The 57,671-nt window shown below is 59.8% G+C and carries 13 protein-coding genes (1 of these 13 running past the window's edge); 7 read left to right on the top strand and 6 right to left on the bottom strand.

Annotation, left to right across the window (positions count from 1 at the left end):
- Together NZK35_RS20165 and NZK35_RS20160 are read right to left on the bottom strand one after the other, a co-directional pair.
- Positions 1-1,029: the 5' portion of an enolase C-terminal domain-like protein gene (locus tag NZK35_RS20165; RefSeq protein WP_259634327.1), read on the bottom strand. 336 nt of this gene lie to the left of the window's left edge; the window shows 1,029 of its 1,365 coding nt (coding positions 1-1,029); its start codon is at positions 1,027-1,029; the stop codon falls past the left edge of the window.
- Between the two features lie 144 nt (positions 1,030-1,173).
- A complete protein-coding gene (locus NZK35_RS20160) occupies positions 1,174-1,362 on the bottom strand; it encodes a hypothetical protein (RefSeq protein ID WP_259634326.1) in 189 nt (62 codons plus the stop codon).
- Positions 1,363-1,381: 19 nt separating this feature from the next.
- On the opposite strand from NZK35_RS20160, the gene NZK35_RS20155 reads away from it, so the two are divergent.
- The 3 genes from NZK35_RS20155 (at position 1,382) to NZK35_RS20145 (ending at position 6,602) form a co-directional block, all read left to right on the top strand.
- The gene (locus tag NZK35_RS20155) at positions 1,382-3,682 is read left to right on the top strand and encodes a DUF1592 domain-containing protein (RefSeq protein WP_259634325.1); all 2,301 of its coding nucleotides are present in this window, start codon (positions 1,382-1,384) and stop codon (positions 3,680-3,682) included.
- A 4-nt stretch (positions 3,683-3,686) separates the two neighbouring features.
- Positions 3,687-5,030: a DUF1552 domain-containing protein gene (locus NZK35_RS20150; protein ID WP_259634324.1), complete on the top strand. Its 1,344-nt coding sequence runs from the start codon at positions 3,687-3,689 to the stop codon at positions 5,028-5,030.
- Between the two features lie 687 nt (positions 5,031-5,717).
- Positions 5,718-6,602, top strand: coding sequence for an SHOCT domain-containing protein (locus tag NZK35_RS20145; RefSeq protein ID WP_259634323.1), 885 nt, complete (start codon positions 5,718-5,720; stop codon positions 6,600-6,602).
- A gap of 88 nt (positions 6,603-6,690) precedes the next feature.
- Here the strand turns inward: NZK35_RS20145 and NZK35_RS20140 are convergent, their stop codons facing one another.
- The 3 genes from NZK35_RS20140 to NZK35_RS20130 form a co-directional block, all read right to left on the bottom strand.
- Positions 6,691-7,725: a DUF1593 domain-containing protein gene (locus NZK35_RS20140; RefSeq protein ID WP_259634322.1), complete on the bottom strand. Its 1,035-nt coding sequence runs from the start codon at positions 7,723-7,725 to the stop codon at positions 6,691-6,693.
- Between the two features lie 89 nt (positions 7,726-7,814).
- Positions 7,815-8,486 (bottom strand): hypothetical protein, encoded by a 672-nt coding sequence (locus NZK35_RS20135; RefSeq protein WP_259634321.1) that lies wholly within the window; start codon positions 8,484-8,486, stop codon positions 7,815-7,817.
- Between the two features lie 172 nt (positions 8,487-8,658).
- A complete protein-coding gene (locus NZK35_RS20130; protein WP_259634320.1) occupies positions 8,659-9,456 on the bottom strand; it encodes a hypothetical protein in 798 nt (265 codons plus the stop codon).
- Positions 9,457-10,140: 684 nt separating this feature from the next.
- Between NZK35_RS20130 and NZK35_RS20125 the strand changes: the two genes are divergently transcribed.
- The 4 genes from NZK35_RS20125 to NZK35_RS20110 all read left to right on the top strand — a co-directional run bounded on the left by NZK35_RS20125 (position 10,141) and on the right by NZK35_RS20110 (position 56,282).
- A complete protein-coding gene (locus NZK35_RS20125; protein ID WP_259634319.1) occupies positions 10,141-52,083 on the top strand; it encodes a CARDB domain-containing protein in 41,943 nt (13,980 codons plus the stop codon).
- A 71-nt stretch (positions 52,084-52,154) separates the two neighbouring features.
- Positions 52,155-53,654 (top strand): polymorphic toxin-type HINT domain-containing protein, encoded by a 1,500-nt coding sequence (locus tag NZK35_RS20120; RefSeq protein WP_259634318.1) that lies wholly within the window; start codon positions 52,155-52,157, stop codon positions 53,652-53,654.
- Between the two features lie 45 nt (positions 53,655-53,699).
- On the top strand, positions 53,700-54,515 hold the full coding sequence (locus NZK35_RS20115) for a hypothetical protein (protein ID WP_259634317.1): 816 nt from the start codon (positions 53,700-53,702) through the stop codon (positions 54,513-54,515).
- 408 nt (positions 54,516-54,923) lie between these two features.
- Entirely contained in the window at positions 54,924-56,282 is a 1,359-nt protein-coding gene (locus tag NZK35_RS20110; RefSeq protein ID WP_259634316.1) for a hypothetical protein, read from the top strand.
- A gap of 77 nt (positions 56,283-56,359) precedes the next feature.
- On the opposite strand, the gene NZK35_RS20105 is transcribed toward NZK35_RS20110, so the two are convergent.
- Positions 56,360-57,607 carry an RNA-binding protein gene (locus NZK35_RS20105; protein WP_259634315.1) on the bottom strand — a complete coding sequence of 416 codons (1,248 nt, stop codon included), beginning with the start codon at positions 57,605-57,607 and terminating at the stop codon, positions 56,360-56,362.
- Positions 57,608-57,671 lie beyond the last annotated feature (64 nt).

The following is a 57,671-nucleotide window of genomic DNA, read 5'->3' as shown; positions in this document are numbered from 1 at the left end:
CAATGATTCCAGATCGGTCAACGATTCATCGATCACGACCGGCTTCAGCTTCGCCGCTTCGTGCATCTTGTTTTCCGGATGCGCCTTCAGGTCGCGCGCCGTCGGCTGTTCGATGTACTGCACGCGGTCAAATCCTTGCGGCGTCCGCTCGCGAAGTTTTTCCAACATCTCGATCAAATAATCGACGTGTGGGCAGCGCTCGTTAAAGTCCAGCGAGTAATACCACGTGTCGACGCCGAGTGTCGCCTGGGTTTCCGCGGCGATGCGATCGACTTTGACGATCCGCTCCAGATCCCAATTGACGTCGTCGCCGTTGAGTTTCAGTTTCAGGTGCGTCAGACCGTTGTAGCGAATCCATTCAGGCAAGGTGTCGGGCAATCCATCGCCGGTGGGCTGGGTTAATTCATCGTCGTCGAGCGGATCGAGCGCGCCGACCAGATGGTACAGCGGCATCCGCGGCTTGGGCTTGTCCAGCAAAAAATCCCCGATCCAGTCTCCGGCGTAGTCCGGACCCAGGTATGCACCGACGTCCCGGCTCATGAAGTCCTGGCCATAGGTTTGAAAACAATTTTTGCCGTGGACTTTTCCGAAGGCGTCGTGGATTGCCGCGTCAAAGGGGCTGCCGGTGACCATCGTGGCCAGCATCGGGATCGGTTGGACCAGCTGGAGTTCGCCGCTGACCTCGGCGGCCGCCGCCAGATACTGTTCTTCGAGCGCCATGCCCAGGTCGACCGGGTGTCCGAATTCGGCGTACTCGCCCGCGATCGTTTCGCAGCGGCCGGCCAGTGTGGTCATCGCGCCTAAGGTCTGGTCGTATTTCATCTCACGCGACGGGAACGCCCAGATGTTCGACAGCGGCATGGAACCGAATCCGGTGGCCGTTTTTCCATCGCGGGTGACGACATCGCACTCCACGTTCAACACCGTGGCTTGATCGACGGGCATACCGCCGAACTTCATCGTCGTCCGGTAATCGTGGTGCTCGTAACTGGTTCGGACGCCGGTGATGCGAATGTCGGTGGGTTTCATGGTTCCTTGATTCAGATCGTTCGCGATGCAACTTGATCGCCGAGAGGAGGTGGGGCCCGTCGGTTGCAGCCAAGCGGCTGACCCTGCGTGTGATGCGATTCGATCGACCACGCCGCAGACGGGGCGGTAGTCTATCAGATTGCGTCACCGACTCGATGGCCAGGTGGCCGGCTCGATGCCCAAGTGATGGAACGCTCCGTCGGCGGGCTGCGACGTGCACTCGGGGGAAACGGGGGCAGCCGGCGACAGATTGCTGAGCACCTTGTTGCGGCGTGCGGCGTTTCTGATGAGGTAGAATGGACGCATCGCCCTTGAACTTTTTGATTCGAACATCGTCTCCGCTCCCGCCCTCATGTCTCTTCGCCGGCCCTTCTCGACGTTTCTGCCTCATGTGACGTTGATTCTGCTGGTGTTTGCAACGCCCCCCTGTCGAGCGGATTCGGCCACCCGTGAAGTCAACTTCAGGACGCATTTGCTGCCGTTGCTTCGCACGTATTGTTATGACTGTCACGATTCCGGCAGCGAAATTGACTTGGCCAGCGACGACCGCGCCGCCAGTTTGCAGAACAATCGGACCCGTTGGACGCAGGCGATCGCCCATTTGCGTTTGGGGACGATGCCGCCCGAAGACGGCCCGGAGCTGGATTCCGAGACGCGGCAGCGGATGGTGCGGATGATTGACGCGGTGGCCAATGCGGTCGATTGTGTCCAGAATCCCAACGCCGGTCGCGTCGCCTTGCGGCGGCTCAACCGTGACGAATACCGGAACACGATTGGTGATTTGACGGGCGTCGACTACACGCCGGCGGCGGATTTCCCCGGCGACGATGTGGGGTACGGTTTCGACAACATCGGCGACGTGCTCTCGCTGCCCCCGTTGTTGATGGAAAAGTACGTCGATGCGGCGTTGCAGATTGCCGGCGAAGCGATCTACACGCCACCGCCACCGGAGCTGTACGAGATCGAACGCGGCCCTGCGTCGTTGGTCGGTGCCGAAAAATTCGGATCCCGTGTACCACTCATTCTCGCCTCTCAAGGCAGCGTTTCGTTGGAGGTCACGCTGCCGTTCGGTGGGATGTACCAGCTGACGCTGGTGGCGGGCGGAGATCAGGGAGGGGACGAACCGGTCAAGGCGGAGATCGATTGGGGGCGTCGACCGACCGTGATCGAAATCCCCTATCACGAGCCCCAGGAATTCAAGATTCCGATGCGTTTGGGAACAGGCAAACGCACGATCAAGATCAGTTTCATCAATGACTACTACCAGAAGAACGTGGCGGATCGGAATTTCCACTTGCACCACGTGAAGTTGGCCGGAACCGAGAGCCGAAGTGTTTCGATCGACGCGTCCAAGATTCCACCGAGTCATCGGAAGATCCTTTTCGTCACGCCGTCCAAAGACGTGACGGTCGACCAAGCGACACGCGCTGTCCTGTCCCGGTTTGCCAGTCGTGCGTTCCGTCGACCGGCCAGTGACTGGGAAGTCGATCGGCTCTCCGCACTCGCCGCTCAAGTGCGTGATGCCGATGGAAGCTTCGAAGAAAGCATCCAAGTCGCCATCGGCGCCGTGCTCGTTTCGCCATCGTTTCTGTTCAAGGTCGAGCGGCCGCAATCTCCGGGGCCTGATGGATCGATGCCGCTGATCACCGATTACGAACTGGCAACGCGGATTTCGTACTTCCTGTGGAGCAGCATGCCCGACGATGAACTGTTGATGATGGCCCATCGCGGTACGATCCGAGATCCGAACGTGCTGCTGAGAAAGATCGCGTCGATGATCCAGGATCGACGTGCCAACCAATTCGTCGAGAATTTTGCCGCGCAATGGTTGCAGATTCGCAACTTGGAAAACGTCGATCCCGACACCAAGGTGTATCGCGGCTTCAACGACCAGATTCGCAAGTTGATGATGCGCGAGACGCTGACGTTTTTCGCCGCCGTGATGCGGGAGAACCTGCCCGTGACCACGCTGCTGGATGCGGATTTCACGTATCTGAATCAGCCGCTGGCGGAGTTTTACGGTATCGCCGGCGTCGCTGGTGATGGATTTCGCAAGGTGTCGCTGGCCGGGACGCCGCGTGGCGGATTGCTGACGCATGCGAGTGTATTGACGGTGACCAGTAATCCGACCCGCACCAGTCCCGTCAAGCGTGGGAAATGGGTGCTGGACAACCTGCTCAATACACCGCCACCGCCGGCGCCGCCAAATGTTCCCGAATTGCAACGCGACGAATTGGTCGGCACGTTGCGAGAACGGATGGAGCAGCATCGCCAGAACCCGGCTTGTGCGACGTGCCACAACATGATGGATCCGCTCGGCTTTGCGCTCGAAAATTTTGACGCCGTGGGACGCTGGCGGACGAAGGAAGGCCGCGACCCGATCGATGCCTCGGGCGTGTTCCCCGATGGGACGACGTTCGACGGGGCGGATGATCTGCGTCGCCTGTTGGCCGGTTCTCGAAAAGAGCAATTCGTTCGCTGTCTGGCCGAAAAACTGTTGATCTATGCGATCGGCCGCGGCACCGAGTTTTATGACAAATGTGCGATCGACACGATTGTCAGCGAGTGTCGTAAGCACGACGACCGCTTCGCCTATCTGATCGCCGCCATCATTCAAAGTGACCCCTTCCAGAAACAAGGTTTCCGAGAGTAATCCGATGCCCAAGACCCTTTCTCGACGAACCGTATTGCGTGGCGCCGGCGTTTCGTTGGCCTTGCCGCTGTTGGATGTGATGTCATCAAGTCGTCTGTTGTCGGCCGCCGAAGAACGCGCCCGTCCGCCGCTCCGGATGGCATTCTTTTATGTGCCCAACGGCATGCACATGCCTGATTGGACGCCACAGAAAGCGGGTTACAAATACGATTTGTCGCCCACGCTCGAGCGGATCGCCGACTTTCGCGACGACGTCAATGTGTTGAGCGGGTTGACGCTCGACGGTGCCCGCGCCCACGGCGACGGCGGCGGTGATCACGCCCGCAGCGTGGCCGCGTTTTTGACGGGTGCCCATCCCCGTAAAACCAACGGCGCAGACATCCAAAATGGCATCTCGGTCGACCAAGCGACCGCCAAGTCTGTCGGGGACCAATCGCGTTTCGCCTCGTTGGAACTCGGGCTCGAAGCCAGCGCCCAGGCCGGCAATTGCGACAGCGGGTACAGCTGTGCCTACGCATCCAACATGTCTTGGCGCGGGCCGACCAACCCGATGGCCAAGGAAATCGATCCCGGGGCGGTGTTCGATCGGCTGTTTGCCGGAAAGAGCGTCAAGGAAACCAAGCAGGCCAAAACGAAACGTGAACTGTTTCGCAAAAGTGTGCTCGATTTCGCACTCGAAGACGCCAAGCGATTGCATCAAGCCCTGCCGGCCGTCGATCGCCGCAAACTAGACGAGTACCTGTATGCCGTCCGCGACGTCGAGAAACGACTCGGCGGTGCGGAGCGTTTGAGGTTTGATGAGAGTGGCGTGCCGGATTACCCACGCCCCAGCGGTGTGCCGCGGGAATTGGACAAGCACAGCGACTTGATGATGGACATGGTCACGCTGGCGTTTCAAACCGACAGCACACGGATCCTGTCGTTCATGTTCACCAATGCCGGCAGCAATCGAAGCTACAAAGAGATCGGCGTGAGCGAGGGGCACCACGAGCTGTCGCACCACGGCAAGAGCGAGCACAAGCAGACACAAATCGCAACGATCAATCGCTATCACCTGGACCGATTCGCGTATCTGCTGGGGCGGTTGCGCAGCGTCCGCGAAGGCAGCCGGACGCTGTTGGAAAACAGCATGATTGTTTACGGCAGTGGCATCAGCGACGGTGATCGCCACAACCACGACGATCTGCCGATTTTGCTGGCCGGTTCCGCGGCCGGGCGGATCAAGACCGGGCGTCATTTGAAGTACGAAAACGGCACGCCGCTGTGCAATCTGTACGTTTGGATGATGCAGCAAATGGGCGCCGACGCCAAGCAGTTCGGCGACAGTAACGGTGTGATCAAGCTGTAACGCGGTGAGTCACGCGGCGTCGATCGGTCATGCCCCTCGTTCCGAGGCTCCGCCTCGGAACGCGATGTCGGTGTGGCTCCCGCCACACGCAGTTGGCGGACTGGAGGCAGGAGCCTCCGAGACGGTGTGTCCCCAGGCGGAGCCCTACGCCGTGAACGATTTATTTCCTGTGTTTGATGAGGTTTTAGCGGCAGGGCGCAAGCGGGCTGTCGGTTTAGTCGATGTTTCGAAATCAGCGTGATCAACCCAGCCCGACGCGTAAGCGAGGGGCGCCGCGTGGCCCCTTGCTAACGCGTGCGGGCTTAAAACGACAGCCCGCAAGCCCTCCGGCTTGCGCATCTTTGCCAACACACCGGAGGGCTCGCGCCCTACCGCTAAAAAGTCGTTCACGGCGTAGGGCGAAGCCTGGGAACAAGTTGGAGGGCGAACCACACGCCGGTCACTCCCACTGTCCCGCTGGCATGTCGGCACGCGACGACTGGCGGTGGCACGCGGCGGGGATTTATTCGCAGATCCGACGCAAATAGGGACATTCATTTTTGTTGTCGATCTGCTAGGCTCTGGAGTTCGTTCGATCTCTGAACACTTGCGTTTGTGGAAATGATTCCAAGGCCGGCGACGCGAGCGGTTCCCCGGTCTGATCGGGGATTTCCCCGACAGGACTCCATTTCCAACCCTTGCACGAAGATGCCAAACCTCTCCCCGACGGGACAACAAATCGTCCAGTCACTCGCCAACCGTTACGGCCTTTCCAACGACGCGGTGACCCACATGTTGATTGCCGTTTACAACGGCAACGGAACGATGGCCCAATTCAGCCATCCCGAATTCTGCGGCTCCGGTCAATGGATGCGTGGCGGAATGACGATGGTCAGCGACCTGTTCAACAACAATCTCAAATGCCTGGTCGACAACCTGTGCAATGACATTTCCAACGAATTGGCCAACCATCAATCGACGCCGTTTAGTGGTTCGTTTCAGTCTCAAAGTCAAAACGGGATGAGTTCCCAGGCCCAGGCGAGCGGTCAGATGGGCTCGTCCAACAGTCTGTTTGTGCCCGATCCGTCGACGAATTGGTGGCCCAAAGAACTCGGGTCACCGACGTCGGTGGGTTCGCAGAACAGTTTGCGCTACGCGTACTTTGCCGATTCGCATCGTCTGGCCGTCACGACCGGCGGGACGCCCTGGGTGTACGACACCTTGGATCATCAGATCGGCGGCTTCAGCCAGCAGCAAGGCGGCGGGCAATCGATCACCTTCACCAGCCAGTACGGGACGGTCGACTTGTCGACGCTGCCGGTCGTCTCGCGAGACGGTTCGATTCACCCGCCGGCGAACGCACCGGCACCATCGATGACCGTCGGTCCGGCCGCACCGCCGCCAGAGAACCGATCCGAAAACGTCGCCGCGACGAACCCGCCCACCGAGGCGCCCAACGACGCGCCCGCGACGCATCAATCGCGCGAAGACGTGATTGAAATGCTGGAGCGACTCGGCTCGCTGAAAGAAAAGGGCTACATCACCGACGAAGAATTCGCCAACAAGAAGAGTGAATTGCTCGCGCGGCTGTAGCGGTCCGGCAACGGTTTGTCGATTCGGTGACTGGCGATCACCGACTCAATTGCCGTTGCCAGAAGAATCTCGCCGCCCCGTGGCGTGTTCACGGACCCTTGCACCACGACATGCGAAGCGCGAAGTCTTTTTGAAATTCGGCTCGCCATTGACTGACGCCAAGGCGGGGGTCCGTTTTCAGCCGGTCATCGCGATACCAGCCGTCGGCAGCCTGAGAGAATTGTCCGCCCCAGCCGGGTTGCGTGGGATCGGAGGGATCGTTGCGACCCCGGGGCAAAAAGAAAAACCAGGAAGGCGTATCGCCTTCCTTCATGCAACCGTGAGGGTTGGGGCTGGTCCACGTTTTCGTGGGATAAAGCTGACCGAGCAGACCGGTCGAGCGCACGTTCGTCTCGATCCATTCTCGTGACGTCAGCGATTCATCGCCGGTCAGGTACATGCCCCGAAACGTCGCGTTGCGTTTGTCCGTTCCTGCCCTGGCTTTGCTAAGAAGGTAGTACATCCCCGGAAACTCGGACTGCATCCAGTCGGCGATGCCGTCTTGATCGGCGATGTCATAGACGCGAAATCGCTTGACGAATTCCGCCAGCCCCACCGCGCCGCGATCCTTTCGAACCCGCCACAATGCTTGAGCCAGGTCCGTCTGCCCACCCCAGATCGTGATGTTCAAGGGGCGATCTGCGGCTCCCGCGTCGACGCGTTCGATCAGCAGTGCCGAGCCCTCCGTGTCATGGCTTTCGCCAATGTTCTGGCGGCCTCGATGCGGATTGCCGGACCTGATGACGTTCAGCAGCGATTCGGTTTCGGGCCAACCCCGGGCGTGTCGGAGCAGGTTGCCGCGGACCTCTCCGTAGGCCGACACCGTTTCGCGGATCAAATCCGTTCTGGTCGTGGCAACGTTCAGTTCCCCGGGCGTTCCCGATGCGGAGGCGACGAGTCCTTCGATCTGGAATTCGTTGCTGTAGACCATCAACCGAACAAGCGACTGTTGGTCGTCGGGGTCACCGCCGATGTCGGTCAGCACGAACAACCGAGGGCGATCGTCTGCTGGCGAGGTTGCGGGCAGTGGTACGGCGAAGCACCCGGCAAGCAGCACAATCGAAACGATGGAACGCAGAACCAACTGAATCACTCTGAAAGACGGATGATGGGCGGTGATAGGCCCCGGGCGAACGAGCCGCCCGATGGGATGTCACGCCGGAGTCTGGACGGTTAGCTGGCGTTCGGCCGGCGTCGACGGCAGGTCGATGCGGCGATGCCCAGCAGCAGCATTGCGGTGCAGGCGGGTTCGGGAATCGCGGTGACTTGACCGCGGAGGACGAGGTTGTCGATGCCGAAGTCCTGGTCGTTTCCGTTGCCCGCGCTGCCGTACAATCGGATCGCGATGGTTTGGGTCCCGGTCAAGTTTTGATTGGTGCTCAAATCGATCGGGCCGACCGCATGACGCCCGGTCGAAAAGCTCGGGCCGGTGGTCTCCGCGCCGAACACGCCGTCGGCAAAGTGGTCATGGGCGTTCCGGAACACGAAGTCTGTATTGCCGATCAATCCATCGACCGCCGGATCGCCGGCCGGATTGAGGAAAAGGGTGTAGTCCAGCCGTGCGGTGTTGGTGTCGCCGGCGGCATCAGAGCCCCGTGTCTTGAGCGTCTCAAAACTCAGCGATTCCAGATCGAGCAAAAACCCCGACTGCACCTCGACCTGAAAGAAAATCGTCTGATCGGACGTCAAGAAGTTGCGATCATTGTTCACATCCGTGCTAAAGCCGAGCGCGTTGTCGTAGTGATCGGCCCAACTGCCGAGCGCGGCAGTTGGATCGAGTCCCGGAGAGAACTGCAATTGTCCGATGTTTGTCCCAAGAACGGCCGCCGAATTGGACAAGTTCAAACCCGTGTTCAACCCCGGTGTGTTCGACGGTTCGGAGATATAGTTGTTGCCTTCGAAATCGAATCGGGCGATGACTTCTGCGCTTGCTTGCCGAACGAAAAAAAGAGAAAGAGCAACCAGCGTCCCAACTGCAGCTAGTCGATTTCGTTGTCGAGCGGACGATGTCACCATTCTAAGCATCCCAATGCGTGCGGCGTCGACGCAAAGTTGCCAAAGACAAACCGGTCAAACTCAAGAAGATCAGTGCACTTCCGGGTTCGGGGATTACGGTACTACCACCGCTGGAAGGCACCGTAAATACGACAAAGCTATCACCGAGTGTTCCATACTCAAAGTTGACTTCTTGGGTTCCACCACTGGGCGCGTTACTTACAACTCCAGCGTTCGTGTAGACCGTCTCTCCTGGTGGCAGTACTCCTTGAATATCAAGCCTTACCTCGTCGCCAATATTGAGACCTGAATAGTCGAATGTGAATATTCCGAAAACAAAGGGCGACCCGTTCACCATGTGATACGGGCTCGCTCCGGGGATTCCGAATGGCTCGAAAACGACTCGCGACTCGAAGTCCAACAAGGCGTCGAAGTTTTGGGTGACCGCATCTTCATCCCAATTGGCGAAGTTACCGGTTGGAGTGAAGTCTACTCGTGAATACGAATAGGTGGCGCCCGAAGACGTCGGGCCCAGCGAAGTGGAATTGACTTTGCTGCCGACGATATCCAATTCGACGTAGTCCAAATCAAATCCGACGATTTTTGGATCGGAGGCGTCGGATGCGGCAATCTCAAACTTGACGGTGAACTTATTCTCGCTCGCAATGTTCGTCAGATCCTTCAGGCCTCCAAGGAGCCCCGCGTCAGACTTTGGCTGCTCGAAAACACTACTGAGCAACAAGAACCCGACCAGGAAACTGCCACGATTGATCGCGATCCGGAGGGTTTTGCTGAGAAGAATTGGCCGTGGGAGAGTCATAATCGATCCGATTCGTCGAGCGTCCGCCTCGAATGATCGGAACCTCTACGGGTTGAAGTGGATGGACGGTGATGGATGCAATCGCGATGGTTTCCGCGCGCGAAGCCGATCCCTGACAATAGACCGGCAATCACCCCAACGCAAGCTTCTGTTATTGACGCTTGGTAGGAGAGTCGGCGGGTGCGTCAATCGGGTGTGACATACCGGTTCAACTGTGCTCCGCATGTTTTTGGAGGTGGGCGGATGCGACGCGTTTGGTGTGCCCTGTGTGAACGCTTTGACGACACGTTTGGACACATCTATTGTGCGAGATTTCATGGTTCGATGAATTGCAGAAGAATGCCACGAACTACCAGACAAGAATGCTTGAATTGCGGTTCGGTACCACTAGGCTAGAAGCTTATGCCCGGTGGAGTTTGCGTCGTTTTTGCCAGACCAAACGATGGCCGCTCGGTGAGTTTCGGCTCGAGTCACGACGGATTCGATCCCGCCGCTCCCGTCAGTCCTCAATCGGTCCGCGACTTGCGTGAATCAAGCCGATGTCCCCCCCTCCATAGTTAAATGGGCGGTCGGGGTAGATCCGTCATTCAGCGAAGCGTTCCCTCCGTGGTTGGCCCGCAGCCGACGCCCTTCCTTGAGACTCTGAATCTGCCCGCGTGCCGTCCGCAGCAGTAGGCATCTCCGATGACTCGGAACAAACACTCGCTGGGTGACCAGCGCGGGGTTGTGGAAAAGCTTCGTGATCGTCGTCGCATCAAGGCGGCTCGACAGCGACGCAAGCAGCTTTCCGAAGGCTTGATGCGGTCTCCGTTTGAGAAACTGGAAGACCGGCATTTACTCGCCACCGTCAGCTGGGATGGTGGCGGTGACAACGAGCGTTGGCACGATCCCTTGAACTGGGACGGCGACGTCGTGCCGACCGCGGCCGACCAAGCGGTGATCGCCGATGCGTCCAGCGAGTTGCTGGTGCGGATCGACGGCAACGTGGTGGTCGATTCGATCGACACGACCGAACACTTGGAAGTCAACGGTGCGGAACTGCGGACGCGGTCGCTGATCGCAAACGAGGTCACGTTCCAGGACGGCACGCTCAATCCGACCGACGGTCAAGTTCTGACGGCGACGATCGCCGCGGACATGACCGTCGACGGATCGGCCAGCCAGTTCGTGATCCTGGGGAATGTCTCCGTCGGCGGCAATTTGGAACTCAAGCGTGGTTTGACGCTGGTCGCCACGGGTGACGATGCAGCGTTGACGGTTGATGGCGGCGTGCAACTCCATCGCGTCAACGTGACGGCCAATTCCGGTGGTGTGATTTCCTTTCCGGGCGTCACGCGATTTCCGATTTCGTCGGAGTACAACGAGGATCGTTACTACACCGCCACCGACAGCGGAAGCCGGATCGAGTTTCCCAACCTCGTCGACGTCACGGGCGGCACTTCGCGGTATTCCGACACGTATGTTCGCGCCCGGTCCGGCGGTGTGATCGCGATGCCGATGCTCGAATCGATCGTCGATGTCAGTCGCGGCGACACGTACAGTCGCGTTCTCGAATTCAGCGCCACCGGCGCTAGCAGCCAGATCGATCTGTCGGCGTTGGTGAGTGTGCAAGACTACAACACCGATGGGCTGACCCGATTCGTCGAATCCGATGGCGGCGACCTGCGGCTCGGTTCACTGGATTCGGCGATCGGTGCCAGCATCACGCTGCAGTCCGCCGATGGAGCGCCGCTGGATTCGTTGCGGCACTTGGAACGCACGACGCTTGTGCTCTCCGGAGCCACTCACACGGCGCCGCTGCTGGAGCGTGCCGTCCGTTCGACGATCGATCTACGCGACGGCAGTTTCACCCCGGACGCACTGAGCGACATCGACGGGTCCAGCCTGCTCGTCTCCGGCGGCGCGACGATGACGCTACCCGGCGTGGATCGCTATTCATTCTGGTCGGACGCCAATTATCAACGGAAACGTTTTCGAGCCAGCGGTACCGGAAGCACGTTGTCGCTTCCGAACCTCGACGCCATCGAAAGCGGCTCACATTACGATGCCCAGTTCTACTTAGAGGCGTTCGACGGTGCGGCGCTCGATCTATCGTCGGTCACCGCGATCGCCGAACCGACCGGCGGTGATTCACGATTGCGAAGAATCGTCATCGACGCCGATGGGGCAGGCAGCCAAATTGATTTGACGCAGCTGGGCTCGTTTGCGGACTACAGCCTGGACGCAAATGCCTCCAACAACTCGTTGATCGAAGCGACCGCAGGCGCCGATATCGTCGCTCCGAATTTGCAGTTCATTCGTGGTGCCCGCTTGAATTTTGACACGTCCGGTTCGATCACCTCCGATCAGTTCCGCGGGATCTTTCAGAGCATTGTCACGATCCGCGATGTCGACCGAGTATTTCCGAATTTGACCCGTGCCGACGGCGTCACATTCGACATCGGCTCGGCGTCAGTGGATCTGTCCAGCCTGATCGGGATCCAAGGCGGCGACTTGATTCTTCGCGAGGGAGCGACGCTCGACGTCAGTGCATTGAAGTACATCGATCAGGCCGATTTCAATGTTTCCGGCGGCGCCGTTTTGTCGATGCCTTCGGTCACCGCCGTGCGAGACAGCGATACCTCAAATTATCACTCCCGCACTTGGACCGTCTCCGGCGCTGACAGCCGAATCGAATTGCCAAACGTCACCACGATCACCGGATCGCCGGGTTATGAAACGCGACACTACTTTACCGCGAATGACGGCGGGGTTTTGGATCTGCCGTCGCTGGTCTCGGTTCAAGACATTCCCGGGGACAACCGCAGGGGGGCATTTGAATTCAAGTCGACCCAAGCTAACTCGTTGATCAACCTTGCCTCGCTGCGACAGGTCGTCGATCTCAATACCGATCAACGTTCGGTCTTTCAAGCCGCCACGGGGGGCAGTCTTCAGATCGGGAATCTGACCGATGCACATGGCGTGCACTTCATCAATGACAGCACGGGGACGATGCCGCTTTCGCAATTCGAAGTGTTGTCCCACTCGCGGTTGTCGCTCAGCGGCAGCAGTGTGACGCTGAACCAACTGACAATCGCCGACGGGACGGAATTTGCACTGACCGGAGTCGACCTGAGCGTGCCGCTGCTGACCAGCGTTCGTGAAGGTGCGATTTCAGCGACCGCGGGAGCGACGTTCACGGCGCCGCTGTTGACCAATCTCGACGGTACCGACCTGAGTGTCAGCGGCGGAGTCACCGTTTCGCTGCCCGGTGTGACCCAGTATCAACATGCGTCAACGGGCAATTACGTCGATCGAACCTGGCACGTCGATGGAGTCGACAGCCGACTCGAACTGCCGAACCTGAAGAGCGTTTTAGGCGGCAGTCACTACGACGCCGACATGACCATCCGGGCCACCGGCGGAGGCGTACTCGATCTGTCTTCGGTCACGCAACTGGTCGACCCCAGGGGCGGCGACACCCGCCTGCGGTCTTTTCAAGTGACGGCTGAAGGCGAGAACAGCCATATCGATTTCAGTTCATTGACCTCGATCATTGATCGAAACACCGACCAGAGGTCGAGAATCGATGCGACCGCCGGCGGCATGCTGACGGTTCCTCTCCTGACGGACCTGCATGGTGTCACCACGACGCTGGACGCAGCCGGTGATCTGGCCGCGGCGAACCTTGTTCGACTGGAGCACAGCGCGGTGACGATTCATTCGATGCCGAGTGATTTCACGTCGCTGCAGTCGATCAGCCGGACCGAATTGTCACTCCACAATACGAACGCTTCTTTGCCCGGCATCACGCGGTTCGTGTTCAATACGTTAACAACCGACGCCGGCGCGACGATCCAGATGCCGGCGGTGACTGAGATTGATGGGACGGCGTTCCGTGTTTTCGGTGGCACAGTGGTCGCTTTGCCGAGCATCGGCTCTTATGATCTGGCCCTGTCCTCGAACTATGAACAGACGACGTGGGAAATCAGCGGATCGGGAAGCAAGCTCGATCTGTCTGGGGTGAAATGGATTCGTGGCGGCAGCGCCTACCAGAACCGACTCAATGTCACCGTCAGCAACGGCGGATCGCTCGATCTGAGCGGCGTCGAACAAATCGTCGATCGTCCCGACGGCGACACGCGAACACGACGGTTTGGGTTCACCGCGACGGGCAGCGGTTCGGAGATCGCATTCGATTCGCTGGTGAACTTGATCGACGTCAACGGGGACGTGCGTTCGTTTCTCACCGAAACGTCCGACGGCAGAATCTTTGCGCCTTCCATCGTGACGTTGGTCAACGCCGATGTGAACGGCGATGTCGCAAACAGTCCGATTGCGACCGCCGAGCAACCGATCATTGCGGCGGCACCGGTCATTGAAAACAACGACATCGTCGTGCAGGCCGAACTTCCGATGGCACCGGCCGAGTCTTTGTCGGCACAGGCCGCACCGGTGTCCTGGATCGGTGGCGACGGCGATTGGACGACGGCGGCGAACTGGAGTACCGGTCAAGTCCCCGACGCCGATGACGATGTCATTTTGGATAACGCGGCGGTGACGGTCACGATCACCGCCGGCGGCCAAGCGGTCCGCAGCATCAATGGTGCGGGGAATCTGCAACTCACCGGCGGGTCGCTGACGATCCATGACGCTTCGCTGCTTTCGGGATCGCTGGTCGTCAACAATGGTGCGACCTTGGCCGCTTCGGGGCCGGATGCGATTCTTACCGCCGACGGAACGGTGAACCTGGACGGCGCCAGTTTGACAGTCGTCGGAGGCGCTGCGTTGCATTTTCCGACCCTGACTCAATACTCCCATGGATCGACGGCGAACTACCAAACGCGGCGTTGGTTCGTCGAAGACGCCGGCAGCCGGATCGTCTTTGATGCGTTGCAGACGATTACCGGGGGAACTCACTACCAGGCACGTCTGGGCATCGACGTGTTCGGTGGTGGGCAAATCGAAATGCCGGCCTTGGTGGCGATCGAGGACCCGAATTCCGGAGACGCGCGGCTGCGAAGAATCAATTTGGTCGCCAACGGTCACGGCAGTTTGATCGACGCACCGCTGTTGACCTCGATCAACGATCGCTCATCGGAATTCGACGGGGAGTACTCCTCGATCGAGGCGCGAAATCGTGGAACGATCAATACCCCGTCGCTGCAAACGCTTGCCGGCGTGCGGGTCGTCCGTGAAGCTCAGAGTCGGGTCACGTTACAAAACGTCACGTCGCTCGACCGGGTCGATGTCGAGCCCTGGACATCGACGTTGGATTTGAGTGCGGTGGCGACCGCCACGTCGGTCCGTCTGACCGCGACGGGTTCAACGGTCGATTTTTCATCGCTGACGTCGTTCACCCGCGGGTCGATCACGCTGCACCATCTCGCCGCGATTTCGGCGCCATTGTTGACCAACATCGATGGAACCTCTTTGTTTGCCGGCGACGGTTCGTCGATCAGTCTGCCGTTGGTCACCACGTACGATCACGCCTCGACCGCAAACTACCAAGACCGAACATGGACGACCGACGGTCCACAGAGTTTGATTTCGCTGACCGGTTTGACGGCTATCGCCGGGGGCGGGCACTATGACACGGATCTGACGATTTCCGCGACGGCCGGAAGCACGATCGATCTGTCCGCGGTCACCCAGATCAACGATGGGGCCGGCGATACCCGGGTTCGCCGCGTGCGAATCGTCGCTTCGGGGGTCGGCAGCGAAATCCGTTTGAACGCCCTGGCAAGTTTCTCCGATGCCAACTCGGACGAACGTTCACAATTGGTCGTCTACGATTGGGGAACGATTCATGCGCCGGCGCTCGCGTCACTCAGTGGTGTGGAAATTTCACTCGACGGCCGTGGCGAGATGCAAACGGCGAACATCCAATCGGTAAATCATGCGTCCTTGAATTTGAGTTTCGGCGATTACGATTTCAGCGGGCTCACCACCGCGGCCAATACGACGATCACGCTCAATCAGGCGACGGCCGACCTGAGTGCTCTCACGGAACTCAATCGCGGTGCGATCAATCTGCGGGGCGGATTGGCGATCGATTGGAGCCATTTCACCAAGATCGACGGCGTTTCACTGTCCGTCATTGACGGCGGTTCGCTCGATCTTTCCGGTGTCACCGAATACGATTTCATTTCCACCGGCAACTATGAAGACCGATCGTGGACGACCCGTGGTGCCGGTTCATCGATCGATTTGAGCGGACTGACAAAAATCACCGGGGGAACCTTCTACGACAATGACTTGACGATCGAATCGCACGCGGGCGGCCGGATTGATCTACGCGGTGTTACCGAGATCGTCGACGGACTCTCCGGCGACACACGGCACAGAGCCATCCACGTCGTGGCTCGGGATCGGGGTAGTTTGATCGACCTGCGTTCGCTGTCGCAATTCCAAGACAGCAACGGATCGTCCAGCGGAGACGGTCAGCGATCACAATTGGTTTTCGGTCGCGGCGGCGAGATTCGTCTGGATTCTCTGCAGACGTTGATCGGGGTTCGAATCGAACCCGATGAGCGTCGCGATTGGACATTCGGTGGAGTCACCACCCTGTCCGGTTCAGAAGTCGTGGCAAAGGGGAACACGGTCCGTTTCCCCAATCTGCTGACGGCCAGTTACACGTCATTCGTCGCCAACGATGCGACCATCGACGCACCCAACATCACCGAGTTTACGCAGGGAACGATCAACCTGTCTGCCGATGGGAGCGCCAACCTCGCCTCGTTGACCAATCTTGACGGATCCGGCGTGACGGTGTCTTCGGGAATCGAAGTTGAGTTCCCATTGGTCACCGCCTACTCGCACGATTCGACGGGCTACTATCAAGCTCGACAGTTCATCGCATCGGGCGATGGCAGCCGAATCTCGTTGCCGAATCTGACCGAGATCACCGGCGGGACGCATTACGAAGCGACGCTTCGATTCGAAGCCCAAGAAGGCGGGTCGATTGAACTGCCAAAATTGGCAACGGTCACGGACCCGTCATCGGGTGACACCCGTCGTCGGGCGGTTCACTTCATCGCCGACGGCCGCGCCAGTCGAATTGATGTCTCGATGCTCACGACGTTCACCGATGTCGGCCAACCGCCGGTGCCGTATTCGGGTGACAAAGTCTATTCCACCCTGACCGCCACACGTGGCGGAGAAGTCGACGCCGGGGCCTTGTCGACGATTCGTGGCGTTCGCGTCTATGTAGATGAGCTCGGGACGTTTCCCGCACCTGCACTCGAATCGGCACGGGACAGCGTGATTGAACCGATTGGTGCCGGAATGATCGAATTGAACGCGCTGACCGACGCGCCCGGAACCGCTCTGCGTATCCACGGCTACCAAGTCGTCGCGCCCTTATTGACCACGCTCCAACGCGGCGAGGTCACTCTCACCGGCGGAGGTCACGTCGCTTTGCCGCAGTTGAGCAACATCGACGGCGCGAACTTGGTCGTGATTGATGGAGCGACCCTCGCGTTACCCGCGGTCACGTCGATCACCCATGTAACCACCGGTTCGAGCCAAACGCAAGTTTTGCGTGCCGAAGGCTATGGAAGCGTCATCGATCTACAGAACGTGACCCAAATCACGGGTGGAAACCATTACGACGCACTTCTGTTGTTGGAATCGCTTTCCGGCGGGACGATCGATCTTTCCGGTACCCAAACGATCACGGAAACCAGCCAAGGGGACCAACGACGACGACGCGTCGAATTGCTCAGTGAGGGGATCGGTAGTTCGATCGATCTCTCTGCACTCCAGTCATTCACCGATCCCTCGGCCGGCAGCCTGTCCGGTGATGCGCGGTACTCGAGGATCCATTCACGCTACGGCGGCAGCGTTGATTTAGGGAGCTCTAATTCCGCATCGCTGACCAACCTGAGCGGTGTCTACGTGACGACCAGCAGCAACAGTGTGGTGGGCGGGCAATTCACGCTTGAGCCCGGATCCGTGTTGACGGGCAACGGTGTTGTCGCGGGCGACTTGATCGTGGACGGGTTGCTCGCTCCGGCGGGAAAGTTGACGATCGACGGCAATCTCGTGCTCGACACGCTCGGCGATCTGGAGTTTGACATCACCGGGCTGTCACCGATTTTCCAGCACGACGTGCTGGAGGTCACCGGGTTCGTCGATTTGTTCGGCACCATCCGCACGGTCCAAGGAGGCGGTTACCAACCGGCCGAAGGCGACAGCTATCTGGTGATGACGTTTGACGGAAAGTTCGGCACGCCGACCTACGAAGGACTCGATTTCGGCAGCCAATTGCTCGCGCCCGAGTTGTCACCGACCAGTTTGGAATTCATCACGGGGTTCTCCAGCGGTGCAGCGATCACCAGCATCACGCCGTCCGACAGCGCCGTGTATCCCGACGGCCCCTTCCTGATCATCGAATTCGACGAACCGATCGACCCGGATTCGTTCTTCGTCGACGATGTCAGCCTGATCGGTCCGGGCGCCGTGCCGATCAATATCGACTTTATCGAACCGTTCGCCGAAACCGACAACCTGTTCCTCTTGCGACCAGACTTCTCCCAATACGTCGACGGCCAATACAGCATCACCATCGGTCCCGACGTGTTGGACTTCGTCGGCAACGTGATGAATCAGGACGAAGACCAGGTCAACGGCGAACCGATCGAGGATCAATTCACCGGAACCTTCGATTGGGCACTGCCCGACCTGGAACTGGTCGGCGGCAACCTGACCACGCCGGAGACCAGTTATTCATTCGGCGGCGACATCCCGCTCAGCTTCGAGGTCATCAATTCCGGTGCTTCGGTTGCGGGAGGCAGATCGTGGCGAGATCGCGTTTACTTGTCCACGGACTTGACGCTGGACGGCAATGATGTGCTGCTGGAAAGCGTGTCTCGCGATGATCCGCTGGCCGTCGGCGAGAGCTATCCGTTGGACCTGACGTTGACGTTGCCGCTCGACGACAATCTGACGGCCGGGACGTACTACCTGCTCGCATCGATCGACTCGTTCGATTGGATCAGCGAATCGGACGAAAACAATGTTTATGCTTCAGCCGCCCTCGATCTGAGCTTTCCACCGCTCGTCGATCTGCTACCGACCTCCATCAGCGGACCAACGGTCGGACAACCGCGACAATCCAAGGTGTTTAGCTGGGAAGTCACCAATCAGGGCGACGAGCCGACCGCGACGCACTGGTACGACCGGGTTTATCTCGAATCGGTCGTCAATCCCGCGGCTCGCTACCTGGTCGGAACGGTCTTGCAGTCCGGTCCGCTGAGCCCGGGCCAAAGTTACGTGTCCATGATGACGACCCAATTGCCGGATCTGGCCGACGGCGACTATCGAATTCAGATCGTCAGCGACTACAGCAACCGCGTCTTCGAAGGACCGTACGAAACCAACAATTCGCTTTACGGCGGCGTCACCACGATGACGCACCCCGATGTTGAAATCCGCAACTTCGACGCGCCGGCGACGGGCAATTCGGGACAACAAGTCGATGTGACCTGGGACTTTTTGAATTCGGGAACCGCCACCGCCGAAACCTGGCAACAACGGGTCTACCTTTCGGACAATCAAACGCTTTCCGGCGACGATCGTCTGGTCGATGAGTTCATCATTTCCTCGCCGCTGGATGCCGGGCAAACACGATCGGAATCGCGGACGATTCGATTGCCGGTCGATCTGCAGGGCAGCAAGTTTCTGTTGCTCGTCACCGACACCGCCGGCCAACTCGGTGAACTTTCGGCGGGGGAAAACAACAACGTCGCCGCGAAACTGATCGAGCTGACGCTATCGCCCTATGCGGATTTGGCCGTCAGTGGCGTCACGGCGCCGGCGCTGACGATCGGTGACCCGGCGGACATCACGGTCGGTTGGACCGTCACCAACCGCGGTGTCGGTCGCGGCTTCGTCGACCAGTGGACCGACGCGATCGTGCTGAGTGAAAATGCGACCGTCGGCGACGCCGACGATCTGGTGGTCGCCACGTTTGACCACACCGGCGGACTCGATCAAAACGCTTCCTACACGCGCAGCGAAACGTTCCGACTGCCGATCGCCAGCAACGGACGGTTTACCCTGTTCGTCCGCAGCGACTACGGCGACCAGGTGTTCGAAAACGACTTGGAGGCGAACAACGATGTCGCCCGGCTCGGCGAAATCGACATCATGCCGGCACCCTATGCCGACTTGGTTGTTGATTCAATCGATGTGCCGCTGCCGGTCAACGCCGGCGAGATCGCCAGTTTGACGTGGACGGTACGCAACGCGGGGATCGGCGTCACCAGCCGTGGCGACTGGTACGATCGCGTGTACCTCTCGACGACGCCCGACGCGACAGGATTGATCGACGGAACCGAAACCGATTTCCAACACTTCGGCCAAATCGCTCCCGACGCGACGTACGCCCGCACCGGCAACCTGCGGATCCCCGACGGTCTTTCCGGTGACCATTATCTGGTCGTGCATGCGGCCCGCCGTAACGCCCCCTTCGAATTCCTCTACGACGACAACAACTTCACCGCCAGTGCGGCGTTTCCGATCACATTGCTGCCGCCGCCGGATTTGATCGTCGCTTCGGTCACCGCACCGACCGAAGCGCAAGAGGGGACACTGGTCGACATCCAATGGACGGTGGAAAACATCGGACTCAACGAGGCGTCCGGCGGCTGGGTGGACCGCGTTTACCTGCAACAGGCCGGCAACCCCGACGCCGACGTGATCCAGCTCGGCCAGTTCCCCTTCATCGATCCGCTGCCCGCCGGTCAAACCTACCACCGCAGCGAACGGGTTCGGATTCCCACGCAGACGACGGGGACTTTTAATCTGTTCGTCAAGACGAATTTCAACGACGCGCTTTACGAAGGTGCCGGCGGCGACAACAACACGACGTCCCGCGAGATCGTCGTCAACGTGCTTCCGCGGCCGGACCTGCAAGTCGAATCGATTACGATCCCGGACCGCTTGCAAGCCGGCGCCACGCTGTCACCCGAATTCGTCGTTGTCAACCAAGGCGGCGTGGGCACGGGCAGCACCCAGTGGGTCGATCGCGTGTACCTGTCGTTGGATACGACGGTCGATCACGCGGACATCTTGATCGGCGAACTGCCCAATAGCGCCGCGCTGCTGGCCGGCGAGCGTTACAGCACCGAAGCGGGAAGCGTCGTCGTGCCGATTCGCTATCGCGGAGACGTCTACGTGATCGCCGTGACTGACGCACAAGACCGCGTCGAGGAGTGGCCCAACAACAATAACAATTTGACCTACAAGTCGATTTACATCGAGCCCGAACCGCTGGCGGATCTGGTCGTCAGCGATGTCGTCGCGCCCAGCCAAGTCGTCGCCGGAAGCACGATCCCGATCCGCTACACCGTCACGAACCTCGGCAGCGGAGCGACCCACGGCGACACCTGGTCGGAAAGTGTTTGGCTGACACGTGACAAAAATCGTCCCCACCCCGGTCAAGGCGACTTCTTTCTAACGACGCTGACGCACCAGGGCGCGTTGGACCGGTTTGCCGGATATGAAACGGAAGCCACCGTCCGTATTCCGAGAGAATTGGAGTCGGGAACCTGGTACATCACGCCTTGGGTTGACCCGTTCGATGTGATCCCCGAAGACACGTTGGCGTCGAACACCAACCCCGATGACCCGAACAACTTTGACAACAACAACTACAAAGCTCGCGCGATCGACGTGTTGGGATCGCAACCCGATCTGGTCGTCTCGGAAGTGATCGCTCCGCCGACGGGTTCGGGCGGCGACACGATCACCGTGACCTGGACCGTCGACAACTTGGGGCTGGCCGACGCAGAACCCGGCGGATGGATCGATCGCATTTACTTGAGCGATCTGCCCGATCCCAAGAGTGTTCACGCGACGACGCTGTTGCTCGGCGAAAAGAAACGCGACCTGCCGTTGGCGAAAGGAGCGTCTTACACCGATTCGATGGACATCGCGCTGTCCCCCTCGGCGACCGGTCAGTACATCGTGGTGATCACCGACGACGACGTGCCGCCGGAACCCTCGATCGACCTGTCCGGGTTCTTCCCGCAGATCCCACCGCCGGAAAAGTACCATCCGGTTGACGAAGTCGACGAAACCAACAACGCGACCGCAGTCGATTCGGACATCCGCAGCTACCCGGCGAACCTGAAGGTCGTGGAGTTCGACATTCCCGACAACGTGTTCTCCGGCGAACAGGTCACGTTCACCTACACGGTCGAAAATATCGGCACCCATCCGGTCTGGGGCGGCACGCGCTACTGGAAAGATTTTATTTGGCTGTCGGCGGATGACGAGTTTGTTCGCCGTCGGGCGTCCTTCCTGGGCACGACGATTTACGCTCCCACATCGATCATCAACCCGGGCGACCGCTACACGATCGCGTTTACCACCACGTTGCCCGAAGGCACCGGAGACGATTATTCGCTGTGGGTGCATTTGGACGCCCACAATGACAGGTCGCCGTTGTACTTTCCCTACCAGGCGCGGTTGCTGGAAACGGATTGGTATCCCGCCAATGAAGGAGACAACGCCACCTGGCTCGGTCACTTTGATCGTTGGGCCTTTGAAGACCCCAGCGACAACCTGGCCCGCGCCGATTTTCCCATCATCTACAAAGAAGCCGATCTGACGATCACGGATTTCCAGGTCCCCGCGGGGGCGACGTCCGGCGAGACCATTCAGATTTCGTACACGGTCGAAAATGTTGGCAATCGAGAAACACGCGTCGGGTCGTGGTTCGATCGGCTGTTCCTTTCGCACGACGCCTCGCTGGATAATTTTGATCACGAAATCGGTTCGCGATTTCGTACCGGAACGTTGAAGCCCGGTGAAACGTACACCGGCACGATCCAGGCCCGTCTTCCCGATGGGATCGAAGGTGATTTCAGTTTGCTGTTGTTCACCGACTCGGCCGCCCGGCAAGATCGCGCGCGGCGACCGAGCAATATCGGGTTTGAATTGATCGGGATCGAGTTCGAAACACCCGGCACACTCGCCCCCTGGGATCTGGCTTCCGAAGCATCGCGTGAATCGGCGCGGGCCAATGTCAAAGAATACCAATTGGAGGGCAACAACATCGCCATCCGCGATCTGCCGATCACGTTGGCGCCGCTGCCGGACTTGCAGGTCACGGCGATCACCGCGCCGCTTCGTGCCGACCGGGGGCAAGAGATCCATGTCGATTTCACCGTCAGCAATCTCGGCGGAGACACCGTCGCCGGCCAAGAGAACTGGTTCGATCTGATCTACCTGTCACGTGATGAGTTCTTGGATCTCAGCACGGACGTCTACCTCGGATCCCTGGAACGAAAGGTCGGGTTGGACGCCGGTGCTTCGTACACGACGTCGCGAACGGTTTCGCTGCCGGCGGATTTGCTGGGGCCGTATTACGTTTTCGTGATCACCGACCCGGATCGCAACAACGTCAGCGGAAACGTCTTCGAGGGGCCCAACGAACGCAATAACTCGCGTACGACGGCGGTTCCCATGATCATTGAGTTGCCGCCGCCGACCGATTTGCAAGTCACCGACGTCACCGTTCCCGTGAATGTCGAAGCCGGTTCGCCGGCAACGATCTCGTGGACCGTCACCAACACCAGCAACGAAACCGCCAGTGGACGCTGGTCCGACAGTCTGTTCTTTTCCAGCGACGCGACATGGGACTTGCGGGATGCCCCGGCGGGACGATTGGAATTCCGCGGCACGCTCGCACCCGGAGAAAGTTACACCCAAACGTTTCAAACGATCACGCCTTCGTTGACCCCCGGCGCGTACCGGGCCATCGTCCGCGCCGATATCTTGAATCAGGTCTACGAGGACGTCGCGGACGGCAACAACATCACCGCATCGCCATCGACGATGCAATTGACCGCGCCGTTCTTGACGCTGGACGTCCCCCTGCCGACGACCCTGGGAACCGGACAGCAACGATTGTATGCGGTCGAGGTCCCCTTCGACCGCACGTTGCGCGTGACCGTTTTTGCCGACGACGATTCGACCCACGAAATCTTCTTGCGGCACAACGATGCGCCGACCGTCCGAACCTTTGACGCCAGCAGCGGCGGCACGCTGTCGGAGACACCCGCGGCAATCATTCCGGCCACCGAAGCGGGGACTTACTATGTGCTCGTGCGGGGGTTTGCCACCGAGAGTGATCAGTCGCCGATTCGGATTCTGGCCGAGTTGTTGCCGCTGGCGATCACCAACATCAAAACGGATCTCGGCGGGGATTCCAAGTACGTCACCACGACCATCTCCGGGGCACGCTTTCACGAAGATGCGGTCGTCAAATTGGTCCGACCGGGATTCGCCGAAATCGTTCCCGTCAATCGGAATTACGTGTCGGCGTCCGAGATCATCGTCACGTTTGATTTCGAAGATGCCCCGCACGGTTTGTATGACGTGCAAGTCATCAATCCGGGCGGTGACGTCGCGGTCGTGCCGTATCGGTTCCAAGTCGAACGGACGATCGAACCCGAAGTCACGATCGGGATCGGCGGGCCGCGTTACCTATTCGCCGGCGATCCGGGCACCTACAGCGTCGCGCTGCAGAACCTGGGCAACATCGACGCGCCCTACGTGTTCTACAACGTCGGCATTCCGGAAATGGGCATCAATGATTTCGTTTACGGATTGCCCTACAACCATTTCACGTCCAATCTGCGTGGCGGTCCCGAAGAGGGCACGCTGGCCGATCTGCCCTGGGCGGAACTCGAGTCGGCGGTCAACACCGACGGAACCGTCACCGCCGGCGGCTACCTGTTCGACCATCCGGCCGACGGGTTCGCGGGATTCACGTTCCAAGTCCAAACCTATCCCGGCTTGCGTGAGTTGCACGATCACGCTTGGGGATCCTTCAAAGCCAAGATCTACGCGGCGCTTCCCCAATACGCCGAAATCGATCTGCTTGCCGACGGTCCCTCGGCACTGGACCAGATTTCACCCGGGCTGTCGTTCATTTGGGAAGTCTTTGGTGCGGTCCCCGACTTCCTGACGATCCCCAAGATCCCCTTCCAATTCCATGTCGTCGCCTCGGCGACGTCGATGTCGCGTGATGAGTTCGTCGACCATGCGTTGGCCGAAGCGGATCAGTTGCGTCAAGGCATCTTGGACGACGCGGATGCCGACGCGGCGCTGGTGAACCTGGCCGGCAACGAAGCGGCGTGGCAATCGATGTACCTGAGCTATCTGGCCGAAAGCGGACGGCTGCGCGCCGAAGATGCCGTGCCGCCGACGCGACGCGACCAGGAACTGGCCAGTTTGATGGCGACGCTGGCCGGCGGTGTGTTGCGCGGACCCGGCGGAGATCAAATCATTCTCTCCGGCGAATTCGGTGACTTCTTTGACACCGTCCGCCGCTGGTACGGTCACGATCCGACGCTCGAAGCCCCCAACGACACGACCGGTGCCAATTTCACCGGCGACTCACTGTCGTTCTTCGGAATCCTCAGCGGTGCCAACCCCGTTCCCGAGCTGCCGACGTTCGACGATTACGATCTGGGGCTGGATCTGAACACGCATTTTCAAACCATGCGTGTCTATGTCCCATGGGTTCCGTTCGACAAACGCGGTGCGGGCATCCCGGCCGACTACCAGATCCGCGGCATCACGCCGAACGACGAAGATGTTTTCTTTCCGCTGAACTTGCAGGAATACTACGACCAACAAGGCACCAACGTCGGGGCGGTTTCGCAAACCGGTCCGTTCACGCTGGAAACGGGAGGTTTTGTTCCCGCAGGCGAACCGCTTCCGTTCACGATCAATTTCCAAAACGATCCGAACACGACTCGCGACGCCAACGAAGTCCGTGTGGTCGTACCGCTCGATGAGAATATGGATGCCAGAACGTTCCAGCTGGGTGACATCAAGGTCGGCGACATCACGATCCGAGTTCCGGGCGGACGGGCCCTTTATCAAGGCGACTTTGAATTCGCCGAAACGCTCGGTTTTAACGTTCGCGTCAGCGGAGGGATCGATGTCAAATCCAACGCCGCGACCTGGTTGATTCAGGCCATCGATCCGCTGACCGGTGAAGTTCGCACCAATACCGATGGGGGATTGCTGCCGCCGAACAACGCGCAGGGCCGAGGGGCGGGTTTCGTTTCCTACAGCATCGAGCTTTCCGATGACGCCGAAACGGGACAATCGTTGACCGCCAAAGCCCGCGTCTTGTTGGACAACGCTCCACCGGAGGATGCCGACGATCTGACGTACGCCATCGATGCACAAGCGCCCGCAAGCAATGTGACCGTCACGCCGCTGAACGATCAAAACGATTTCGTCGTCGCCTGGAATGTCGCCGACGATGCGGGTGGAAGTGGATTCAAACACGTCACGTTGTACGTCGCCGAAGACGGCGGCGACTACAAAATCTGGCAACGCCAAGTCGGCCAAGCGGTCGGCGAAGAAGTTTTCATCGGTCGCGTCGGGCACACGTATGAGTTTTTGGCGTTGGCGACGGACCTGGCCGGAAACCGCGAAACCCCGCCGGCGGGCGCCACAGCGGATGATGACGGCAGCACCCATTCCCTCGGGGCCTTGCCGACGGTCGACGCCACGACGCGCCCGAATTTCGGACAGCCGACGCCGCCGACCACCGAGCCGTCGACCAATCCGTTGTTCGCCGCAGCCGAAAACCTGGTCCCCTCGACCGGATCGACCACCAACCCGGCGATTTTTGACACGGTCTTGCAACCGTTTACCGCCAAACGATTCGCCGACGGTTTCGACATCACCGCCACCGGCGTCGCAACCAGCGGCATCGGACCGATGGCGATCACCGAAACGCCCGACGGAGACATTTTGATCAGCGGCGGCACGGCCAGAAACCAGTTGTACCTGTTTGATGCCAACGGTGGGACGGCCGAAGGCACATGGGCGGAACTGGATCATCCGATCTTTAACCTCGCGTTTGATGACGACGGCCGACTGTGGGCGACCACGGGCGGCGGTCCGCTGTTGCAACTCGATCCGATCGACGGCAGCATCCTGGCTGAACACGGCGAAGGTTTGACGATGGGTCTGGCCATCGATCCGGCCAGCGGCGACGTGATCGTCGGTTCCCGCTATGGTGTCGAACGATTCGATCCCGACACCGGCACCTTCAAACGACTCAGTCGTGACTTGGACTTGCGGGTCGGCAGTCTCGCGTTCGCCGCTGACGGAACACTTTATGGCGTGCAGTGGCCGGAGCGAGACGCGGTGGTGCGGTTCAATTCTCTCGGACGCGCCGAAACGGTACTCTCCTTTGAAACCCCGATCGATTCGATCGCCTTCGGACAATCCGAAACGTCACTGGAAGGGTTGATGTTCGTTTCCCACAACACGGGGAACACCGGTTTCGGCCAATCGGTCGCCACGGGCGAAAACAGCGAGTTGACGATGGTCGACGTGGCGACGCTGCGTCGGGTCGCAGTCGCGACCGGCGGCACCCGTGGCGACGTCGTCGCGACGACCAGCGACGGACGCGTTCTGATCAGTCAGTCCGAACAAGTCGATGTGATCAGCCCGATCGCGATCCCCGAAGTCGTCGCGACCAATCCGGCCGAACAAACCGTCGTCGCACTGCCGCTGGGACTGGTCAGTGTGACGTTCAGCGAAGAGATGTTCACGGGGCTGGGCACGGAGATCGAGTCGGTTCTCAATCCGGGTAACTACGCCATCCGCGGCGATGCGGCCCTGCCCGAGGACCAACAACCGGTCATCACCGAGGTCCGCTACCACGAGGCTTCACAAACGGCCTATCTGTTCGTGCAAGGATTCTCTGCCGGGCAGCACACGCTGTACATCGGCAAAGGAATCGAAAGTGTGGGCGGGTTCACGCTGCCGGCGGGTTACGAAGTCCACTTCACCACGGTCAGCGAGTTTTCCGCGAACGTCGACATCACCCTGACCGGAACCCGCTTCGATCGTCAGACCCAGGCGTTGACGTACGAGGTCGAAATCCGCAACACCGGTGACTATGACTTGTTGTTGCCGATGGGTCTGGTTCTCGATCCGGCCGGCGGAGACGTTTCCGCCGGCGGCGCAGTTCCCGGTCAACCGGCGATCCCGGGTCCCGATGGTCGCTGGCTGTTTGACTTGACCGCCAACGTCCCCGACGGCGTTCGCCTGCGTCCCGGGGAATCGACGACGGCCAAGACGATTCGGTTGCTCTCACCGAAGAATGTCGCTGCCGATTTCGTTCCCGGATTCCTGGCCACCGCGTCGCCGAATTTGCGGCCCGATTTCGAAACCGATCCGGTGACATTCGCGACCGTCGACCAAGCCTATTCCTACGACGCCGATGCGGTCGACCCGGACGGCGTCGCGGTCGCCTACCTGCTGCAACGCGGTCCCGACGGCATGACAGTGGATCCGGAGACGGGACTCGTCGCCTGGACACCGACGGTCGGTGTCGCCGAGCAGAACGATGTCGTGTTGTATGCATTCGATTCACGCGGCGGATTCACATCCCAAACATGGACGGTTCGTGTCACCGGTGGGAACCGGGCACCGGAATTCGTCCAGCCGCCGGCTGACGCTCGGATGATCGAGAACGAGACCCTGCAAGTCATCGTGGAGATCGACGATCGCGAAAACGATTCGGTCGAGATCTGGGCCGACAACCTGCCGCCGGGTGCATTCTTCGATCCGACGTCCAAGACGCTTTGGTGGACACCGGGCGAAAACGCCGCAGGCATCTACAGAGACGTCACGTTGGTCGCGACCGATGGGGTCAACGTCACGCGGCATGCGTTTGACTTGTTGGTCGGCCAGGCCGATCGCCCGCCGGTCCTGGACCCGATTCCAGAATTCACCTTGCGTCAGGGCGACCAATGGACCTATCGCATCGGTGCATCGGATCCCGACGGGGACCGGTTGCTGTTTACCAGTGCCGACCTGCCGAGCGGCGCCACGTTGGACGCGCGCGACGGAACACTCCGATGGACCGTCGGATTCGATGTTCCACCGGCGCTTTCGATTCCCGTGACCGTGACGGCGGGTGGTCGATCGGTCGACGGCCAAATCGACGTGACGGTGATCAATGCCAACGGCGCGCCCAGTTTCGACTCGATGCAAGGTTGGTCGGTCGAAGAAGGCCAGACGCTGGTCATTACGTCGTTCGCCTTCGATCCTGATCACCCCGATTTTGAACTACCGGTTCGTTTGGGAGACGGCACACTCGACCCGCCGGGGCTCGTTTCGCCGATCGCCTACCGCGTCACCGGACTGCCCGACGGAGCGACGTTTGACAGCGAGACGGCGACACTCAGCTGGACGCCGCGCTACGACCAGTCCGGGGACTACAGCGTCTTGTTCGAAGCGACCGATGACGGCGACGGCGTCAGTGATCCGATCACGATTTCATCACGCGTTCCGATCTCCGTCCGTGACATCAATCAACGACCGATCGTCGATCCGATCAGCAATCTGACGCTCAGCCGAGGTGGCATGGTCGACATCCCGGTCTCGGTGGTCGATCCCGATGGTGACAACATCACGCTCGAAGCCGCCAACGGATTGCCGGGATTGCCGCTGCCCGAATTCGTTTCCTTTACCGACAACGGCAACGGGACCGGATCGTTCCACTTCGCACCGGGAACGGGCGACCGGGGCAACTACACGCTTTCGTTGATCGCCAGCGACGACGGAAACGGACACGGACGCGGTCGAATCGAAACCGTGCAATATGACTTCGTCGTCACCGTGGAATCGGTGAACGACCCGCCGGTTCTGGCACCGGTTTCCTCGTTGGTGGTTTTGCCGGGCGAATTGTTGCGTCTGCCGTTGCAGTCGAGCGATCTGGATCAGGAACCGCTCACGTATGCGATGACCGGGCTGCCGGTTGACGCTCGTCTGGTCGATGGGGCCCGTTACGGTGAATCGCTATTGAATTGGGACCCGACGGCCGCCGATTTGGGAATCTACGACGTCACCGTCACGGTGACCGATGAAGGCAACGGGGATCTCACGCGGTCGCTCACCTCATCGCAGTCCTTCGTGATCACGGTTCGCGATACCAACACCGCGCCCACCCTAACCGTTCCCGCCGGAGCGAACGTCGACGAAGGCGCGACGCTGTCGGTCGACTTCTCCGCGACGGATCCGGACAACGATGCCATCCGATTCTATGCCAACGACATGCCCGCCGGCGCGACGCTGGATCCCGCAATGGGGCGATTGGAATGGTCGCCGACGTTCAACGACGCCGGTTCGTATTCGATCCAGGTCGTCGCCACCGACGGATCAGGTTCGGACACGAAACCGTTTGCGATCACCGTCGGCGCTGTCAATCGCGCCCCGCGACTGGCTTTCCCCGCCGCCCAATACGCCCGGGAAGGAGTCTTTGCACAGTTCCAAGTCACTGGCGCGGACTTTGACGGCGGATCACTTCAGTTAACCGCGAGCGATGTTCCCGATGGTGCACTCTTTGATGCCAGCACCGGTGTGTTTCGATGGCAACCGCGGTACGACCAAGCGGGAACGTACCACGTCACCTTTACGTTGACCGATTCCGAATCCGCATCGGATTCGATCACCGTTCCGATCGTGGTCGAAAACGTCAATCGCGCGCCGGTCATTGAAAGTCGCCATCATCAGGTCGTGGTGGGCAACTTGCTCGATTTCACGATCGCCGGAACCGATCCCGATCTCGATGACACGTTGACCTTCTCGGCATACGGATTGCCCACCGGCGCGCAACTCGATCCGGCCACCGGACGAATCACTTGGGTGCCGAACCCCGGACAACTCGGACGCACGGTCATCGACGCCCGTGCCAGTGACGGTCTGGCCGAAACCAAGCATACGATCGTGATCGATTCGGTCGCGACGCCGCAGTTGCCCGATGTCCGCATCGTCACCACACCCAGCTTCCCCGCATTGCCCGGACAAACCGTGCGTGTGGACGTGATCGCTGATGGTTTCGCGCCAATCGATTCGCTGGCGCTGACGCTCGACGGTGTGCCGGTCGCGTTGGATGCCAACGGACGAGGCGAGATCGTCGCCGGAGTCCCCGGGAAACAAACGCTCGTTGCGACAGCCGCGGATGTGGACGGCTTTGTCGGTTCGACCACCGAAACCCTTCGTGTACGAGATTCCGCCGACAAGACGCCTCCTCAACTGGCGCTCTCTTTCGGTGGCGTGACGACGGCGATCGAACCGATCGATCTGATCGCGTCGGTCGTCGATGTCAATCTGGACGGCTGGGTGCTGGAAATCGCATCACGCGGTTCGAATGATTTCCGCCCACTGGTCGAGGGTGAATCGACCGGTGACGGATTCGTGTTGACGACGATTGATCCGGCCACGATTGCCAACGGCATCTACACGCTGCGGCTGTCGGCACGCGACATCAGCGGCCGGGGCAGCGAAACGAGAATCGATTTGGCCATCAATTCGGCGGTCAAAACCGACGCCTTTGTCCGCACGGACGTCGACGCGACGATCGTGGTGGGCGGGAAAACGTTTGAGTTCACCCGTCAGTACGATTCGCTGGCGCAAAACGTGACCGGACGACTCGGCGACGGTTGGCGTTTCACGTTCGGCGAGACTCGATTGCAGCTCGGCACCACGCCGCAGCAACGCGCCGCTGGCGTCGATCCGATCGCCCTCGAATCGATCGGCATTTACTCCGCGCTGTCCGCCGGCGACCGCGTCTATCTGGATTTGCCCGACGGGACCCGCGGGGGATTCACGTTCGAACCGGTTGCCGTCCAGCCGTTCGGCCAGAACGACTCGCTCGTGTTCTACCGGCCGAACTGGGAGGCCGATGATGGAGTCGACTTTGCACTTGAATCACTCGATCGATTACTCGTCGCCGGTGGCAATCGTTACTATGACCAGGAAACCGGCCAGCCCTATCATCCGGCGAACGACGTGTTGGGCGGCCAGGCCTATCGGTTGACTGACCCGAGTGGAAAAGTCGACGTGCTGGACGGACGCGGTCGCTTGGCGCGGCAGGTTTGGCCCGACGGTGACGTCTGGCACTTCAGCGACAGCGGGATCAGCTTTTCCGACGGGACGTTCATTCCGATCGTCACCGACGACGCCGGGCGTGTGGAATCGATCCGACTGCCGGCCGCGCTTTCCAGTCTCGGCGACTTGCACTACGTCTATGACGAGGCCGGTCGGCTGATCGAAGTCGCCGCGGTGGCGGTGCCGCCGACCGGAGATCCGCCCGCCTCCTTGCATCGCTACGGTTACGAGTCGCAAAGCGGCGGCGCGTTGACGGTGGCGACCGGCATCGGTGGCGAAAACACGTCCTACCCCAGCGGGCTTCCCCTGACCGGTGATCTCGGCCGGGCGATCGATTTCAGCGGCGCCGAAATCATCAACGAACTCGAAGCCGGGCAGACACATCAGTATGCCTTTACGATCGATCAAGACCAGTTGCGTTCGACCGGCGAACAAGTCGTCTGGGTGCGGGTGATCGTGGAAAGGTATCGAAGTCCATTTGTTGCGGGAACACCCAGCATCGCCGGGCTTTCACCGATCGCACGGAGCGTCGACGAAGACCGCACCGTCGCGTTGTTCGCGATCGATCGCGCCGATCAGTATGTGCTGGACGTCCGCGGAGCGTCAGAAGACGATGACGGACGCTACCAGCTGTTCTTGGATGTCGTCGGTGACATCAACCGGGATGGTGCCGTCGATGGACTCGACAGCGAATTGATCTTCGAATCCTTTGGCACCTTTATTGGCGATCTGGAATACAACCCCTACGCGGATTTTGATTCCGATGGCGCGATCACCGTCGCGGATTCGCAGTTGTTGGCCGCCAACTTCGGATTCACGTCCGATTTCGCCGCCTTGTCGTTGACCGATCGATTCGTGACCGATCCGCTGTTTCCGATCTACCAGCCGGATCCGGTCTCGGGGACGCCGCCCACGATAGAAACCCCGGTCGATCCGTCGACGGGAACCGACACGCGAATCACGCCGGCGCCGGAACCCGTCGCCGAGGTTGATCCGCCGACGCTGATTCCGATTTCGCTGGCACCGACCGACGGCGCGGCGTTCGCCATCCGCAACGGACTGTTCGATGCCGCGGGGGACCAATGGAGCGTCCGCGGAGACGTCTCGTTTGACGACGGGATCGCAACCCTTCACGAGACGCTTGGTGAGCGGACGTCTGTGCGGCAAGCCTTCTTTGTTCCGGGTGATGCATCGATCCTGCGTTTCACCGTGGCGGGTTTGAACCTTTCCGCCACCGATGCGCGAACTCCAGATGCCTTCGAAGCCGCCCTGTTGGACGCGACATCCCTGGCGCCGTTGGCCGGTCAACTGGCCATCGGCAATAGTGACGCACTACTCAACATCGCTTCGGACGGAACGTACACGGCAGCCGCGTCGGTAACGGTGGGCGATGCCGATTCCGCTGATCCGTCCGCCGATCTCGGTGGAATGATTTCGGGAGATCGCTTGCTGGTCCAAATCGATTTGACCGCAATCCCGGCGGGGACCCTGGCCGTGCTTTCGTTCGATCTGTTGGGATTCGCCGAAACTCAAAGCGAGGTCAAGATCGACAACGTGTTCCTGGTCACCGGCCAGTTGCGCGCCCCCGTGGCGAACACCGACTTGGTGACGACCGACGAAGACACGCCGGTGGTCTTTGACGTCTTGGCCAACGACGTCGACAACGAGTCGTTGCTGGATCCGTCGACACTCACCATCACGTCCGGCCCCTCGCACGGACAGCTCTTTGTCACGCCCGGCAGCGGCCATGTGACCTACGCGCCCGATTTGGACTACTCCGGAAACGATTCGTTCACTTACACGGTCAAGGATCTCGACGGCTTTGTTTCCGGCGAGGCGTTTGTCAGTCTGACGGTCGCGCCGATCACCGATGACCCGCTGTTGACGACCGAGAAGACGTCGGGACCACAGGACACCGAGTTGCCGTTGTCGATCGCTGCGGCCGCGATGGATGTCGATGGCAGCGAAGAAGTGATGATCACGATTCAGGCGCTGCCTCAAGGTGCGACCCTCAGCGGTGGAACACGTGTCGCCGACGGTCATTATCGCTTGCGACCGGACGAACTCGACGCGTTGAGTTTGATTCCTGCCGCCGGATGGTCGGGGCAAGCCAAATTAGAAGTCCAGGTCACCGCGACCGATCAAACAGCCGATTCGGTCGTCAAAACCGAATCGCTGGATTTGGATGTCGAGTCCGTGATTGTTGAACCGATGTCCGTTGTCGAGTTTATCGTCAACCGTGGGGAAGTCCAGCGCTCGCTGATTCACACCCTGACAGTCACATTCAATCAAGACGCCTGGATCATCGACCCCGCCGCGGACATTTTTATCATCGACATTGACGGTCATGAGATTCGTCTGGATCCGTCGCGCTACACCTACGACTCGGGGACCTACCAGCTGAACTTGGACGTCGACGGACTGATTCAGCAGGACAAGCAGTATTACCTCGCACTTCGAACGGCGGGGATCGCCAGCGCCGCAAACCGACTGCAGACGCTGGCAACCGGTCCCGAGTTCGGCGGGGATTATTTGCCGCTGCCGTTCCATCGGCTGCTCAGCGACGTCAACGGCAACAACGAAGTCGAGGTGGAAGATTGGCGTGACATCCGCAACAGTCTGAATTCCAATGCCGATTCGGATCGCTATGTCCGGCACCGCGATTTGACCGGTGAAGGAATCATTGACCGACATGATTTTGTCGCGTGGCGCAATCGGCTGACCCTGACGACCGATTTCGTCGCGCCGCAGATCATCGCCGCCGTCACGCTGCCGAACAACGCGCTGCCGCTGGTCGAATCCTACCAGAGCAACGCCGAGTTTTCGCTGGTCATCAACGATGTCAGTGATGTCAGCTCCCTCTTGATGTCGATCAACGGATCTGCGGACATCGAAATGGTCGCCGAACTTTCGGCCGACAAGTCGTTCCGGTTCCCATTGGCGGATCTTTTCGCCCGCGCCGGTCAGGCCTTTGGTGAAGGTGAGCATGTCATCACGCTCGTCGCGACCGACCGATTCGGGAACGTTTCGGATCCGCTGGATGTGGAATTGACGATCGACGACACGGCGCCGCCCGTTCCGACGACGCCGGTGCTGGTGCAGACCGACGGCAGCGAGGTGTCGGGCGTGACGGTCGGCGATCCCAATGTGGTGATTCGCAGCGAGGGGGAAACCGGCAGCATCGTTCGTCTATACCGTGGCGATCAAGAAATCGCGCTCGGTGTGGCCGCAAGCCCGGTCGATTTCCCGCTCAATTTGACAGGTCTCGGCGACGGAACCTTTACGTTTTCCGCCACCGCCGAAGATCCGACCGGCAATCGCAGTCCGGTCACCGGCACGCTGACCATCACCGTCGACACGACGGCGCCGCAGATCGATTCGCTGGATCTCGACCCGGCCAGCGATACCGGCGTGATCGGCGATCAAACCACGGATCTCGATTCGGTCACTCTGGTCGGCACGACCGAACCCGGAGCGGTGGTCCGTTTGACCGGGACGGGGATCGAGACGACCGCGGATGCCGGCGGCGCGTTCTCGCTTTCGGCGGTTCCGTTGCGGTTCGGTCCCAACGCGCTGACCGTTTCGTCGTCCGATTCACTCGGCAACACTCGCCAGCGGAGCATCAATTTGTTCCGGCCGCGATTGGAATCCGACGCGCCCGAAATCGCCGTCACGCTATCGGACGACACCGGACTGTATTTCAATGACGCCGTCACTTCGCAACCGACGCTGTCCGGTGCGATCAACGATGCGTCGGCCATCGCCGGTTTGTTCCTGTCGGTAAACGTGGTTTCGGCGGCGAATTCCACAACGACCTCCTACGGTCCGGCAGACGTGACCGCTTCGTTGACCGGAGCGACGTTTACGTTGACATCCACGGACATTGAAAACGCGATCGGCCAACCGCTCGACGATGGAGATGTCACGTTGACACTGCAGGCGGTCGACGTTTACGACAACACCTCGGCCAGACGATCGGTCGGTCTGGTTCTGGACAGGACGGCCCCCGCCGCACCTTCCCGTTTGACGCTGTCGCCCGATTCCGATCTGGGACGCGAGGATCAAGACGCAATCACGAGCACGACGAAGCTGAGTTTTGGACTGCAAGTCAGTGAACCATCGACCGTCGATGTATTGGTCGATGGAAACCCGCATGCTCAATTCATGTTGCCCGACGGGCCCGGCGAGGTCACGCTCACGGGGCTCAACGAAGGCACGCACGAGATCACCGCGACGATCACCGACGTCGCCGGGAACGTCAGCACGCAGAGTGACGCATTGACGGTGGTCATCGACACCACGGCGCCCGATTCGTTGACGTCGGAGATTGCGTTGCCGGGCGCGGGGTCGGATGCCGGATCGATCAGCGGGTTGACCGAAGCCGACGCAACCGTGTTCCTGTATCGAGGCCTGGACTCGCAAACGGCGATCGGCGAAACCATCGCCGCCGCTGACGGCAGCTATCGCTTTGACGGAGTCCGACTTCGTGACGGATTGAATCGATTCCGCGTGGTCGCCGAGGACTTGGCGGGTAATCCGATCGAGGTGGACGCCTCGACGACCTACGACGCTCCCGACCTGTCGGCTCCGGAAATCGAATTGCAACTGGCCAACGATAGTGGGGTTTCGGCGAGCGATCGTTTGACAAAGGACCCGACCGTGACGGGAAGGGTCGACGACGCGAGTCGCATCACCAGTTTCCAAGTCAGCGTCAACGCCGGCGCGTTCGTCAATACGCTGGGGTCGTTGCGAGACAATGCATTCACACTCGATCGCAGCGTGCTCGAAACGATCGCCGGTCATCGACTCGATGACGGTCCAGTCAGCGTCCGCATGCGTGCCGCGGACCAGGTCGGTCATGTCTCCGAACTCGCCGAATTTGTCTTCACGCTTGATACGACCCGACCGGACACGCCCGCGCCGCTTCGACTCGACCCGGCAACCGATTCGGGGACTCCCGGCGACGGGATCACCAACAGCCCGACATTGACGTTTGTCACCAGCGTCGACGCCGCGGACGCCCAGGTCATTCTGTTTGCCGACGGTGACGAAGTCGACCGGGCCGATGCCGGCGGAATCGTCACACTGTCGGCCGATAGCGAGCGCGGGCGGCATCGATTTGTCGCCCAAGCGATCGACGCAGCCGGCAATGTCAGCTTCTTTACCGCGCCGCGATTCATCACGTTTGATGACACGTTCGTCAAACCGACCGTCGGGTTGCTCGCGGCACAACAACGAGCCGATTTGGGAAGCCCTTTCCATACCACGACTTCAACGGTCACCCTCGTCGGCACGGCCGAACGCGGCACCCGACTCGAGCTGGTCGGGAGACCGAACTTCACCGTGGCCGGTGAGTTTGACCGGTTCCAAATCGAAGGCGTCCAGCTGACACCCGGCACCAATGCCGTGCAAGTGTTGGCGACCGATCCGGCCGGCAACGCGGCAACGGTCAACCTGGACGTCGTGTTCGTCGATCAAGACGGACCGATTTTCGAAATCGATCTGATCAATGACACCGGACGCAGCGACACCGACACCCGCACCCAAGATCCGACGATCGGAGGTCTGGTCCGAGATGCTTCCGATGTGGTGTCACTGGTCGGATCATTGGACGGTCGAGCGCCGATCGACATCACGTCGGCGCTCAATGAAGACCTGCTTTCGATCGACTTGGCACGACTGGAGCTGCTGTTCGGTGACACGTTGCCCGATGGACGCCATCTGTTGTCGATGGTCGCGACCGACGCGGCGGGCAATGAATCCAACGCCGAGCTTCAGTTTGATCTCGACCGTACGGGTCCACCGATCGAAGCCCCGCCGGATCTGGTCACGTCCGACGATCTGGGGCACGATCAGTTTGACAATCTGACCGCCCAGACCGAACCGACCGTTCGTTTGTTCGCCGAGCGAGGCGCCCTGGTCAAGTTCTTTGCCGGCGGAGAGTTCGTCGGCGAAGTCCTGTCCACCGGAGTCGCCCAGTACACGTTGCCGGCACTCGATTCGGGAACCTACAACCTGACGGCGACCATCGAAGACGCCGCGGGCAATCTTGCCGGACCGTCCGATCCGTTGGTGCTGACCATCGATGCAACACCCCCGCAGGCGGTCACGCTGGAGATGCTCGAATTCCACCGAAGCAGCGTCCGAGCGAATCACACCACCGACAACCAAGTCAACTTGATCGGTGCGGCGGAACCGGGAACCCGCGTCACGATGAGCGGACAAAACGAAACGCCCACGATCGATGCTTCGGGGTTGTTCTTCTTCGTCGTCGATTTGGAAGTCGGCACGAACGAGTTCCTGGTGACGAGCGAAGACCCGGCGGGGAACATCACCGAACAAACGTTCGTGTTCACGCGCGGCGAATTGCTTCCTCCGACATTCACCTTCGACGTCATCGATCAGGGGACGCTGACGCCGCCAATCGTCCAAGGCCAATTGCGCGCCGAAAATGCGATCGCCAACGCGATCGTCAGCACCGATCCCACGTTCACGCGACGTGTGTACGACCTGAACGATTACCTGAATGCAGGTGATTTCACGCTGACGCCGACCGATATCGAGTCGATCCATGGAGCTCCGTTCCCGGACGGCGAACACACGCTGTACTTCTCCGCGATCGACGCTCTGGGACGCCCGAGTGAACCGGCCGAAGTTTCATGGACGCGCGACTCCTCCGCGGCGCCCACGCTGCAAGCCGGCGTCACGCCCATCGGAAACGAGTACCGCTACGTGATCACGGCGACCGGTGCGGCGGAACTCTCGCGACGTCTCGATTCGATTTCGGTTCCGATCCCGGTGGACGTCACCGTCACCGATCTGGTCGTTCCCCCGACTTGGAGCGTCTCGTTTGTTCCCGGATCGGATTTCATCAGCTTGGCCGCGATCGATCCGGCTGTCGACGGTTTGGGCGCCGGAGAGCAGCTGACGTTCGGTTACACGGCAAACACCGCGCCGACCGCCGGTTTTGCGACGGCCACGGTCGCGGACTTGTCTCAAGGGGCGACGACGCGCGCGTTGCAACTTGCCATGCAGGTTCCCTCCCCGGCCGCTGCGGTTGCCGTGACCGACTACTATTCCTCGTCCGCTTCGACGGTGCTAACGGTCAGCGCGGCAAACGGCTTGCGTGCCAACGACGCGGTCGGTGTGTCGGAGATCGATTCATTCGATCCGCGAACACGATGGGGCGCCGCGGTCAACGTGGCCTCGGACGGCAGTTTCACGTTCACTCCCGGCAGCGTGTTTGATTCGCTTGCCGATGGCGAAACGGTCTCGGACAGTTTTACGTACTCGCTGCGCGATAGCGGCAATCAACCTGCGACGGCGACCGTCTATCTGACCATCAGCGGAGAGAACGCCGGTCCGACCGCGGTGGACGATCTGGCGACCGAGCTGACGCCGACGCTGTTCACCCGCGCCGGCGTTCCCGTCGCAATCAATCCGGCCGATTTGATCGTCAACGACCTCGACCCCGACGTCAATGATCGATTGACCGTGACATTGATCGCGCCCACCAGTCTGCGCGGAGCGTCGGTGCGTCTGGTCGACGGTGATTTCGTTTACGATCCGAACGGGGTGGCCGCTTTCGACAACTTGGCGGCCGGTGATCATCTCTTCGACGAAATCACTTACACGGTCACGGATCCTTCGGGGCTGAGCGACACCGCTGTCGCGCAAGTCTGGGTGCAAAGCCGCATCAATCTCGCTCCTACGGCCGCGCCGACGTCGATCACGATCAGCGAAGACGGCGAGATCGCCGGAGGGACGTTCGAATCGTTGCTCGCCGGGGCGACCGACATCGATCGCTTGCCCGCTGATGCGGATTTGAGCATGGTGCAAGAATCGGTGACCAGTTCAAAGGGCGCCACCGTAGTCATCGCCGCCGACGGCACGTTCGTCTACGACGCATCCGGATCGCCCGGCATTCAATCCTTGGGCCCCGGCGATACGACCAGCGACAGCTTTTTGATTCGGGTTACCGATGGTTTCGACCCCTCGGCGACCGAGTGGGTGACGTTGCTGGTGACCGGGGTCAATGACGCCCCGACCGCCGTCGACGACTTTTACAGCGGCGTCTCGGCCGACGGCTTGCTGACGACCACGACGGCCAATGGTCTGTTGGCCAACGATAGCGACATCGATTCGCCGCCACCGTTGCTGATCGACCCCAGTCAGACCGACCTGTTCAGCGCCGGCGGTGCACTCGTGACGCTGCGGCCGGACGGAACCTTCGACTACGATCCATCCGGAGCGTTCGCGGAACTGGCCGAAGGCGAAACGACAATCGATACGTTCCAGTACGTGGTGCTCGACGAACGGGGCGCCGAATCGATCGCGACGGTGCGGATCGAAGTGATCGGAGTGGACGATGCACCGATCGCCGGTACCGACGGAATCGAACGCGGTTTCTGGACCGTTGCGACGCAAAAGATCGAGGTGTCCGCCGCCGACGGAGTCCTGGTGAACGACAGCGATCCCGACGCGGCCAGCAACGGAACAATCCTGGAAGCTTCCTTCGATGGATTCAGCCAATACGGCGCGCGGGTGATCGTGTATCCCGACGGCAGCTTCAGTTACGACCCGAGCGTCAGTGCAACGATCGCACAGTTGCAAGCCGACGGGATCGATGTCGTTGATACCTTCACTTACACCGTGCGAGAAGTCGCACCGCCGGCGCCGTCGGGCGATCCGCCGCCGCCCGCGGCCCCGGCTGCCGATGGTGAAGATCCCAGCGATCGTTCCGTCAATGCAGTCGCCGGTCCACCGCCGCAAGCCAGCAGCGAAGGCGTCGTCGAGATCATCCTGCGGGCAAGACCGTCCAACTACAGCTTTGATCTCGTCGCCGACAACCTTGGTGAGATCGGTAGCGGCGTGTCGATCAACAACAAGGGCAACGTGGCGTTCCAGACCACCAACGGCGGAAGCGATTTCCTGTACATCTGGAGCGAAGACACCGGCGCGTTGTCGCTGGTGCCGGAAAGCTTTGTCGGCGGCGGCAATCAAGTCTCACAGCCGCCCAACAACGGGACCGGCGGAATCCCGAGTGCCCTGTTCAGTCATATCGTTCAAATCAACGACCAGGATCGCATTTTCGCCCAGCGGCAGATGAATGCGGCGGCGATGTTGGGCATGCCCATCATGGGAGTCCCGATCCTGACCTTCACCGATGTCTTGTTGACCTATGCCGAATTGTGGAACGGCGAGCGTGTGCTCGGCGGTGATCGGTATGGGACGCCAACGCAAATCGGGGTAGGCGATCTCGGCATCGCCAACGCCGGGCTTCGCTGGGGCAACCCGATGATGATCGATTTGCAGTTGGTGACCCTTCTTGGGGGCCTTCTGCCGGGCGCCGTGGGATTTGCGATCAGCGCCTCGTTCCAGCTCGTTCCGCGAATCTGGACGCTCAATCCGGTTTGGTCCAGCACGTACTACACTCCGGTCAATCCGGTCTGGAACGTCTTCCAGGACCCCGACAACTTCAATTTTGATGTCCTCAACGCGGTCTCGTTGGCGACCTCGCTCGCGCCGATCTGGGTGCCGCAACTGTACGTCACGCCTTTCGTCGCGATCTATCCGCACTCGGCATCGGTCAACAACGCCGGGCAATCGATCTTCGTCGCCAGCACGAACAGCAGCGCGGGAGACCCGGGGTTGAATCTGGTGACGTACGGCCATCAGGGACGCCAGCCGTACAAGTCGGTCGGGATCGATCGCCCCATCAGCTACGCCATGATGGCTGACACGGGCCACAGTGTTTACACGACCCAAGGCGGTGATGTGACGATCGTCGATTTCGATCTGAACGAAACGAGCAGCAATGACTTCACGGCTTATGGCGATCGGGCCGCGATCAGCGATAGCGGGTACGCCGCCGTCGCCGGTGACGGACCGATGGGAGAAGGCGTCTACATCATCAACGCCCGCGACGGAAAGTGGGCAAAAGTCGTGGGCATCTCAGGCGACGGAACCCTGGACACCAACGAAGTGGACGTCAACGGCGAAGACGTCGGATCGATAGAAGCGATCCTCGACGGCCCGGTCGGAATCAACGGACCCAAGGTCGGCGACGAACCCGGCACCCCGTATTTCACCATTTCCTTCAGTGCGATGAGCGAAGGAAGGGAAAGCCTTCAGACGGTCAGCTTTTTCCCGGGTGACTTTGAAAACGACACCCTGGATCATCGGCTGTTCGTCGGGCTCAATCGTGTCCTCACGTTGGGTGAGTTCTTGCCTGGGATCGGCAGAATCGACGATATCCGAGGATTTGACATCCTCAACAACTCCGGGCAAATCGTCTTTACCGATGGTGAGCACGTGATCCGCGCCAATCCGCCGGTTCATCCGACCGGCGAATTGATCTACGCCTTCGAACGCCGTAATCTCAGCGAAAACAAAGTGTTCAAGCGTGAAGGCGGCGCGGCGCTCGCACGGTTCATCGCGGGCGACCCCAAAGCGAAGGCAGATCAATTCAGCGCGTCGATCGACTTCGGAGATGGCACGTTCGCCCCAGGGACGATCGTGCCAATCGATGATCTACCGCTGGGCTTTGAGGTCGTGGCGGAACATCAGTACGACCGCGAAGGCCCCTACGCGATCACCGTTCAGATCACCGACCACAAGAACCGAACCGGCGGCATCGCGGTCTCGCTGGCCAACATCGTCAACACGGTGAACGAAGAGGACATCGAAAAGCTCGTCACGGTCGACGACGAAGGGAACGAAATTCTGCCGTCGATCCAAAGCTTCGCCTCACCGATCAAACCGCCGGAAAATGATCAAGTCGGGGTTTCTTGCTCCGTGGATCCGCCGAGCGAGGAAGAGATTCGATCGGCCGGTCTGGCGACCCGCGCGACCATTGATCGCGCCACCGGAGTCTACGACGTTGTCTCGGTCGGATATGGAGGTTTCGTGTATTCCTACGGTCTTGCCACCGCCGGCAGCGACGGTCAGGGCGAGCCCAATGCCAGCCAATCCGGCGGCGGGTCGTCGATCAACATCCGCAAGGTCATCTCCGGTGGACGCCTCGATCCCGTGAACTTCACGCCCGGATCCCTGATCGTCGATCATTATGAAACCGGATTTGACGGGTTCAGCGAAGGCGCCAGCTGCTTCAGCACCACGACCTTCGCCGAAGACTCGGACACGGAGGTCTTTTCGACAAGCTACTTCGTTGACGAAAAAACTTACGATGACGGCTATTTCGATTGGACGCTCACGACCGAAAAAACGTCGGACTACTTCACGAGCGGGGAACGTTTCATCGACGGTGATCTTCAGTCGCAGATCGATAGTTTGGTCGGCGGCAGCGGATCGAGCTTCGCTGGCGATTTCACGATTCAAGGCTTCGAAACCAGCCTCGAAGTCCTGCGTGAATTCGGCCCGATCGACTCCATCACGCGCGACTACACGATCGATTCGTTCTCCTCGGTCGATCATCGTGGTGGACGTCAGACGTACGGATTCGTGCATCGCACCGAGACCGAATCTTCGTTCCGCTCGACGGGTTCCGTCTCACGCGACGACTACAATCTCACCATCACGCGCGATGTCACCACCGACATTCTTGAACAGCGGCAATACAACGGTCCCCGCGATACAACCACCACGGGAACCAGCCGGTCCAACACGTTCACGACCAAGTCGGGGGACCTGCTCGGCAGTTTTACCATCCTGACGACCAGCACCTCCTCGTCGGACACCCAGACAACCCAGACCAACCAAACGCTGACGAGCAACTCCGTCGCGACCGCCGATTCGACTTCCACCTTGCAGGGAACCGGTGACAACGTGGGTGGTGAGTTTGTGTTCGTCTCGTCGGATTTGTCGATATCGCAGGTCACGTCCCAGACGACCAATCAACAATCCTCTTCAGAATCACTGCAGGATTCCACCACTCGGGCGACCGTCACGCAGCGTGGTAATTTTTATGACGGTGACTATCGCTATGTCGAAAACCGCAGCACCCGCTACACGTCGAGTGATCGCACCGAGAATCAGACGGCGGTGACGACTACCGAATCGGAAGGGAACCGGGATCTTGACGTCGTCACCCGAGGAAACAAAAAGACCGGTGACTTCGAAATCAACGAAGACCGGTCGACAAACGATTCGACCACCATCGTCGCCACCAATCAATCACAGACGAAAACTTCGAACTCGACGACGGAAACCACGGGTGAATCGAACAAGGAAGGGAATGCGAAAAGCGGCCGGTTCGAATTCAGCGGTTTTACGTTTGCAAACGTGATCGCCACCAAAGTCACGACCAACGGGCCGCTGCGAACCGAAAGCGACGAAGACGTCGAATCGGAAACGCGATTCAGCGGTACCGGCAGCTCGCGAACCGGCAACGTCGACAAATCCGAACGAACGAAAACCAAGACGACATCGCAAGAACGGACGACAAACCAGACACATTCGAGCGCCGCCGAGATCCTGTCCGAACGCACCGACCGAATCAACACCGATTCGAACTCCCTGACCGGTGACTACTCGCGACAAGTCGAAGGGACGTCAACGGTCGTCCGAAGCGAAACGGTTCGCAATCAAGACTACCGAGAAACCTCCGAGCTGCGAACCGAGACCTCCGACCGATCCACGATCCAGGGGAACGCGGTTTCCACGGCGATGGCGACGCAGTCTCGGTCGACCGAAGAAGAAACTCGTACGTCGAATGCCTCGCTCACCACGTCCACGCTGGTGGCTCAGAGAACCGAAATGGAATCGCTGTCGTCGACCGTCAGCGTCGCCGATTCGACCTCCAACAGCATCGTCGGGAGCTTCACAAGCAATCAAACGATCAATACCGAATCCGAATCCGAAACGAGCGAGCGGAATCAAACGTCACGCAAATGGGCGGGGACCAGCTCGACCTCGACGCAGCAGCTGACGTCGACCGGCAACTCGATCAGCGGCCAGACCGACCACAGCAGCACCTCCTCCGGCCGGTCGCAGAACCTGACCATTTCCTCCAACGGGCCACTGGTCATTTCGCGGGAACCGTTCGACACCGAAAATCCGGTTCGCCCCGAACAAGTCAGTGGTGAATCGATTGTCGTCAGCAATTCGACTTCCACGACGTCTTCGAATTCGATCACCGGGGTCTTTGCTTCCGTTTCGGACTCCACCGTGACTCGTGATTCCAGTTCGGTGCGTGGAAACGTCTCCAGTCTGACCCACAGCGAAGCCGACTCGACGACGCAAACGCACGTCGAATCGGATGGAAATCAAATCACGGGCGACCTGATTCGCACGACGGTCGAAGAAACCGATTCCGATTCTTCCTCACGGAATACCAATCAATCGCTGACCGAGCAGGAGTCCGCCTCGTCTAATTCCAATCGACGATCAACCGAAGAAGGGAACCGCTTCTCCGGCGATTTCACGATCCACTCCAACTTCAATTCTGACGAAGGCAAGCAGGTCACACGCACCAATCAGACACTCGAGGAAACTCGTAACATCGGCACGACGGCCATCGGGCGTGGGACCGAATACGTCAATCGTGTCACCGGCGAAACGACCAGCCAAGAAAACACCACGCTGACCCAGCAAATCGAAGTCAGCGCGATCAATCAAGATCAAACGACGACTTCACTGACCACCAGCGGCAGCTCGACTCAGGTCAATCGGCTCAGCAACCAATTCACACAGAACTATTCCGAGCTGCGGTCCGGGACTTCGGAAATCGTCGTCGCGCGCACCACGGTCAACGGCGAACGCACGACCCAGACCACCGAGACGACCGACGCGAGTTCGTCCAGTCTGAGCGGAGGAAACCGGGTCAACGGATACTACGATGGCAACGAGGTGACGTCGCAATCGGTCACGACGAGCACCCTGGTGACCAATCAAACCTACGAAGAAGAGGCGACCACGTTCTCCAGTCGTGAAACGACCACCGAGCGGAGCGGAAACAGTGTCACCGGGCACTACCAGGAAGCCTGGACGACGATCAATACGCTGCAATCCGATCAAACGATTTCCAATCAATCGCTCGTCAATGTGGTCTCGATCGAGAGCTCCGGAACGACGCTCGGCGAATCGTCGGGCAATAACCTGAGCGGTGAAGTCGTCCGCGGCGAAACGGGTGAATCGGAAACCACGCGAATCGAGACCGTCACCAACGGACCGCTCTCCACGACCACCAGCTCGGTCAATTTGGCGTCGACCAGCAGTTCCTCCTCGGGCAACCTGATCATCGGCGTCTTCGACACCCTGTCGACGGCCTCTGAAACCGTATCCCAAACCGAGACAGCCACCAACGGGCCGCAGACCACGACGATTTCGATCACGGACCAGACCGACACCGAAACCACCCGCGCCGAACACCAGATCGAAGGGAGCGTCCAGTACGTCTCACGCTCAACGATTCAGTCCGACCGCACGACCGAATTGACCAATCAGCTGTTGCAATCCACCAATACGACGTCGTCGCAAAGCGAAACGGTCACCGACTACGACGGCAATTCGATCACCGGAATCTTCACGCGAGACGAATTGACCCGTCATCAATCGACCGCTGCGGAGACGGAAACAAACCGCGGCAGGGTCGAAACCTTCACGGCGACCGAATCGCAAACCACCCACGTCTCCGCCTCCGGAAATTCCGTGCTCGGGACCAGCACCGGTACCAACGACATCACCAGCGACAGTTCGGTCGTGCATTCGATCGCCAACCAAACGCTCTCGGTCGATGCCACCGTGACCGAGTCGGTCAGTCGCACCCAAGTCTTCACCAACAACTCGATCAGCGGCCAGTCCAACTCGACAACGACCAACTCCGGCAGCCGAACCCGTCTCGAAACGGTCACCAACGGCACGCTGAATGCCTCGGTCACGGAAACTTCCCTGTTTGAATCGACCGCCACGAAGACCAGCAATTCGATCACGGGGGTTTTTGCCGACTCGCTTTCCGGATCCCAGCAATCCGAGCTCGTCGGGCAGGACACGAACAAGACGCTGGATGTCAACTATGTGACGACCGTCGACAGTTCGTATCAATCCAGCAGTTCTGGTGATGCGGTCGCTGGCGATTACTCGAAACAATCGATCACCGAATCGACCGAGGTCAGAACGTCCACCAGCACCAATGGTCCGCTCACGATCAACGCGACGGCGACCAAAACTCAGGACGTGACCGAATCGGAAACCGGCAACTCGGTCGCCGGGACATCGAACATCGACACGCTCACGCTTTCCGATGTGACACTGACCCAGACCGACACGAACCAGTCGCTGACAGTTGGCATCCACGAAACGACCAGCTCGCGTCTCGATGTGGATTCCGGCAACGATGCCTATTCCGGCGCTTTCGGCAGCACGGCCGTTTCCACGTCGACGGGAACGCGAACCGAAATCAGTAGCAATCAAGACACCCGTTCGACCGTCACCACGGTTTTCACCAACAACTCGACCGCGACTTCTTCGGGGAATTCCATCACCGGGGCAATGACGTCCAATACGATCGGCGCTTCACAAGACGAAACCACATCTCAAAGCTCGGTTCAAACGAAAACGACGAACGAGACCGTGGAGACGGAATCGACGTTCTCATCCGACTCGACATCCAACTCGATCACCGGAGTCTTCGTTTCCCGTTCCGGCAGTGTCTCGGAAACGACCGTTGGCTCGTCGATGACCAATCAGACGCTAACGGTTTCCGGCAACCAAAGCATTCATTCCGAGACGACGACCGACGAGTCGGGGAATCTGATCACCGGACAGTACGCTTCGAATTCGACGACGACATCCGAGGCCACCGGCAGCCAACAAGACAACAACCAAGTCTGGGTAATCGACGCGACCTTCAGCGAAGACACCGTGACCGAAAACGTTGAAACCGGAAACCGGATCGACGGAACCTATGCATCGACGCTGAACGCAACCTCGGGACGCAGTGCGTCGGAATCGAATCTGACGGGGCCGAATACCCGCAATGACTCGACCGATTCCTCAAGTTCGACGGTCGTCGTCACCGGAGACCATCTCACCGGAGACTATTCGTCCACGACGACCGGCAATTCGGCATCCACCTTCACCGAGACCTTCGCGCTCAACGGATTGTCGGGGTCGAAAACTTCCAGCACCACAGTGGTCACCGACTCCAGCGCGACCGGAAACGAAATCGCCGGATCCGAAAGTGCCGTGATTCATACCGAAACGACGACGGCGGGAACCACGAGTGAGGCCAACCGGGCGTTGGATCCGATCGAAATCTATGCGTTCGTCGCCACGACCTTCACCAGTACGTCGACCGGGGACACCACCAGCACCTCCAACTCGATCACCGGAATTTTCTCGAGCACCACCACCGAAGCGGTCAACGGATCAGGCAGTGAAACCAGTTCCAACCAGACGCTCGAGTTGGCGACCACCCGTTCCAGCAGCGCCGATGCGACCACCACTCGATCAGGCAATAGCGTCACCGGTGCGTTCATCGAGACCGTCACGTCGTCCTACGGCAGCATCGAAACGGAAACGGCAACCAACCAGACGCTGACCAGCACGGTCAACGTGGAATCCACCGGCACGTCGGAATCGACGACGACGGGCAACGAGTTCAGCGGAACCGTCACGTATTCATCCGCTGGAGGTGAGTCCAGCACCCTAACGCAAACGGATACAAATCAAACCCAAACCGTGACACTGACCGAAACGGTGACGAGCATCCATACGAGTTCTGGATCCGACAATTCGATCACCGGCGGCTATTCCTCGTCCAGCCAGTCCGTCGACACGATCGAAATGGAGGAGACGCTGAGCAATCAAACACTCACCGAATCACTCTCCCGGGCGGCAACGGTCACCACCACGGTTTCCGCAGCGGGCAACCACGTTACCGGCGGTTACAGCTCCGAAACGGTCTCCGAATCGTCGGCAACGGCATCGGGAACGGCTACCAATCAGACCAGAACCACGACGACGACCGGTCAAGTCGAAACCGAATCGTCCACGACCTCCGAAACCGGGAACACTCGGGTCGGCACTTACGAAACGACGATCGAAGCGACCAGCACCGTCACCACCAATCAGGCGACCGTCAACCAGACGCTTTCTTCCACCGCCACCTCAACATCCACCACATCGAACGAAGGCACCCGGTCCGGAAACCGAACGACCGGAGAATACACCGATGCCTACACGCTCCAAGTCACGACGACCGGAACGGGCAGCACGACCAACCAGACCCAAACCTCCTCCAGTACCACGGACGAGTCTTACACCGAATCGACAACGCAAATCGGAAACGAGATTACGGGACTGTTCACAGTCACCACGACGATCGGATCGACTTCGACGCAAGACCTCTCGGAAGCCAACAGCGACCGAGCGATCACCGGTAGCACCACGTCCACGTCATCGAGTGAGCGTACGGGCAGCGGAAACCGTATCACCGGAGAGTTTGCGGACGCCACCGAGTCGATTGATTCGTCGTCCACCACACAGTCCGGCACGATCGGCGACCGTTCGTTTCATCTGACCGAAACGACGTCGATGACCACCGCGACCGATTCGTCGGGTAACACGATTACCACCGCGACGACGGCGGCCTCCGAATCGAGCGACAGCTATGATTACACCAAAACCACCACCTATGTCGACGGAACCGATCAAAAGACGGTCAGCCAGACCGGCACATCGAGTTCGGATTCGACCAGCAATCGAATCACGGGAGTCTACTCGACCAGCGATTCTACCTCGCAAACCGTGTCGCTGACCGAATCGGGAACAAGAACGGACACGTATTCCGCCACGTCGACGATCAGCGACACGTCTGCAGCAACCGAAACCGGAAACCGAGTCGTCGGTACCTTCCAACGGTCCAGCGAATCGGATTCGTCCGGGACGATCACGCGGGGATTGACCGACACCGCCGGAACCACGCTCACCGTCAACGAATCGATGACCGGTGATTCCGAGGAGACACGATCCGGGAATTCGATCACGGGACTGTACACGCAAACCGGAACGTCCGCGTCCAGCGTCACCACGACCCAAACCGTCCTGACCACCGACGGGCTGCATGACCACACCGCCGCCAACGCGGTGACCAGTGTGTCGACGTTGGCCGGAAGCGGAAATCTGGTCACCGGCGAGGTGACCAGTCAGACCGCATCGACCACGACCACCACGCTGACGCAAGACGGTTCGGTCGGCGGCATTCAAGTCGATTTTGATTCCACCTCGACCGACGTCGCGCAAACGGATACCAGCGGCAACGACATCACCGGAATCTTCCAGCATCTGACCGCCGGCACCCAAACGTATTCCTTCACCCAGGTCATCGACCGCGGCGCCGCGGGGCAATCCAATCTGGCCGGCAACGGCGAGAAAACTTACAGCCGGACGGCCGATGTGCAAACGCTGACCGGCCAGGCAACGAGTACGACGACCGGGACCGATTCGTACACCCTCACGCAATCCGGCTCCAATGCTTCGGGAGTCTTTTCCGTTGACCTGACCGGCGAAGACACCTTCACGGAAACCGAAACGACCAACACCGAAACCGGCGTTTTCTCTAGAACGACCGACGTCGAGGGCTCGGTTACGGGGACTCGCACCGTCGACGGGACGACGACCGCGATTGCCGAAGCGGTGGATCTAGCTGTCACGCAACAAGGTAACTATGTTGACGGCGACATCGCGATCAGCTTCAGCGGGTCGGGGCGATACGATCATCTGGTCGACTACACCGATACCTCCAACGCGGTCAGCGGGACGCCGGGCATGTTGGATCATTCGCCGATCGGCGTTCCGATGTTCATGGGAACGCCCCCGAGTCTGCCGACCGCCGGTGGCGCCGAGCAACTTGCCGCGATCGCCGCGACCGCGGTGACATCGGTCGCGGTCGACCAAACCGGAACACTTGCCGCTGCCGCGTTTCGGGGAATCCAGTCGGCGACGTTGGGTTCGATCACGCCGGGAAGCTCGATTTCGGGCAGCGGATTGATGACGCAATACGTCATGGCCGGCGCTGATGCGGTCGACCAGTACTGCTTCCCCGCTGGCACGGAAGTCTTGATGGCCGACGGGACGGCGAAACGAATCGAAACAGTCGTCGCCGGCGATCGCGTCGCTGCGGCACAGTTGAGTGCACTGGACATGATCGGCATTGCGTCGACCGGGGCAGCGGGCGACATCGGGCTGCCGGCAGAACCGGCAACCATCGCGGCCACGGTCAGCGAAACGTACCACAACGATCCGCAGCGACTGCTCGACATCCAGATCGGCAACTCCAGCCTCAGCACCACCGCCGGGCACCCGTTCTTCGTCGTTTCCCGCGATGAAGCGGAAACTGCTGCGGTCGAACGGCCGGCGGGATTGCCCGGTCGCTGGGTGCTTGCGCAAGACCTGTTGCCCGGGGATCAGCTGCTCGACGCCGCGGGAGCGGCGTTAACGATCACATCGATCCTGCGAAACCAATCGGCTGCGGTGCCGGTCTACAACTTCTGTGTCGCCGAGCAGCACAACTATCACGTGCGTCTCCCCGGCACCGATCACTTTGTCTTGGTGCACAACGACTCATTCGGCTTGTACACGTACGGCAATGCGTTGGTTCCGGTGCTGATCGAGGAACTCACCAACTGGGCCGAAGGCGTCGCCAACCGCACGCAGGAGATGGTCGATTTTGTCAAAAATCACCCATGGGTGTTCAACTTCAAAGAAACGTTGATGGGTGAGATCACGACGATCCTGTCCAATGCGCTGACGGACACACTGAATCTCGGTGTGGTGATGGTCGGCGGGTTCGTTTATCACTTCAACAACGATCTTGGGGCGTCCATTATCGATGCCGGCTTTGACGGCATGAATAACAACACCCTGTTCGGCGTGAAAGGAACCACGCTGGCGATCGCGGGTTTGTCCGCCGTCGCGACGGTCGCCACGTTCGGTACCGCCGGTGCCGTCATCTTGTTTGCCGGTGCGTCCTACGGCGTGGTCGATGCCTACATTCGATCCGATTTGAGCGGAAAGACTTTCACGTTCAACGACGCATTCAAGGGGGCGATCAATGGTGTCACCAATCCCTTCGGCGCGACGTTCGGTCTAATCGGCGGTTCGATCGGTATGCTCACCAGCGATGGCAACTCGAAAGCCGAATTGTTCCAGGCGTACAACTTTGGACACCGCGCCGGATCGGCGCTCGGGACGATGATCGGCGGGCTGGCCGCGACCGGCGTGGCCGCCTATGCCCGCAGCGGCAGTTTGGGCTACGCCGCGACCGCCGTTGCTCCGGGCGGTCTCGCCGCGGTCGGCGGAATGGCCTTCGGACACATGGCCGGTTTGGACCTCGCCACGACATTGGAGTTTGCCACGACGATTTCCAGCGTCACCGACCTGACCAGTGTGTTGTACATCAAGTGCTTTGTCGCCGACACGCTCGTTTGGGTGCCGACAACTGCAGCCGGCCACCTGTTCGCCGCCGGCTCGCAACCCTTGCCGATCCTTGCCGCCGCGGCCAGTCCCTCGACGGTCCAATTGGGAGCCGGAATTTCCCTGGCGATCCTCAGCTCCCTTTCCTTCGCAGCGTTGATCAAGCCGAACCGCCGTGAAGAAGACGAGGAGGAGCCCGATCACGCGCGGTGCATCGACTCGGTCTTCGGCGCGTCGGATGACAAATGGCAAGAGCTGGCGGACATGTTGTGGTCGGATCCGCATTCCACATCCCAGCCGATCCGGAAACTCGGGTTCGGTTGACCGTCACCGTCCGTCTTCACTGCCAATCGTTCTCTTCCATCCATCGAATTGCCCAACAACCCAATCGTCCCATGTCCGCTTCAACGAAACACTCGCCATCCGCTCGACGCTCACTCGCGGCAATGTCGATTTTGATCGTCGGATTGGCCGTCTCCGCACGGTTGATCTTTGGAAGTGCGATTCCGTTTCTAACCGAAACGCCGATGGCGAACCCCACGGATCCAAGAACGACACTCGCGGCTTTGGAACCCGTTCAACCGGGGATGGCCGCTCACGCGACCAAACCGATCGACGCGTTGCGGGTAGGCGACCGCGTGCTGGCGGCCAACCCGGAGATTTCGGATCTGGAACGATCGACTTGGCAAGAACCGCGGTGGGATGAATGGATTCACTTGTCGCTGAAAATGCCTTTGCCTGCCCACCCGCCGACGGCCGACCTCGGCGACGGAAATGGGACACCGGTTCTGAACGTCGAACTGCTCCGACCGGAGCAGTGGTTCATCGAACAAGTCGGATTTGTGGTGCGGCCACGAAACGGCAATTCGCCTCCGACGACGATCCGCTCTCTGGTCGACTTTGAGCCGAATACGGATCGTAAACGTGTCGCGCATTCGCCGCTGCGACCGGCGTTTCGGCATCTGCTGGCCGTCGAAGCCGAATTGGACTGGCGTGAAATGGACCTGGTCGGATTGTCCGTTGAGCTGGATTTGCCCGAGATGGGCGCGGTCGGCACCGCCTATGTGACATCCATCGAGCCGTCGGTTTCGGTTCACCCGGGCGAGGGTCAGGTTGTCACCGCGACGTTCTCTCACCCGCCTTCGTCGGCCGTCTTGGACGTTCACTTCCAGGACGGATCGGCTCCCGTCGGCGTGACGGATAACCATCCATTTTGGTCGGTCGACCAACAGCGATTTGTCCCCATCGGAGAGATGGAAATCGGTGAGCGGGTGGTCACGTTTCACGGCGAAACGAAACGAATCGAGAGCAAACTGCCACGGCCCGGTCCGCAGTGGGTTTACAACCTCGAGGTCTACGGCGAACACGTCTACTTCGTCGGCGAGCAGGGCCTACTCGTTCACAATTCGTATCAGTCCAAGGCGGATCGGATACGCAACAAGTCTCAAGTGGATCTGTTGCGTGACGAGGCATTCGCGGTTCTGAAATCCGCTCGTCGTCACGTCGAAAAAGAGATGCGTCGCGACCCCCGATTCAGTGGACTCCTCCAAGCAGCACGGGGCGGTGACAGTCAGGCTAGTATGATTTACGGTTTCATCCTTGACGCCAAAGTCAAAAAGACGCTTCAATTGCCCGGAGCCGACACGGGGATCACTCGGATTACGGGCCTCGTGTTTTCCTCCGGCGGGTCTCGTCTCGGATCCGTCGTCAAACCGGGAGGGAGTTTTGGCGTCAAGGGACAATATCGTCTGCCGGATTTTACATTTGCAAGAGGCGGCGTGACCGAATTTTGGGACCTGAAGGGACCGGGATTCAATCGCGCGACCAGCAGGCAGTTTGATGACATTTTGAATTGGACCGGCGTCGAACCGATCGCTTTGAGGTACAACCGTTGAACCAGCCTTCGCGCAAACCAAACTCATCGCCTGGTGGAGTCGGTCATGGACTTCGCTAAGGGCATGGTTTTCTATCTCGACGGAGATCCCGCTGCTGCCCGTGAGACGTTGACGGGGCTGGTCGAAGGGATCTTGGACCTGATCGAACAGTCCGGTGGCGATTCCAGTCTTTCGAGTTTTGTGAAGCGGTCAAAATCTCAATGGGGCAAGTTCATTCAATCCGCCTCGTTCAAATCAAGCGAAAAATTTCAGACGCTGCGCTCCACCGCCCGCGACTTTCGCGTCGGGCAACTGTTGATGATGGGGGCCAGCCCGGCGCCGGGGTGTCTGAATCTGCCGTCGTTCTTATACGCCGAGTTGCCGGCCACGGTTGCAGATGAACAGATCACGTCGATTCTGGTTCGAGCCGTCGAATCAGACGACGTGTTTCTGGCCATGTCCGATCAGGTGTTAGCCGACAATCCGAAAGATTACCCCAGGTCAGCCGCCGCTGCGGTGAAGCGGATCGTCAAGGAAAACCTGTCGGTCAAACGCGCCGAAGACACTTGGCTGAATCCTGAGTTTCGTGCCGCACTGGCGCGTGACGGGGTGAGAATCTTTGACGGCCCCAACCGGATCATCGTCGTGTCGACCGAACATGCCCAGGAGCACTTGAAACATCTCGATTGGGAGGCGTTGTTGCCGATCTGGCGGCAAGACATCAAAACCTGTCTGGTCATTCAGGCATTGTCCGAATCAGATTGTCGGCGGCTCGCAGGGGCGATCACGACATCCACGTTTCCACTCGAAAAACCGAAAATGTTCTGGAAACAAGACGCTTGGGACCAATGGAAGCAACGTTTTCTCGGTCGCGGCACGTAGGTTTTTAAACGGGGCACCCTTAGTTTAAAAGTTGACGAAGCACTGGCGATCGCCTTGGAGAAGTTCCTCGCGTCCGATGTGCGACCGTCGAACGCCCCGATTCAAATTGCTACTGTAGAAAACCTGCAACGATTAAAACCCACGGATGGCAGCGCGAACCCACGGATTCCAGGCTGCATGATATCCGTGGGCCGACTTTCCCGCGGACACCCTTGCGACGTGACGTACCGTCACACTTTTCTGATCCCGTCGATCCGCCGCCCGTTCCCAAATCTTCTGCCATTGAAATACTCACCCCGCTGTCAGAATACCGCTGTGACTATTAGTCTTGTGCGATGGCGCGTGCGGTGAAAACGCTCTGCAATGATGCAGGCCACCGGTTCGCTCGATTCACGAATCGAAATCTCCATGTCCATCCAAACGAATCTTCCCGACTACGGGCGTACCTTTCCGCTCTACGTGCCGCCGATCGATTGGTTTTTTCTGATCGACGACAGTCCCGAGTACACGATGTCGTTCTTCCTGGACCTGGACTTTTCAGGCCGGCTGGATCCAGACCTCTTTCAAGCTGCGCTCGAGGAGGCGTTGGTACGCCATCCCCTGCTGTTCTGCGTCATCGAACTGGCCAAGAAAAATCGTCTCTGTTGGGTCTTGGCTCCTGACAAGGTGCCACCGGTCGATTGGGCCGACGGCGACGTGCCGATGGATTTCAAGAACAACGGCTACATCGACATTCGAACCGAAACCGGCCTCCTCATCTGGGTCCGGCAGGCCGCCGATTCGGCGCGGATCACGATGCAGTTTCACCATTCGGCCTGCGACGGTACTGGAGCCTATCGTTTCGTCGGTGACCTGCTCGGATGCTACATGAAGCGACTGCCCAGTTGCGAGGGCAAGGTCGAACTGGGGAATTTCGACACGGCGTTGTTGAAAGTGCGTCGCTCGAAAATGCGCAGCATCCGCATTCACGACAGCGGATTTAAGAAACTGAAAATCGCGATCGCCGAAGGCTGGAATCATCTGAGCACCCGTACCGCCCCGCTGAAGCCGCCGGCCACGCCGCCGAGCAACTTTGTGCTGCCCGGGATGGTCAAGCAAGAGTTTTCCTCCGGCGACCTGGCGACGCTGCGGACGGCCGCGACGTCCCAGGGCGGCACGCTGAACGACCTGTTCCTGTGCAAGATGTTTCAGGCGGCACTGAAATGGAACGGGCCGACGACCGGATCGCGCAAGATCCGTTTGCTGGTCCCGGCCGACATGCGCGACGGCCAAGATTTCGAAATCCCGGCGTGCAACATGACCGCGTGCACGTTCGTCACCAAGTCGGCCGCCGAGATCGAAGACGACAAGCGGCTGATGGATTTGGTCATCAAGGACACGCTGGCACTCAAAAACGGCGCTCCCCAATCCGCCTTCGTCAACGCGCTGACGTCGGCGATGGAAGGGACGATGTTGCAAAAATTGCTCAAGCACGGCGGCTGCCTGGCCACCGGCGTGTTTTCCAATGCCGGTGACCCTTCGCGTCGGTTCACCGGACGATTGCCCAAGCAACGCGGGAAGATCGCCTGCGATGAATTCACATTGGAGGCGATCACCGGAGTGCCGCCGCTTCGCAAACACACCCGCAGCACGCTGTCGTCGAGCATCTACGGCCGCAAGCTGAGCTTTTCCCTTCGCTGTGATCCCTACCTGTTCGGCGAAAACGATACCAAAGCGTTGCTGGAGCTGTTCTGTGATCAACTCAGGCCGTTGATCGACAAGGCGTGAATGCCGCACCGGCATACCAGCACGTGGCGTCAGCCAGTGGCGCGTGATGACCGCGAACTCCCCCACGCGCCGCTCGCTCACGCTTCCCGCTGAAGTGCATGCTCCTCTTCTTCGTTGATTGCCAACGAATACGCAAAACGCCCCAGCATCGCGGCGTACAGGAACGCGATCACGACGCACAGCGCCGCGCCGATTCCCGCATACAGCGGTTCCGGTGGTGCAAACCAAAAATACACCAGCGGCGCGGCGAGCGTCGCACCGGCCGCAACATAAAACACGCGGCATTCCTGGCGAGATCGTTTGAAGCCACGGAGCACATCCAGCGAGATCGGTGCCATGACCGTCTGGTTGTCCAGAATCGACAGCACGACATAGGGAAACACGAGGTGCGCCCCGAACAGCATCAATCCCACCGTGACCAAAGCGCGGGACGAAAACAGCGTTGCCAAAAACAGCGCGGGAGTCACCGAGCAAACGAGTGCGGCGCCGACGATCAGGCAGGATTCCAACCAGGCGTACAGATCGATCGTCGGCCAGTCCTCGACCGTCCGGCTGCCGTTGGCCACCGCATGAACGATCGCCAATCCGCAGGTCATCGCCAACGAAAACGCGATCGCCATGAAGGGAAAGGTGGCAAATCCGAGCCGTGGCCGCGCGACCGTCCCCGCGACAGGCAGTGCCAAGAACAGTGCGACTGCAACCAGATGAATCACGACTCCCGGATCGATGAACACGCTGAGGATCGATTTCGTCCAGCTGCTCATCGCGTTTTCTTCGCGGCTGAGCTTCTGGTCCTCCGCTTCGACGTCCACTTCCGCCGACTTCATCACCGATTCGATGACCAGTCCGGCATTCTCCGTCCGCCGTTCAAAGGGATGGGTTTCGCTACCCGGGAATGAGTCGGGGAATGGATCGGACGCCAGGTGCGACGTTGGTGTCGGCGATGATGACGACACCAGCTTCTTAGGAGGTCGCGGTACTTTGACCCGGCTGTGGCAATCGTTGCACCGCACCGTGCTGCCGACCTGACTGATGCTGACGTACTTGATGCTCTCGCACTTGGGGCAGCGGACGCGGAACTGCTCGATGTCCGGCGAAGCTTGCGGCGCCTTCTGCGGCGCGAAGTTCAAATCGGACGGCAAATCCTTCAACCCCAGCCAATCTTCGTCGTGATCCGTCGCGGCGACACTTTGGATGACTTGATTGGCCACCGGAGCGGTCAAAAACGGCTGCGAGCAACCCGGGCACCGCACGCGTCGACCGGCCTGACTTTCGCTGACCGAAACACGGACATTGCATTTCGGACAGAGAACGATTTGTGTCATGACCGCCGCAGAGAAACCGTATTACGTTGAATCGAACGGGCATCGGGGTTGGTGTGCAGGCTTT

Origin of the sequence: Stieleria sedimenti (assembly GCF_025060895.1) — a bacterium.
In the GTDB taxonomy this organism is placed as follows: domain Bacteria; phylum Planctomycetota; class Planctomycetia; order Pirellulales; family Pirellulaceae; genus Stieleria; species Stieleria sedimenti.
This window is presented reverse-complemented; position numbering and strand designations above follow the sequence as displayed.

Coding starts and splice junctions, on each gene's coding strand:
- NZK35_RS20160 (WP_259634326.1), bottom strand. CDS start 1,362: ATGTTCGAATCAAAAAGTTCAAGGGCGATGCGTCCATTCTACCTCATC.
- NZK35_RS20155 (WP_259634325.1), top strand. CDS start 1,382: ATGTCTCTTCGCCGGCCCTTCTCGACGTTTCTGCCTCATGTGACGTTG.
- NZK35_RS20150 (WP_259634324.1), top strand. CDS start 3,687: ATGCCCAAGACCCTTTCTCGACGAACCGTATTGCGTGGCGCCGGCGTT.
- NZK35_RS20145 (WP_259634323.1), top strand. CDS start 5,718: ATGCCAAACCTCTCCCCGACGGGACAACAAATCGTCCAGTCACTCGCC.
- NZK35_RS20130 (WP_259634320.1), bottom strand. CDS start 9,456: ATGACTCTCCCACGGCCAATTCTTCTCAGCAAAACCCTCCGGATCGCG.
- NZK35_RS20125 (WP_259634319.1), top strand. CDS start 10,141: ATGACTCGGAACAAACACTCGCTGGGTGACCAGCGCGGGGTTGTGGAA.
- NZK35_RS20120 (WP_259634318.1), top strand. CDS start 52,155: ATGTCCGCTTCAACGAAACACTCGCCATCCGCTCGACGCTCACTCGCG.
- NZK35_RS20115 (WP_259634317.1), top strand. CDS start 53,700: ATGGACTTCGCTAAGGGCATGGTTTTCTATCTCGACGGAGATCCCGCT.
- NZK35_RS20110 (WP_259634316.1), top strand. CDS start 54,924: ATGTCCATCCAAACGAATCTTCCCGACTACGGGCGTACCTTTCCGCTC.
- NZK35_RS20105 (WP_259634315.1), bottom strand. CDS start 57,607: ATGACACAAATCGTTCTCTGTCCGAAATGCAATGTCCGTGTTTCGGTC.